Source organism: Bradyrhizobium sp. B124, assembly GCF_038967635.1.
GTDB lineage: Bacteria > Pseudomonadota > Alphaproteobacteria > Rhizobiales > Xanthobacteraceae > Bradyrhizobium.
Genome location: NZ_CP152413.1, coordinates 5,498,952 through 5,555,782 on the forward strand (window position 1 = coordinate 5,498,952; position 56,831 = coordinate 5,555,782).

The 56,831-nt window shown below is 65.1% G+C and carries 50 protein-coding genes and 2 tRNA genes (2 of these 52 cut by a window edge); 23 read left to right on the top strand and 29 right to left on the bottom strand.

The genetic code is table 11. The features are described from left to right. The 7 genes from AAFG13_RS26185 to AAFG13_RS26215 form a co-directional block, all read right to left on the bottom strand. Positions 1-612 carry the 5' portion of an enoyl-CoA hydratase gene (locus tag AAFG13_RS26185; RefSeq protein ID WP_212320147.1) on the bottom strand. 198 nt of this gene lie to the left of the window's left edge, so 612 of the gene's 810 nt are visible here — the first part of the coding sequence; the start codon lies at positions 610-612; its stop codon lies beyond the left edge, outside the window. Positions 613-751: 139 nt separating this feature from the next. Then, positions 752-1,555, bottom strand: coding sequence for a glutamine amidotransferase (locus AAFG13_RS26190; RefSeq protein ID WP_342708655.1), 804 nt, complete (start codon positions 1,553-1,555; stop codon positions 752-754). A 144-nt stretch (positions 1,556-1,699) separates the two neighbouring features. Next, positions 1,700-2,479 carry an SDR family oxidoreductase gene (locus tag AAFG13_RS26195; RefSeq protein WP_342708656.1) on the bottom strand — a complete coding sequence of 260 codons (780 nt, stop codon included), beginning with the start codon at positions 2,477-2,479 and terminating at the stop codon, positions 1,700-1,702. 227 nt (positions 2,480-2,706) lie between these two features. Continuing rightward, positions 2,707-3,210: a TerB family tellurite resistance protein gene (locus tag AAFG13_RS26200; RefSeq protein WP_092121262.1), complete on the bottom strand. Its 504-nt coding sequence runs from the start codon at positions 3,208-3,210 to the stop codon at positions 2,707-2,709. 160 nt (positions 3,211-3,370) lie between these two features. Continuing rightward, positions 3,371-4,780 (bottom strand): adenylate/guanylate cyclase domain-containing protein, encoded by a 1,410-nt coding sequence (locus AAFG13_RS26205; RefSeq protein WP_212320153.1) that lies wholly within the window; start codon positions 4,778-4,780, stop codon positions 3,371-3,373. A gap of 143 nt (positions 4,781-4,923) precedes the next feature. Next, on the bottom strand, positions 4,924-6,309 hold the full coding sequence (locus AAFG13_RS26210) for a cytochrome P450 (RefSeq protein WP_342708657.1): 1,386 nt from the start codon (positions 6,307-6,309) through the stop codon (positions 4,924-4,926). 83 nt (positions 6,310-6,392) lie between these two features. Next, a complete protein-coding gene (locus AAFG13_RS26215; protein WP_342708658.1) occupies positions 6,393-7,784 on the bottom strand; it encodes a hydrolase in 1,392 nt (463 codons plus the stop codon). 151 nt (positions 7,785-7,935) lie between these two features. On the opposite strand from AAFG13_RS26215, the gene AAFG13_RS26220 reads away from it, so the two are divergent. Beyond that, positions 7,936-9,615, top strand: a complete 1,680-nt coding sequence (locus AAFG13_RS26220; RefSeq protein WP_212320158.1) for an MFS transporter — start codon at positions 7,936-7,938, stop codon at positions 9,613-9,615. Positions 9,616-9,710: 95 nt separating this feature from the next. On the opposite strand, the gene AAFG13_RS26225 is transcribed toward AAFG13_RS26220, so the two are convergent. Then, positions 9,711-9,926, bottom strand: coding sequence for a cysteine rich repeat-containing protein (locus tag AAFG13_RS26225; protein WP_092126426.1), 216 nt, complete (start codon positions 9,924-9,926; stop codon positions 9,711-9,713). A gap of 161 nt (positions 9,927-10,087) precedes the next feature. After that, positions 10,088-10,378: a hypothetical protein gene (locus tag AAFG13_RS26230; RefSeq protein WP_249132764.1), complete on the bottom strand. Its 291-nt coding sequence runs from the start codon at positions 10,376-10,378 to the stop codon at positions 10,088-10,090. Positions 10,379-10,596: 218 nt separating this feature from the next. Between AAFG13_RS26230 and AAFG13_RS26235 the strand changes: the two genes are divergently transcribed. Next, positions 10,597-11,652: a polysaccharide deacetylase family protein gene (locus AAFG13_RS26235; protein WP_342708659.1), complete on the top strand. Its 1,056-nt coding sequence runs from the start codon at positions 10,597-10,599 to the stop codon at positions 11,650-11,652. Between the two features lie 235 nt (positions 11,653-11,887). Here the strand turns inward: AAFG13_RS26235 and AAFG13_RS26240 are convergent, their stop codons facing one another. Beyond that, positions 11,888-12,322 (bottom strand): hypothetical protein, encoded by a 435-nt coding sequence (locus tag AAFG13_RS26240; RefSeq protein ID WP_342708660.1) that lies wholly within the window; start codon positions 12,320-12,322, stop codon positions 11,888-11,890. A gap of 290 nt (positions 12,323-12,612) precedes the next feature. On the opposite strand from AAFG13_RS26240, the gene AAFG13_RS26245 reads away from it, so the two are divergent. Both AAFG13_RS26245 and AAFG13_RS26250 read left to right on the top strand, forming a co-directional pair. Continuing rightward, entirely contained in the window at positions 12,613-13,476 is an 864-nt protein-coding gene (locus AAFG13_RS26245) for a carbonic anhydrase (protein WP_212320165.1), read from the top strand. 342 nt (positions 13,477-13,818) lie between these two features. After that, positions 13,819-14,886 carry a hypothetical protein gene (locus tag AAFG13_RS26250; RefSeq protein WP_342708661.1) on the top strand — a complete coding sequence of 356 codons (1,068 nt, stop codon included), beginning with the start codon at positions 13,819-13,821 and terminating at the stop codon, positions 14,884-14,886. A 122-nt stretch (positions 14,887-15,008) separates the two neighbouring features. Here AAFG13_RS26250 and AAFG13_RS26255 read toward each other — a convergent pair whose 3' ends face one another. The 5 genes from AAFG13_RS26255 to AAFG13_RS26275 all read right to left on the bottom strand — a co-directional run bounded on the left by AAFG13_RS26255 (position 15,009) and on the right by AAFG13_RS26275 (position 22,167). Beyond that, positions 15,009-17,636, bottom strand: coding sequence for a glycosyltransferase (locus tag AAFG13_RS26255; protein WP_342708662.1), 2,628 nt, complete (start codon positions 17,634-17,636; stop codon positions 15,009-15,011). A gap of 461 nt (positions 17,637-18,097) precedes the next feature. Then, positions 18,098-18,173, bottom strand: a tRNA-Thr gene (locus AAFG13_RS26260). A gap of 107 nt (positions 18,174-18,280) precedes the next feature. Continuing rightward, positions 18,281-20,038 (bottom strand): heme biosynthesis HemY N-terminal domain-containing protein, encoded by a 1,758-nt coding sequence (locus AAFG13_RS26265; protein ID WP_342708663.1) that lies wholly within the window; start codon positions 20,036-20,038, stop codon positions 18,281-18,283. A 20-nt stretch (positions 20,039-20,058) separates the two neighbouring features. Beyond that, positions 20,059-21,318: a hypothetical protein gene (locus AAFG13_RS26270; protein ID WP_342708664.1), complete on the bottom strand. Its 1,260-nt coding sequence runs from the start codon at positions 21,316-21,318 to the stop codon at positions 20,059-20,061. A gap of 120 nt (positions 21,319-21,438) precedes the next feature. Further along, positions 21,439-22,167, bottom strand: coding sequence for a uroporphyrinogen-III synthase (locus AAFG13_RS26275; RefSeq protein ID WP_342708665.1), 729 nt, complete (start codon positions 22,165-22,167; stop codon positions 21,439-21,441). 173 nt (positions 22,168-22,340) lie between these two features. On the opposite strand from AAFG13_RS26275, the gene tsaD reads away from it, so the two are divergent. Continuing rightward, positions 22,341-23,414: a tRNA (adenosine(37)-N6)-threonylcarbamoyltransferase complex transferase subunit TsaD gene (gene tsaD, locus AAFG13_RS26280; protein ID WP_342708666.1), complete on the top strand. Its 1,074-nt coding sequence runs from the start codon at positions 22,341-22,343 to the stop codon at positions 23,412-23,414. 256 nt (positions 23,415-23,670) lie between these two features. Next, on the top strand, positions 23,671-24,651 hold the full coding sequence (locus AAFG13_RS26285; RefSeq protein ID WP_342708667.1) for an NAD(P)H-dependent glycerol-3-phosphate dehydrogenase: 981 nt from the start codon (positions 23,671-23,673) through the stop codon (positions 24,649-24,651). 65 nt (positions 24,652-24,716) lie between these two features. On the opposite strand, the gene AAFG13_RS26290 is transcribed toward AAFG13_RS26285, so the two are convergent. After that, positions 24,717-25,481: a haloacid dehalogenase type II gene (locus AAFG13_RS26290; RefSeq protein ID WP_342708668.1), complete on the bottom strand. Its 765-nt coding sequence runs from the start codon at positions 25,479-25,481 to the stop codon at positions 24,717-24,719. A gap of 113 nt (positions 25,482-25,594) precedes the next feature. Here AAFG13_RS26290 and AAFG13_RS26295 point away from each other — a divergent pair, with 113 nt between their 5' ends. The 3 genes from AAFG13_RS26295 (at position 25,595) to AAFG13_RS26305 (ending at position 28,243) form a co-directional block, all read left to right on the top strand. Next, positions 25,595-26,500 carry a LysR substrate-binding domain-containing protein gene (locus tag AAFG13_RS26295; protein ID WP_342708669.1) on the top strand — a complete coding sequence of 302 codons (906 nt, stop codon included), beginning with the start codon at positions 25,595-25,597 and terminating at the stop codon, positions 26,498-26,500. Between the two features lie 123 nt (positions 26,501-26,623). Next, entirely contained in the window at positions 26,624-27,736 is a 1,113-nt protein-coding gene (locus AAFG13_RS26300; protein WP_342708670.1) for an alpha/beta hydrolase, read from the top strand. Positions 27,737-27,829: 93 nt separating this feature from the next. Beyond that, complete coding sequence (locus AAFG13_RS26305; RefSeq protein ID WP_342708671.1) at positions 27,830-28,243, top strand: EVE domain-containing protein; 414 nt, start codon at positions 27,830-27,832, stop codon at positions 28,241-28,243. A gap of 159 nt (positions 28,244-28,402) precedes the next feature. Here the strand turns inward: AAFG13_RS26305 and AAFG13_RS26310 are convergent, their stop codons facing one another. Next, positions 28,403-29,581, bottom strand: coding sequence for a DNA topoisomerase IB (locus AAFG13_RS26310; protein ID WP_212320189.1), 1,179 nt, complete (start codon positions 29,579-29,581; stop codon positions 28,403-28,405). 376 nt (positions 29,582-29,957) lie between these two features. Continuing rightward, a complete protein-coding gene (locus AAFG13_RS26315) occupies positions 29,958-30,101 on the bottom strand; it encodes a hypothetical protein (RefSeq protein WP_342708672.1) in 144 nt (47 codons plus the stop codon). Between the two features lie 331 nt (positions 30,102-30,432). Between AAFG13_RS26315 and acs the strand changes: the two genes are divergently transcribed. Beyond that, the gene (gene acs / locus AAFG13_RS26320; protein WP_342708673.1) at positions 30,433-32,373 is read left to right on the top strand and encodes an acetate--CoA ligase; all 1,941 of its coding nucleotides are present in this window, start codon (positions 30,433-30,435) and stop codon (positions 32,371-32,373) included. A gap of 398 nt (positions 32,374-32,771) precedes the next feature. After that, on the top strand, positions 32,772-33,287 hold the full coding sequence (locus AAFG13_RS26325) for a L,D-transpeptidase (protein ID WP_092121208.1): 516 nt from the start codon (positions 32,772-32,774) through the stop codon (positions 33,285-33,287). Positions 33,288-33,378: 91 nt separating this feature from the next. Here the strand turns inward: AAFG13_RS26325 and AAFG13_RS26330 are convergent, their stop codons facing one another. Further along, positions 33,379-33,987, bottom strand: a complete 609-nt coding sequence (locus AAFG13_RS26330; protein WP_342708674.1) for a thermonuclease family protein — start codon at positions 33,985-33,987, stop codon at positions 33,379-33,381. Positions 33,988-34,038: 51 nt separating this feature from the next. After that, a complete protein-coding gene (locus AAFG13_RS26335; RefSeq protein ID WP_342708675.1) occupies positions 34,039-34,278 on the bottom strand; it encodes a DUF1674 domain-containing protein in 240 nt (79 codons plus the stop codon). Between the two features lie 187 nt (positions 34,279-34,465). Between AAFG13_RS26335 and AAFG13_RS26340 the strand changes: the two genes are divergently transcribed. Together AAFG13_RS26340 and AAFG13_RS26345 are read left to right on the top strand one after the other, a co-directional pair. Continuing rightward, on the top strand, positions 34,466-35,812 hold the full coding sequence (locus AAFG13_RS26340) for an RsmB/NOP family class I SAM-dependent RNA methyltransferase (protein WP_212312872.1): 1,347 nt from the start codon (positions 34,466-34,468) through the stop codon (positions 35,810-35,812). Between the two features lie 137 nt (positions 35,813-35,949). Then, complete coding sequence (locus AAFG13_RS26345) at positions 35,950-37,701, top strand: heparinase II/III family protein (protein WP_212312870.1); 1,752 nt, start codon at positions 35,950-35,952, stop codon at positions 37,699-37,701. A 134-nt stretch (positions 37,702-37,835) separates the two neighbouring features. Here the strand turns inward: AAFG13_RS26345 and AAFG13_RS26350 are convergent, their stop codons facing one another. Then, entirely contained in the window at positions 37,836-38,669 is an 834-nt protein-coding gene (locus tag AAFG13_RS26350; RefSeq protein ID WP_342708636.1) for an IS5 family transposase, read from the bottom strand. Positions 38,670-38,888: 219 nt separating this feature from the next. Here AAFG13_RS26350 and purH point away from each other — a divergent pair, with 219 nt between their 5' ends. Further along, positions 38,889-40,481 (top strand): bifunctional phosphoribosylaminoimidazolecarboxamide formyltransferase/IMP cyclohydrolase, encoded by a 1,593-nt coding sequence (purH, locus tag AAFG13_RS26355; RefSeq protein ID WP_342708676.1) that lies wholly within the window; start codon positions 38,889-38,891, stop codon positions 40,479-40,481. 276 nt (positions 40,482-40,757) lie between these two features. Here the strand turns inward: purH and AAFG13_RS26360 are convergent, their stop codons facing one another. Continuing rightward, complete coding sequence (locus AAFG13_RS26360; RefSeq protein WP_342708677.1) at positions 40,758-42,137, bottom strand: MFS transporter; 1,380 nt, start codon at positions 42,135-42,137, stop codon at positions 40,758-40,760. Positions 42,138-42,261: 124 nt separating this feature from the next. Between AAFG13_RS26360 and ggt the strand changes: the two genes are divergently transcribed. The 3 genes from ggt to AAFG13_RS26375 all read left to right on the top strand — a co-directional run bounded on the left by ggt (position 42,262) and on the right by AAFG13_RS26375 (position 46,607). Then, positions 42,262-44,007 (top strand): gamma-glutamyltransferase, encoded by a 1,746-nt coding sequence (gene ggt, locus AAFG13_RS26365; protein ID WP_342708678.1) that lies wholly within the window; start codon positions 42,262-42,264, stop codon positions 44,005-44,007. A 218-nt stretch (positions 44,008-44,225) separates the two neighbouring features. Further along, positions 44,226-45,524, top strand: a complete 1,299-nt coding sequence (locus AAFG13_RS26370) for an MFS transporter (RefSeq protein WP_212312862.1) — start codon at positions 44,226-44,228, stop codon at positions 45,522-45,524. A 186-nt stretch (positions 45,525-45,710) separates the two neighbouring features. Next, positions 45,711-46,607 (top strand): NAD(P)-dependent oxidoreductase, encoded by an 897-nt coding sequence (locus tag AAFG13_RS26375; RefSeq protein ID WP_342708679.1) that lies wholly within the window; start codon positions 45,711-45,713, stop codon positions 46,605-46,607. Between the two features lies 1 nt (position 46,608). Here AAFG13_RS26375 and AAFG13_RS26380 read toward each other — a convergent pair whose 3' ends face one another. Then, entirely contained in the window at positions 46,609-46,944 is a 336-nt protein-coding gene (locus tag AAFG13_RS26380; protein ID WP_342708680.1) for a GIY-YIG nuclease family protein, read from the bottom strand. A gap of 105 nt (positions 46,945-47,049) precedes the next feature. On the opposite strand from AAFG13_RS26380, the gene AAFG13_RS26385 reads away from it, so the two are divergent. Beyond that, positions 47,050-47,475, top strand: a complete 426-nt coding sequence (locus AAFG13_RS26385) for a DUF1330 domain-containing protein (RefSeq protein ID WP_342708681.1) — start codon at positions 47,050-47,052, stop codon at positions 47,473-47,475. Between the two features lie 8 nt (positions 47,476-47,483). Here AAFG13_RS26385 and AAFG13_RS26390 read toward each other — a convergent pair whose 3' ends face one another. Then, on the bottom strand, positions 47,484-48,149 hold the full coding sequence (locus tag AAFG13_RS26390) for a glutathione S-transferase (protein WP_212312854.1): 666 nt from the start codon (positions 48,147-48,149) through the stop codon (positions 47,484-47,486). Positions 48,150-48,280: 131 nt separating this feature from the next. On the opposite strand from AAFG13_RS26390, the gene AAFG13_RS26395 reads away from it, so the two are divergent. The 4 genes from AAFG13_RS26395 to panE all read left to right on the top strand — a co-directional run bounded on the left by AAFG13_RS26395 (position 48,281) and on the right by panE (position 52,097). Then, positions 48,281-48,868, top strand: coding sequence for a DUF2239 family protein (locus AAFG13_RS26395; RefSeq protein ID WP_212312852.1), 588 nt, complete (start codon positions 48,281-48,283; stop codon positions 48,866-48,868). Between the two features lie 107 nt (positions 48,869-48,975). Further along, positions 48,976-50,331 carry an MATE family efflux transporter gene (locus AAFG13_RS26400; RefSeq protein ID WP_212312850.1) on the top strand — a complete coding sequence of 452 codons (1,356 nt, stop codon included), beginning with the start codon at positions 48,976-48,978 and terminating at the stop codon, positions 50,329-50,331. A gap of 77 nt (positions 50,332-50,408) precedes the next feature. Next, entirely contained in the window at positions 50,409-51,059 is a 651-nt protein-coding gene (locus tag AAFG13_RS26405) for a 2-hydroxychromene-2-carboxylate isomerase (protein ID WP_342708682.1), read from the top strand. A 117-nt stretch (positions 51,060-51,176) separates the two neighbouring features. Further along, positions 51,177-52,097, top strand: coding sequence for a 2-dehydropantoate 2-reductase (panE, locus tag AAFG13_RS26410; RefSeq protein ID WP_212312846.1), 921 nt, complete (start codon positions 51,177-51,179; stop codon positions 52,095-52,097). 141 nt (positions 52,098-52,238) lie between these two features. Here the strand turns inward: panE and AAFG13_RS26415 are convergent, their stop codons facing one another. The 5 genes from AAFG13_RS26415 to AAFG13_RS26435 form a co-directional block, all read right to left on the bottom strand. After that, positions 52,239-52,817, bottom strand: coding sequence for a c-type cytochrome (locus tag AAFG13_RS26415; protein ID WP_212312843.1), 579 nt, complete (start codon positions 52,815-52,817; stop codon positions 52,239-52,241). A 186-nt stretch (positions 52,818-53,003) separates the two neighbouring features. Beyond that, the gene (locus AAFG13_RS26420; protein WP_342708683.1) at positions 53,004-54,281 is read right to left on the bottom strand and encodes a PQQ-dependent sugar dehydrogenase; all 1,278 of its coding nucleotides are present in this window, start codon (positions 54,279-54,281) and stop codon (positions 53,004-53,006) included. 380 nt (positions 54,282-54,661) lie between these two features. Beyond that, positions 54,662-54,928 (bottom strand): DUF2865 domain-containing protein, encoded by a 267-nt coding sequence (locus AAFG13_RS26425; protein WP_342713399.1) that lies wholly within the window; start codon positions 54,926-54,928, stop codon positions 54,662-54,664. 128 nt (positions 54,929-55,056) lie between these two features. Then, positions 55,057-55,131: transfer RNA gene (locus AAFG13_RS26430), tRNA-Gly, on the bottom strand. Positions 55,132-55,291: 160 nt separating this feature from the next. After that, positions 55,292-55,747 (bottom strand): SRPBCC family protein, encoded by a 456-nt coding sequence (locus AAFG13_RS26435; protein ID WP_212312839.1) that lies wholly within the window; start codon positions 55,745-55,747, stop codon positions 55,292-55,294. 239 nt (positions 55,748-55,986) lie between these two features. Between AAFG13_RS26435 and trxA the strand changes: the two genes are divergently transcribed. Next, positions 55,987-56,831: the 5' portion of a thioredoxin gene (trxA, locus tag AAFG13_RS26440; protein WP_342708684.1), read on the top strand. The gene runs 76 nt beyond the window's last position; 845 of the gene's 921 nt are visible here — the first part of the coding sequence; its start codon is at positions 55,987-55,989; its stop codon lies beyond the right edge, outside the window.

The following is a 56,831-nucleotide window of genomic DNA, read 5'->3' on the forward strand; positions in this document are numbered from 1 at the left end:
GGCATAGGCATAGGTTTCCTCGCGCAACTTCTCCGGTGCAGAGAGCCGGTTGACGAGGCCGATGCGCAGCGCCTCCGCGGCCGACACGCGCCGCGCCGACATCAACAGATCGAGCGCGTTGGCGTGGCCGACGATGCGCGGCAGCATCCAGCTGATGCCGTGCTCGGCGATCAGGCCGCGCCGCGCGAAGGCGGTGGTGAACACCGCGCTGTCGGCCGCGAAGCGCAGGTCGCAATACAGCGCATGGACCAGGCCGATGCCGGCCGTGGCGCCGTTGAGCATCGCGATCACGGGTTTCTTGATGGCGGGGTAGTAGGCGTAGCGCGTCTGCCAGTCGGCGCGGCGGTTCATGTCGAACGGGATGTTCTCGCCGCGCCGGACCTCGTTGGGGTCGATCCCCTTCAGCGCTTCCATGTCGGCGCCGGCGCAGAAGCCGCGGCCCGCGCCGGTCAGCACGATGACGCGAACATTGTCGTCATTGGCCGCCGCCTCCATCGCGTGGCGCACGTCGCGCTCCATGATCGCGGTCCACGCATTCATGCGGTCGGGGCGGTTCAGCGTGATGGTCGCGATCCTGTCGCTGACCTCATAGAGGATGTGTTCGTAGCTCACGACGATCTCCCTGTGCTGTGTTTGTCTTGTTGTTCTGAGTTCGCGCGACCATGCGGCGCCGCGCGCAGCCGTTGCGAGACTAGCACAGAAGCGAAAATGAAAAGCCGTGTTGTGTGACGCGCGAAATTCCGCGCGGCGGCTATTCCGCAGCCTGCAGCATGACCGGCCGCGGCACGCGCGTGATCCAGCCGTCGATGAAATGCTTCAGCCATGCGCGCTCGGCGGCATCGTGCACGGCGCGCTCGGCGAAGTGCAGATGACCCGGCTGCGCGCCCGGCGAATCCATCCGCGCGCAACCGCGCGTGGTCCAGCGATGCATCATCGCGTAGGTCACGTCGGGATGGAATTGCAGGCCGAAGGCGTTGCCGAGCTGGAACGCCTGCACCGGGAAATCATCGCCCGCTGCGAGCAGGTCCGCACCCGTGGGCAATTGAAAGCCCTCGCCATGCCAGTGATAGACCCGCGCCGGCCAGTCCTGGCACAACGCGCGGCCAGCCTCCGTCGGCCGGACCGGGTAATAACCGACCTCGACGCGGCCTTGCGGATGCGCCGCGACCTTGGCGCCGAGTTGCCGCGCCAGCATCTGCGCACCGAGGCAGATGCCGAGGAACGGGCGCTGCTCGCGCAGCGGCACTGAAATCCAGTCGATCTCGCGTCGCACATAGTCGTCGGGATCGTTGGCGCTCATCGGCCCGCCGAAGATCACCGCGCCGGCATGCGCCTCGAGCGTGTCGGGCAGCGCGTCACCGAAGCGCGGGCGACGGATGTCGAGCGGGTAGCCTAGGGCGCGCAGGGCGTTGCCGATCCGGCCGGGCGTCGATGTCTCCTGATGCAGGACGACCAGCACCGGCCGCAGCGACGCCTGGTCTGCCGGCGTGACCGCGGCCTGCCTTCGGCTCGCGAAGGGCACCACGACACGGCTTTGGTCAGACCGGAACGACATAGCCTCTGCTTAAAGTTTCGGCACGTAAGGCACGATCATAGCTAAGTGGTCGTTAACATCGTGTGAGTTTGCGCACACCCGTGCGAAGCAAATCGCGGGCCAGAAATAAGCTTAACGGCGATGAACGGGCTTTTTCGGGTGAGGCTAGCGCTTGCGCAGCTGAAATCCGCCGACCGCGGTCAGGATGAAGGAGCGCGGAAACAGCCGGAGCAGGAACGGCACCATCTTGATGAAGGCGCCGGGCAGCACGGCGCGCTTGTTGGCCATCAGGCCGCGATAGGCCTGGCGGGCGACCTCCGCCGGCGGGACGTTGAGGATGGCGGAATCGAATCCGGGGGCGAAGCCGGCGCGGTCCTGGAATTCGGACGGCACGGGACCCGGGCAAACCACGGTGACGCGCACGCCCTTCGGCGCCAGCTCACAGCGCAACGCCTCGGAAAACGACAGCACATAGGCCTTGCTGGCGTAGTACACGGCCATGCCGGGGCCCGGCAGGAATCCGGCGATCGAGCCGAGATTGAGGATGCCGCCGCGGTTGCGGATCAGCTGATCGGCAAAGCGCAGCGTCAGGTCGGTCAGCGCGCGGATATTGACGTTGATAATGTCGAGCTGTTCGGCACGGTCGCGCTCCACGGCGAGGCCGAACAGGCCGAAGCCGGCATTATTGACGAGATATTCGACCTCGACGCCGGCCTCGGTCAGGGCCTGCGCGATCCTGTCGCCGGCATCGGTCTGCTGGAGATCGCAGGCAATCACGATCGGCGCCGCGCCGCCCTTGGCCCCGAGCTCGTCGGCAAGCGTCTTCAGGCGATCGGCGCGCCGCGCCACCAGCGCCACGCGGTGACCATTCGATGCAAACACGCGCGCCAGTTCGGTGCCTATGCCCGCCGATGCCCCGGTTATCAGCGTCACACGCTCAGTCACGTTTCAAACTCTTACTGCAAATTCTAGTGAGGTCCCCAACGGGGCGACGAGAGCATAGGGATGCGGTGTGACGCAAGCCGCGTATGGGCTTGTGGATAGCGGCGGGGCCGCTGGTTTCGTGATGAAACGACCGATTTTCAGTCGGATCGCCCACAATCGCGGCGGACATTAAAATTTCGTCATCCGCGACGCCGGCAGGGGGGCGTCCGCCTGCGCAGGCAGCCGTGTCAGATTGCCGCGTCTGCCGTGCCCCAGGGGCCCTTTGGCAGCTCCGCCTGCTTCTCGGCGACCCGGTGCTTGAGATCGATGCGGTCGCGCGAGGAAATGCCGAGCAGATCGGCAGCACGCCAGACCACATTGTCCTCGAACTCGCTGACCTGGCCGTCGGCATAGACGAGCTCCCACATCATCTCGACGATGCGCAGCCGTCCCTCCTCATTCACCGAGCGCATGATCACACTGGTAAAGTGATAGAGATCCACGGCCTCGCCCTCCACGCGCATGGCGGAGGCGATCAACTTGTCGGCGGTGCCGGGATCGAGCTGGAAACGGCTCTCGATCAGGCTGTGCAGCTTGCGCGTTTCGGCCGGCGTCGGCTCACCATCCAGTGAGACGACATGCACCAATAGCGCGGTCGCCGCCAGGCGGTAGTCGCCGTCATCGAAGGCGCGGTCAGCCTGGGCATCGGGGGAGACGATATCGGCAATGAATTGGCGGAGTCCGTCGAGCATCGCTCTCTCTGTGGGATGAAGCTGTCCGGAAAACCGCTACGCACCTTTCCGGATCATGCGCTGTTGAAATCTATATGGCGTGGAAACAGAACCGACGCAATCCGCGCGGGTTCCCGCGGCGGGATTACGTTTCAGCAAGCATTACGTGTCGGCAATGTGACTACGGTATCTCGTACACCACGAGCTTGTCGGCAATGCCGCGCAGCGCCGCTTCCTTCTGGATCGGCTTGATCGCCGCGCGATCGAGGATGCCCGCGACCTCCGCCGCTTCCATCACCGGCTGGGTCAAATGGATTTCCTGCGACGTCGACAGGCTCTGCACCCGTGCGGCGATATTCACGGTCTGCCCGAAATAATCCTGCCGTTCGTTCAGCGTCACGGCGAGGCACGGCCCCTCATGGATGCCGATCTTGACGATCAGATCTTCCTTGCCGCGCTCGGTGTTGAGCTGCTTCATCGCGGCCCGCATGCGCAGGCCCGCCGACAATGCGTGCTCGGGCCGGATGAAGGTCGCCATCACGGCATCGCCGATCGTCTTCACGACTGCGCCGTGTTCGGAGGCGATGATCTCGAGCAGCGCGTGGAAATGCGCGCGCACCAGATCGAATGCGGCGAGATCGCCGACCCGCTCATAGAGCGCGGTCGAACCCTTCAGATCGGTGAACAGGAAGGTCAGCGCGGTGATCTTCAACCGCTGGTCGACGGTGAGGTTGTCGGCCTTGAACACGTCGCGGAAGGTCTGGTTCGACAGCATCCGCTTCGCAGTGAGGATCGGCTTGCGCTTGCCGAGCAATTTGTGCAGCGGATCGCCCGCGATCCAAACCGAAGGCAGCACGCGGACGTCGGCGTGATTCTCCAGCGAGAGCCGCAGTGGCCCCGGCCGCATCGTCGAGGTGCCGGTCGGCGCATGAGACTTGTTGAACGCGATCGAGAATTGCTGGCGCTCGGTGGTCGGCTCGCCCTCGACAGCAAAGAAGTGCGCCGAATGCGTCACCGGCTCGAACACGATGACGAACTGATTGGGCAGATTGAGCGACAGGATCGCCTTTTCGCCGGGCGGCAGCTCGAGCCCCTCCAGCGTCACCTCGTTGATCAGGGTCGACACCGCGCTCTCATCGAACTCGATCCCGGAGCTCCAGAATATCTGCCGGAAATATTCCCAGATCGGCAGCGTGTTGGGCTCGTGCGCGGCGATGTGACGGACCCGTGGGCTGACCGTGAAGGCAACCTCGACCAGCTCGTCGACGGAGGCCTCGTAGCCGGCTGCGCACAGCGCGCAATTGTAGTCGTCATGGCGCAGCGACTTCAGCGTGGTGTGGGCGTCGAGCACGCCGCCACACCCCGGACACAGCACGTTCCAGCTCATGTCGAACAGCCCGAGCCGCGAAGCATGCAGGAAGCCGGAGATCACCTTCTCCTGGTCGAGCCCGGTGCGGCTGGAGAAATCCAGAACGTTGATACGATTGAGCTCGCGGTCATGGCCGTCCGCGATCAGCTGCTGCATGGCATCGACGACGGCCGGATCGGTCGTCTGCCTGAGGACTGCGAAGTGGGCTTGCGTATCGCTCATGGTGAGCCCCTAGAGCACGATCCGGAAAAGTGTGTAGCGGTCTTCCGCAAAGATCATGCTCAAAACAAAGAGATAGAGCGGGATGACGATTCGACGAAGAGTCAACCCGCTGTAGATGAGCATTGGGACACCGCCGCGCAAGGTCAGCGCGGCTTGATCGTGAACACCGGGGAGCGGTTCGGCTGTGTCGTCACCACGCCGATCGGAAGCACCGGCTCCTTGTCCACCAGCGCAACGCGGAACGTGCCGATGATCCGCGCCAGCGCAAGCGTCGCCTCGACCAGCGCGAAATGCGCGCCGATACAGACGCGCGCGCCGACGCCGAACGGCAGATAGGCGAACCGATCGGGCGGCGTCTCCGTCATGAAACGCTGCGGCACGAACGCGTTCGGCTCGCGCCACAGCTTTTCATGCCGGTGCAACAGCCACGGCGCAATCAGGATTACGTCATGCTTCCTGACCGGACGGCCGGCGATCGTATCGGGACCGGCAGCCGCACGCGCGATCAGGAACGCCGGCGGATAAAGCCGCATGGTTTCGTCGATCACCGCGCGGGTGAATTTCAGCCGCTCGATGTCGAGCGCGCCCGACGTCGTCACGCTCCTGACTTCTGCTGCCAATTGTTCCTGGGTATCGGGATCGAGCGCCAGCAGATAGAGCGCCCAGAACAGCGCGGTCGCGGTCGTCTCATGGCCGGCCAGGATCATGGTCGCGACCTGGTCACCGAGCTGGGCATCGGTGAAGGCCTCGCCGGTTTCAGGATCGCGCGCGGCGCCCATCAGGTCGAACAGGTCGCGCCCCGGTGCGTTGTCATCCTTGCCGGCGGCGCGACGCTCGGCCATCAGCTGGCCGACAAACGCGGTCCAGCGCTTGCGGAAACGGGCGCGCCGGAAATCCTGCGGGGTGGGCCAGTTCAAGGGCAGCACCAGGTCGAGCATATGCGGCCGCGCCAGCGTGTCGCCATACTCCATCACGAAGGCGCGCAGCGCGGCGCCGTGGCGATCCATGCCGAACGAGAACATGGTGCGGCCGGCGATCTCCAGCGTCATGCGCTGCATCACCTCGCGCAGATCGACCGGGTCGCCGCTTGCGGCCTTCAGCTTGGCGATGGTCTCGTCGACCGCCGCGATCATGTACGGCACCAGCGTCGTCACCGCGCGCGGCGTGAACGCCGGAGCCAGCGTGCGACGCTGATGCTTCCATGCGCGGCCCTCGGCGATCAGCAGTCCCTCGCCCAGCATCGGACGCAGCACGCGAAGGCCGGCGGGCGTGCGGGTGTAGTTCTCGTAATTGTCGACCAGCACATGGCGGATCGCATCCGGGGTATTGAGGATGAAGCTCGAGTGGTTGAGGAAGCGGCCCTGGACGATGTCGTCCTCATAGGCGCGCTGGCCCCAGGTCTCGATCGGCGAGTTGCGCATCACCCGCATCCGCTGGAACGCACCCATGTCGTCCGGCGCGCGCGGCGGCGCGGGCGGGACCAGGGGACGCCGCGTGACCGTGATGTCGTAGACTTCCGCTATGCTCATGGTCCTCGCTTCCTGCCTCACGCAACGGCCGATCCGGCTATGCGATCCCGGCGCCATGAAGGCGCGCGGACCCTGCACCAGACCTAATAAGTCAGCTCGGCGACTGCAATCCGATTCTCCGACGCCGGCCAGGCCCGCGCCACGATGCGCTCCCCATTGAAGATCGCCGCCACCGGACGGCCGACATCGGCCGCGGCGAGCCGCAACGTCGTCACCGCATCCGTCGGCACGCCGGATTTGACATCGGCCGGTTCCTTGCCATCGAACAGCACGATATCGCGCGGTAGCCCGAAATAGCCGCGCGGCCGTGACATCAGCACGATGGCGCCCGCACCGGCGTCGGCGGGCAGCAGCGGTCGTGCCGCGCGCAGATGCACGATCTCGGACGAGCGCGGAAACGGCGAGCGATAGATATGCGTCGTCACCGCATCAGGCGAGGTCAGCACGAACTCGAGCGGCCAGGATGGATCGACCTGCGCCGGCCCCCAGCGGCCGTCGGCGCCGGTCTGCGAGCTGTGCAGTGGGCCGCCGATGCGCTCGCCGGTCTCCGCCGACACGCGATAGATGTCGACCGTGGCACCCGGCACCGGCCGGTTGGTCGGCACGCCGCCGGGCGTGCCCGTGACGAGGCCGCTCAGCCTCACCGCCGTCTCCGGCACGATCTCGATCCGCGACGGCTCGTGCCCCGCGATGAATTTGTAGATCTCGCGAAAGGCGCGCGGATGATACGCGGTCTCGCGATGATCTACGGCGCCAAGCATCAGATTGGTCGCGCCTTTCAGTGCCGGACCTTCGGCCGTGACGTTGGTCGGCGTGCCCGGCTTGCCGATGAAACGGCCGTCGGCTTGCGCATATTTGTCGAGGCCATCGCTGCGCAAGGTCAGGAATGCGGTGCCGGCAGTCACTTCGCTGTCGCCGTCGTTCAGCCCGCGCAGGAACGGACCGCGCCCGTTGAACTCGTTGCCGAGCCCGTCGTCCGAGGCATACACACCATGATTGGGCGTGCCGCACAGCACCGCGTGGCTGATGTCGCCGCCGCCACCATTCTTGATGGTGTTGCGGATCGCATTGCCGCCGCGCGAATTTCCGACCAGCGCGATGCGTGCCGCGCCGCTCTTCTGCTTCAGCTCCCTGACCGCCTCGGCGAGCTCGCGGCGCTGGTCCTCGGTCGAGGAGCGGCCCGCCTGCTCGATCTTGTCGTCGGTGCGCGCCAAGGGATCGGTGAAGTTGATCGCGGCCATGCGCTCGCGCGGCACGCCGTTGGATTCCATCCGCCAGAGCGTCGTCAACCAGAGCGCGGCGTGATCGCCATTGCCATGCACGAACAGGATCGGCGGGATGTCACCGGCGGGCGCCGGCTGCGCCAGGGCCGACTGAACCAAGGCCGCCTGCGCCAGGCCCGGGACGGCAAGACGGCCGGCCAACAGGGACAGCGCGCCGGCCCCTTGCAAAATTGTTCGCCGCGACAGCGCCATCGGTCCCCTTCCTCAGGTCTTTCAGTGCTTTAGCTGTGTCCTACAGCCCGTAAGGATACCGTAAACGCTGGACAGGACACGCGTTTCGCGGGCATCAGTTGATGCAGCCGGAATCATTCAACAAGCCATAGCAGGCCAACCGGAACCGGATATGACCGCACCGCCTGATCGACCCGACAGTATCACCGCGCCGTTGCGGCACTCAATCTTCAGGCGAATCTGGCTTGCCAGCCTGCTCTCCAATCTCGGCATCCTGATCCAGGGCGTCGGCGCCGCCTGGGCGATGACCCAGATGACCGCGGAGGCCGACAAGGTCGCGCTGGTGCAGACCGCGCTGATGCTGCCGGTGATGCTGATCGCGATGCCGGCCGGCGCCATCGCCGACATGCATGACCGCCGCATCGTCGCACTGGTGTCGCTGGCGATCGCGCTCTCCGGCGCCACCACGCTGACGGTGCTGGCCTGGTTCAACCTGGTGACGCCGAACATCCTGCTCGCGCTGTGCTTCGTCGTCGGCAGCGGCATGGCGCTGTTCGGCCCGGCCTGGCAATCCTCGGTCAGCGAGCAGGTGCCGTCGGAGACGCTGCCCGCCGCGGTCGCGCTGAACGGCATCAGCTACAACATCGCGCGCAGCTTCGGCCCGGCGATCGGCGGCATCGTGGTCGCCTCCGCAGGCGCCGTGGCGGCATTCGCCGCCAACGCCGTGCTGTATCTGCCGCTGCTCGCCGTGCTGTTCCTGTGGAATCGCGTCAGCGAGCCGTCGCGGCTGCCGCGCGAGCGACTGAACCGCGCCATCGTCTCCGGCGTGCGCTACATCACCAATTCGCCGTCGATCAGGATCGTGCTGACCCGCACCATGGTGACCGGCATCATCGGCGGATCGGTCTCGGCGCTGATGCCACTGGTGGCGCGCGACCTGCTGCATGGCGGCGCGCAGACCTACGGAATCATGCTCGGCGCCTTCGGCATGGGCGCGGTGATCGGCGCGCTCAACATCAGCGAGATCCGCAGCCGGCTCAGCGGCGAAGCCGCGATCCGCGTCTGTGCATTGACGATGGGCGCGGCGATCGCCGCGGTTGCCGTGAGCAGGCAGCCGGTGATCACCGCCGCCGCGCTGGTGGTTGCCGGCGCGGTGTGGATGCTTGCGATCGCGCTGTTCAATATCGGCGTGCAGCTGTCGGCGCCGCGCTGGGTCGCAGGGCGTTCGCTTGCGGCCTTCCAGGCCTCGATCGCCGGCGGCATCGCAATCGGAAGCTGGTGCTGGGGCCGCATCACGGACCTCGGGGGCGTCGAGATGGCGCTGTTGATCTCCGCCGGGCTGATGCTGCTGTCGCCGGTGCTCGGCTTCTGGCTCAGGATGCCGCCGATCGGCGCGCGCAACGAGGACGCGACCGATATGCTGGCCGATCCCGAGGTGCGGCTGCAACTGACCGGGCGCAGCGGCCCGCTGGTGGTCGAGATCGAATACCGGGTGGCGCAGGACAATGCCCGCGCCTTCCACAATGTGATGCAGGACGTGCAGCTCAGCCGCCAGCGCAACGGCGCCTATGGCTGGTCGATCGCGCGCGACATCGCCGATCCCGAATTGTGGACCGAGCGCTATCATTGCCCGACCTGGCTCGATTTCCTGCGCCAGCGCAACCGCGCCACCCAGATCGAGCGCGAGCTGCATCAGAAGGCGGCCGACTTCCACATCGGCGCCGATCCAATCCGCGTGCGCCGGATGCTGGAGCGTCCATTCGGCTCGGTGCGCTGGAAGGACGAGACCCCGGACCGCGCCGCCAAGGAAGTGATCCCGGTGGTCGCGACCGCGGCGGGCAGCAGCACGTAGCGTTGATGCTGTCGTTCCGGGATGCGCGGGGCGCAGACCCGGAACCTCGAGATTCCGGGTTCGCTTCGCGCCCCGGAATGACGATGGCTAAAAACTCACTGCCCGTTGTCGATGAGCGTCTGCTGGCAGGCCTTGCTGAGGCGGCTGCGATGCTCCTTCAGGCAGGCCAGCACGACCTGATCGCCCTCGCTGAGATGGGCGCGGCAGAACCGCGAGGCGTCGCGCGAGCAGGCATCACGCCCCTGCTGCTGTGCCGAGGCGGCCGACGTCAACAGAACCAGTGGAACGACGGCGAACAGAAATCGGGTCATCTTCAAAGCCTCTAAGGAATGCAACGCCGGTTCTATAGCGTTTCAGGGCCGCGAAGAAGCTTGAAACCGGGGGCGAAACGGCAGGTTCCGCCCCGGGATGACTATCCGGAGCGGCCTGCGTCTCGTCGCCGCTGGTTTGCCCCATCAGATGCCGCGCAAAATCACTCCGCGGCGGCCCTGCGCTGGGCGGCGAGATCGCGATCCAGCACCACGCGGCAGCCGCTGCTCAGCTGGGAGCGATTCTTGACCATGCAGGCAGTGATCCTGGGGATGTTCGGGATCTCCGCGCTGCACAGCCGGAACGCATCGCCCGAACACATCTGCTGCGCCTCGGCGCTGAACGCAAAGCTCGCGGTCGACGACAGCACGGACACGGCGGCCGCAAGAGCCAGCGCGACACCGGCGCTGCGAGCGGCACGTTCCAGAACCCGGCTCTTCAAGATGGTGGTCATGATCGGCTCCCATCAGCACCGCAAATGGCGGGGCCCGTTGTTTGATGGGTCCGATCCTGCACGGCAGCGAGCTGACCGACTGTGACGGTCATCACGCAAGCGTAAGCCGCACTTTTTCTTGTCCTTCCGGCGCCCTGTTGGGATCGCGTTAAGACCTTGTTGGCATTAATCGGTCGTTACGGGTGTGGCGTATCCTTGAGTTCCGAGAGAGTGTAGCGATGCGTAGTGCGTTGGGCCTGATGCTGGCCAGTGTTGTAGCGGCGATCGTGATCGCCGGCGTGTGGTTCTGGACCTCCTCGCCGCGTGCCGACGCGGCTCCTCCGCAGACAACTGCCGCAGCCAAGGCCGAGCCGCTTCCTGCGGCGGCGGCAAAGCAGGCTGCCAGGGACGATGTCGAGACGACCGCCGCGCTGTCGAAGCGCGCCGATGCCACCCAGGCGGCGGCCCCGGCCGCAGCCCCCGCCCCGGCGCCAGCCCCGGTTGCCGCCGCACCCAGATGCGCCAATCCCGATGCGCTCGGCATCAGCCGGACCGTCGTGGTCGACACCACTGGCGGCCCGGGTTTCGGCTTCCTGCAGTACAAGCAATATGACTTCCTGACCGACAAGGAGGTCGTGCTGACCTTCGACGACGGTCCGTGGCCGACCACGCCCGCCGTGCTCAAGGCGCTGGCGGACGAGTGCACCAAGGCGGTGTTCTTCCCGATCGGCCTGCACACCACCTATCACCCGGACATCCTCCGCCAGGTCGCCGCCGCCGGCCACACCATCGGCGCCCACACCTGGTCGCATGCGCATCTGGCGAGCAAGAAGCTCACCGAGCAGCAGGCCAAGGACGAGATCGAGAAGGGTTTTAGCGCGGTGAAGCTGGCGCTGGGTGCGAACCCCGCCCCGTTCTTCCGCTTCCCCGCACTGGCGCACACCCCAGCGACAACAGCCTATCTCGGCACCCGCAACATCGCGATGTTCTCGGTCGACGTCGACTCCAACGACTTCAAGTCCAAGAGCTCGGACGAGGTCATCAACAACGTGATGACCAAGCTCGACAAGGAGCACAAGGGCATCATCCTGATGCATGACTTGCAGAAGCACACCGCGCAGGCGCTGCCGACGCTGCTGCGCAAACTGAAGGCAGGCGGCTACAAGGTGGTCTGGATGAAGGCCAAGACCCAGATCGAGACGCTGCCCGAATACGACGCGATGATGGCGAAGACCGAGAAGCCGATCGCAACCGGCCGGCCGATCGGCAACGTCGTGCAGACGGTCGCCGACTAGCACAGCCCACGCATTGAATTCGCCAAACGCAAAGCGCCCCTGGATCCGATCCGGGGGCGCTTTCGCTTTCTGATCGCAGCCACCTTCTGCTGGTCCGACACGGCCAAACGACCTTGAAGGCCTATGCGCCTTCGAGAGTGGCGCCATCGCGCCCGGTAGCTGCGGCTCCGACCAAAATATCGAAAACAACCCCATGCAAAGTAGCTGGCGGGTGCCGGCGCTCGGCAAGGCGTGGCTACCAGTAAATCCCGTGGCGATGCAGCTCGCCGATGATGCGGCCCTCGGTCCAGCGCCGGGCGTGGCGGCGATGGCTCGACCTGTACCAAGTCGTCCGCTGCTCCGGCGCCGGCCTTGCGTCCGGTGCCGCTGACGGCTGGACATTCGCTTGCTGCTGTACGGGCGTCTGCTGCACGGACGGCTGGGCTTGCGGCTGCGGAGCGGGAGCCGCAACCGGCGCTGCCCGCTCGACATATTTTGGCGCTTCCGGCGGCATTGGCGGCGGCGCGACGGCGGGCGCCGCCGGCGCATCGGCAACCTTGTCCGCCGTATTGACCGAATTCGACGCGGCGGCCGGTAGCGAGCCTGCCCCGCCCAACGACAGGCTTCGTTCGCCGGCCTGCGCGGAAGCGGAAGCCAAAACCACCGCCGTGATCAGGATGAGTTTGCGCATTGTTGTTCTCCCGTTGGTGGCGGGAGACTAGCCACGTCGTCCGAGCCACTATGTGAGCCGCTTCACGCAGCCGTCGCGTGCCGCATTCATCTCCCTGTGATCGTCAGCCCCAACAACGCTGACACCTCGGCGGCGTCCTGGAGAGGGTCATCTCCGCCATCCCCGCCTTGCAGCAGCCTTGATCTGGATCAACGGCGGCTTTCCATTGGGTCGTTCAATGGGATTGCAGGTTCGGTTCGTTGTGCACGTCGCATTTGCTTGCCTGAATATCCCAGCGCAGCGCGGCTTCTATGAAGACCTTCGATATCACGTATCGCTATAGCAGCGACGATGTCTCGATCAGGCCAACCCCGCCGGACAGTCATACGGCTTTGCTGCGTCTGGAGCAGGGCAACAAGAGCTTCGCCACGCTCCTTGACTGCGACGAGGGGGCGAGCGTGGTACAGCAGATCATCCCGGTCGATCTGCGTGACCTGGGCCTGCCGGCCGACAGCGCCGTACCGAAGCAAAGACCGTTCGCCGCAGTGCTCGGCTGCTCCGACGCCCGCGTGCCAGTTGAACTCATTTTCAATGAAGGGCCCAATGATCTCTTCGTGGTCCGCGTCGCGGGCAACGGGCTCGGAATAGAGGTGCTTGGAAGCCTCAAATACGCCGTCGAGAACCTTGGCGGGAGCCTCAAGCTCATCGTCGTGCTCGGCCACAGCGGATGCGGCGCGCTCACGACAGCCGTCGATGTATTCCTGAATCCGCGTGAATACTTGCCGCTCGCGACCAAGCGTTCGCTCCGCAGCATTCTCGACGGTGCGCTGGTCGTGGTGCAGACTTCCGAGAGAAAGCTGGTCGCCGCGTTCGGGCCAGCGGTGGTACGCGAGCCCGGATATCGAAAAGCCTTGATCGAGACATCGATTGCCACCAACGCCGCGCTGGCGGCTTACTCAATACAAGAAGAATTGAGGAGCAACGACTACACCGGGATCGAAGCGGTTTACGGCGTCTATCTTCTGGAGAGCCGCGCGATATGGGCTCCCCGTTCCAGTGATGCCGATGGGATTGGGCTGGCGGCGGCACCTCGAGACCTTGCAGCGTTTGTGGAACTCGGCAACGCCATCGTGCGCTCGCGGCGTATTGAATCGCTTGTGAACGCGAAAGATTGATCGGAGCCGTCTCCCCTTCCCTATCCGAACGGAGACCATGCCCTTGCCGGGAGACCAGCCGCGTCGGGCCCAGGATCCCGTGAGCTGCATCACGCCAGGAGAATGGTAGCTGCCAACAGGCTGGCATGGTTCAGCCGGATTGTTGAAACTTGGTCCTATCGGTCGGCTCGCATCCGCGTACGGTTGTGCACCTTGAGACATGGTCTCGGCGCAACGTCGTTTGCCTGCGCACGCCAGCGCCCACAGCACTGACTTGTGTGCCGCCCCTCAGGTGGAGAGCCGGGAATAGATTCGTCGGTTTGGGTTTCTCCTTCGCACGACGCCCGAACTCTGGAGAACTCAGTGAGTGCATTTGAACAAGGTCGCGTACGGTCCGGCGACGGCGGCTTGGCGAATGCGGCCGCCGAAAAGCTCCGTTCGATGATCCCGGTCGCCGGCGCGATCGCCTATCCGTTCCTGCTCGATGGATTTCATCTCGCGGTCTCTCCTGCGAGCGGCCAGCCCTCGCCTGGCCGGATGGTTCTGGCGGCGCTGCTTCTGCTGGCCGCGACGGCCGCGCCCTTGCTGGGTCTGGCCTGCGCCTATTGGCTGACCAAGCCAGCGCCTTCGTCGTTCGAGCTGCGCGCCCGGCGGCTCGCCTATCTCAGCATCGGTGCGCCGCCGCTGTTCGTGCTGACCGGCGTCGGTCTTGGATTGCTGCACATCCATGTCAGCGACGAGCTCGTCTGGGTCGCGGGTTGGCTCGCCACGTGTCTCTATGTGCTGCTCGGCGGCGAGCAAGAGCGGCCGGCAACATCGGCCGCGGCTCCTCCGTCCATTGCCGGATGGCGTGTCACGCATGGCATCGCCGCGGCGGTCATCCTTCTCTATGTCGCGTTTCACTTCACCAATCATCTGCTCGGCCTGCTCGGACCCGAGGTTCATGCCGCCGTGATGAAGCTCGGCCGCACGGTCTATCGATCGTCCGTGGTCGAGCCGGTGCTTGTCGCTTTGATGCTGTTCCAGGTCGCGGTCGGAGTGCGGCTCGCCTGGCGCTGGAGTTCACGGCCGGCGGACGGATTCCGCGTGTTTCAGATCGGCTCCGGCGTCTACCTCGCGGCGTTCATCGTCACCCATCTGAATTCCGCGTTCGTCTCGGCGCGAGCCGTGCACCACATCGACACCAATTGGGACTGGGCGTCGGGCGCACCGACCGGCCTGATCCCCGACGCCTGGAGCATCCGCCTGGTGCCGCACTACGCCCTCGGCGTCTTCTTCGTCCTCGCGCATCTCGCTTCAGGATTGCGCGGCGTCCTGATCGCGCACGGCATGGCGACGGCGGTCGCCAACCGGATCTGGGCAACCGGGCTCGCAGCCGGCGCGCTGATCGCAATTGCGATCATGAGCGGACTGTGTGGCGCGCGGATCTAGAGCGTTTTGGAGCGAGGCCTGTCCCGCACTTGATGCGGGATGGACACCGGTTCGCGTGAAGAAAACGCGTCAAAGCAAGAATCTAGAGCTTCGGTTCTGATTCAATCAGAACCGAAAATGCTCTAGGCGGCGCAAATCGTTCGATAAGCGGCCAGTTGGAGCGCGACGACGCGCTGCGCGGAATGACACTTCTCAAACCACAGACGCGCGGCATCGCCGCGGCCATTGCCGTCCAGCGGATCAGCAAGAACCTCGAGAATCCGGGCCGCGCACGACTCGACGCTGTCGGCGACCAGGCAGGGCGGCGCCGCTCCAAAGAACTCCGCTGATTGGGTTTCATCAAGGTTGGTTATAACGCGGCGTCCGAGCGCCATTGCCTCAAAGGTAACGCCGCCGATCGCTGGTATCCTGAACTGATCGACGACGACGTCGCTCGCGCAGTACCGCTGTCGAAGCTCCGCCTTGTTCAACGACGGTATCCACGAAACTATGTCTTCAATTCGAAGTTCCTGAATGAGTTCCTTGCTTCGGTAAACGTCAACACCCCACTCGACCAGGATGATGCGAAAATCGCGATCCGCTTGCGCAACCTGCGCTGCCGCCCTCAAGAACAGATCATTGCCCTTCTGCATCGAAACAGGTGCAGCGTGCCAATGATGGCGTGTCGGGCTAAAGAATGTGGTGACCTTGGGGTCCCGCTTCGGAATCTTGAGGCCTGCTCGAAAGCTTGAAATCTTTTCATCGTCGAAGGCATGCGGAAGATAAACGGTCCGCTCTCTCTTCAACTTCAGCCGTGCCACAGACGGCAGCACGTCCGAGTTGGTCACGAAGGAGAAAGCCGCATTCTTGTACGACGCCGAACAAAGAATGCCATTATAGGTTTTCTCAAAAGGCATTTCGCGCAACGTGCCATGCTCGTAACATGTGTAATTCTTGAGTCCGTTGATGAACGGAATGAACCCGTCGATCGAATAGCCCTGAATGATGTCATAGTGCTCCAATACGTCAGCGAATTCATTGGCAATGCTGGATGCGAAGGCTTCGACCAAGACCAGGGCTTCTGCCGGATAATCCGTGAACTGTCGCAGCAGGTCACCAAGACGTGCCGCACGTTGCGAAGCGTTTCGATCCTCGCCCTTGCCGTACTTTTCGAAGTAGCGAAACTCCGGGCGGTCGACGATGTCCGGTTGGGTCACCACGGCAATGCCTGACGAACCGACGTCAGCGGCCGCGCCGTTGCTTGCGGCCGGCGTCACGATGTCAAGATTTGGGATCGTCAAGACATCGCTTTCGCTTGCAACCGGCCTCGCGGCGTCAGGATCCGGTATCGTGAAGGCATCAGCAGGAAACTCGAAACCATAACGCGGCAGGCCGCGGCTGCGTCTCTGACTTCGCCAGATTGCGACCGCGAAACTTGGCCTGGCGACAGCGCCGGTTTCCGCCTCACGCCGCAAATGAGCAAATACATATTTCGTCAGCAGGGAGCGATAGATCGATGTAAGGCGGCTAGGTCCTTGGGGATTTGGTGACCGCGGATCGCGAGACGTCCCATCTTCATTGCTTTCGCCTGCAGCCGGCGTCGCGGTGTCAGGATTCGGGGTCGTGAAGGCATCGGCAGGAAACTCGAAGCCAAAGCGCGGCAGGCCGCGGCTGCGTCTCTGGTTTCGCCAGATTGCGACCGCCAAGCTCGACCCGTCGACAACGCCGGTTTCCGCCTCACGCCGCAAATGAGCAAATACGTACTTCGTTAGCAGGGAACGATAGATTGATACGAGGCGGCTTGGTCCTTTGGGACTTGATGACCGCGAGCCGCGGAACGTCCGATATTGATTGCCTTCGCTTGCAGCCGGCGGCGCGGTGTCAGGATTCGGCATCGTGAAGACATCAGCGGAAAACTCGAAGCCAAAACGCGGCAAGCCGCGGCTGTGTCTCTGGCTTCGCCAGATTGCGACCGCCAGACTCGCCCCGGCGACAACGCCGGTTTCCGCCTCACGCCGCAGATGAACAAAGACGTACTTCGCCAGTAAGGAACGATAGGTTGAGACGAGGCGGCCTGGTCCTTCGGGATTTGGATATTCGTTGGCGAGAGATCGGCTTTGCCCAGGCCGCGGATCTGGCGAGGCCAACTTTGATGAGGCCGACGAAATCGGGGAGTGTGCAGACTCAGGCCCTATGGTCGCCCCTGGCAGGACGATGGTCGGTTGATCGGGCGGCTGCGGGATTGCCTTGCTTGACTGGAAGTCCTGAAACTCACGCGCAATTGAAATTGTGTCTGCCAGATGCTCCGGCATCGGTGGACGGACCCGGCTCTCTGCGGCAGCGATGCCATCAAGCATCTCCCAATACCTTGCCTGCAGCAGCGTCCAGAAAAATGCTGCGGCTTCGCCGTCACCGGCGTTCTTCGCACGAAGGTACGAGAGGCAATCGAGAACGGGACCTTGCGCAAACCAATCCGGTCGTCGCCAACCGCCCAACTCGGTGGCCCACCAATCCGGGAACATGTTGTCGACGTTGCCATCGAAGCTTGCGGCCTCCCATTCCGGGCAACCCATGACGTGATAATAGTTATAGCAAATGACATCCGCTTCGATTCCAAAGCGCCGCTGAATCAAAGCATTGTTGTAGGCGTTGTTCGCGATATTGCCGATATGCAGGACGCGCAGCGGGCGATTGTGGGCGCGTTGGAACTCCCTCAGGAAGGCAAGCTGTAGTTGAAATTCGCTATCACGATCCTTCTGCACCAACGTCATTCCCCAGCAATCGTAGTTCAGGTATTAGGCTTCCGCGCGAGAACGCACAATCTACGAACACCGATTCCGCAGCGCTTATTCTGCTCCATGTCGCGTCTCATCTCACCAATCATTTAGTCGGCTTGCGCATTTGGTGCGGTTGGCGTTGCGCTGGAGTTCGCGACCGGAGGATGTGTTCCGCGTGTTGCAGATCGGCTCGGGCGTTTATCTCGCCAGGTTCACGTCACCCATCTGAATACCGCGTTCGTCTCGGCGCGGGCCACGCATTCGGCGTTTTCTTCGTGTTTTCGCATCTCGCGCCGGGGTTGTGCCATGTCCTGACGCACCGCGGGGCCGCCACGGTCGCCAACCGGGCAGCCGGCGGACCGGTCGCGATTGCGATCATATGCAGATTGTGCCGTGCGAGAATCCAGGCGAGTAAATCTCGCCTGCGCATCGAGACGGGGGATGTTCCTGAGGAGTGGTGCCGCAAGAGGGACTCGAACCCCCGACCCCGTCATTACGAATGACGTGCTCTACCAACTGAGCTATTGCGGCGAACCGTTCGGCAACGGCCTGACAGCGCGCCACCTGATATCGGGCATGACCCCGATTGGCAAGGAAAACGCGGCTATTGGACCACACACCGGCTATCTAACCGCGAATTAGCTTCCCAAACGTGACAGAAATCCGCGCCAACCGCCGATCTGGGCCTTGGCCGGGCCGATTTGTTCCGCAAATTCGTCCACGGCGCCGTCCTCGTCGACCCCGGGGTCGTCGGGGGCCCGGACGATGGGGATTACGGCCGGAATGGGCGCGGGCGCCGCCTTCGGCAGGTCGGTCCGGGAACGGAACAGCGGGGCGGGGGCCGGGGGAGCCGATTCGGCGGCCGGCGGCGGCTCCGGCTCCGGCTCCGGGGCGGGCGGATCGGCCTGAATTGGGGCCGGGTCGGCCTCGATCGCCGCCGGCACCGGGGCGTTGTCCTGCACAGGCGGCGTGGCCGGTTCGAGTGGCTTGGCCTCGACCGGCTCAACCGGCTTCGGCGGGGGCAGCTCGCTGGCGACTTCCTTTGGCGGCTCGACCCGGCGCGGCGCCAACATCGCCTCCTCGAACGGCGAGGGCTCGATCGCATTGCCCTTGTCGGACGGCAGCGCCGCCACCGGCGTCTGCCACTGGAAGGCATCGAGACGACCGGTAACCGGCGACACCGGACGCCAGCGGTCGGAGACATAGCCGTCCGCGGTCCACACCGGATCATGCAGCGCGCGCACCGCACGCAAGGTCCAGGCTCGCGCGCGGCCGCCGTCGCCATGTTCGGTGCGCTCGAGCTCCGCCATCAGCAGCGCGACCCGCTGCGTCGGCGCCGCCGTGAACGGCTCCAGCGCCGCACGCGCCTTGGCGAATTCGGTCGCATCGATCGCGGCGCGCGCGATTGCCAGCGCGCCTTCGATATGCCCCGGCGTTTTCGCCGCCAGCGTCTCGACGCGCACCAGGCGCTGGCGCGCGGCATCACCGAGCCGCACATGCGAATAGGCGTCGGCGAGATCGGGATGCGGCTGTGCCAGCCACGCGGTCTCGACGATACGCATCGCGCGGCGCACCTGATGCGCCTCGCTCTCGAATTTGGCGGCAAGCACCGCGGCCGGGATCAGCGTCGGCGCCAGCTTGAGCGCCTCCATCGCGCTCGCGCGCGACAAATCGCGATCGACGGTCTCGAACTCGAGCGCACGCGCCGCGAGCAGCACGCCGCGTTGCCGCCGATAGGTCGCCTTGTCGATCAACCCGGCGGCCTGGTTGTTGTCGATGATCGACAGCGCGCCGGCCCAATCGCCCTTGGCGCAGCAGAAGCCGAGCACCGCATGCGAGGCCCAAGACGAGGACGGCGACATTTTCAGCGCTTCCTCGGCAATCATCACGGCCGCAACCGGATCGTCGGCGCGCTGCGCCTCGATGAACAGGCCGCGCAGGCCGAGCAGCCGCGTGTCCGCGCGCTCGGCCATGGCGCGGAAGGCGCGCTGCGCGCCGTCGCGATCGCCGTCGAGCTGCGCCGATTGCGCGTGCAGCAACAGCGCCAGCGGATCGCCTCCGGCGTGGCGCCGTGCCACTTCGGCATGCGCGCGCGCCGCCGACGAATCGCCATGCCCGATCGCGAGCAGGCCTTGCGTGACGGCGTGACGGCCGCGCGCGTGGCGCCGCTCGCGCCTGCCGCGGCGGACATGGCCCGGGATCTTCCACAGCCCGCGCAGGATCACGCCGGCGACCATCGCGACGACGATGACGAGGCCGAGCAGATACATCGGCTGCTTGGACGTGAAGCGCAACCCGCCCCAGTTCAGCACGAGATCGCCGGGCTGATCGGCCAACCAGGCCGCACCCGCTGCAGCGAGCGCGATCAGCAGCAGGAACAGAATGATCCGGATCATCGAGAACCTATTGCAAGGATTTACTGGTTGACCGTGGCGAGCGCCGCCATGGCGTTGTCGGCAAATTTCCGCGACGCGTCGAGCGCGGCGCGGCGCGCGTCCACCTTGGCGAGCCAGGCTTGCGCCGCGGTGCGATCGGCCGGCGGCAACGACTTCAATTCGCGCTCGGTCAATGCGAGATCATTATGCACGGCGGCCGATGTCACGCGCGCGACGATGCTGCCGCGGTCGGTCCCGGTGCCGTCGGTCCGCTCGATCTGGATCAGGGTGGAGGCGCCGGCCTTCAAACGATCGACCAGCCCGGCGCTGGCTGCCGCAGCGTCCGGCGGCGGCGGCGCGAGTTGCGGCACGATCTCGATCAGATCGCGGCACAGCTTGTTCGGACTAGGCACGCCTGACGCGGCGAAGACGTCAAGCGGCTTCAGCACGTCAGGATTGTCGGAGATTGATTTCGCGGCCTCGAGCGCCGAGGCATAGGGATCGCCGTGACGAACCGCGACGTCGAGCAGCGATGCCGCGACCACGCGGCGCAGCGGCACGTCGTCCGCCTTCGCCTCGGCCTTGGTGTCGGCGATCTTGCTATCCTGCTTGGCGATCGCGGCACCCTGCGCCTTCACCGCGCCCTCGACCTTGTCGATGCGTGCCGTGATGCCGGAGATGTCGGGCGCAGCCGCGCCATCGCGCGGCGCGGCCTTCACCTCATTGACCGCCGCCGCAAGCTTGTCGGATTGCGCGCGCGTTGCGGCGAGCTCGGTGCGCAACGCGGCGATCGATTTGTCGAGCGCCTCCAGCCGCGCGGTTGCCGCGGGATCGGCGGCCGTAGCGACCGGCCTGCCGGCTTTCGATTCAAGCGCGGTCAGGCGCGTGCCGAGTTCGTCGACCGTTGCGGCACTGGGCTGCGGCGTCGACGCCGGCGGCACCGCCGGCCAGCCGAGCAACCAGCCGACCCCGATCACCAGCGCTGCCGCGACCGCGCCCGATACCGGCGCCACCACCCAGGGTGACACCGGCCGCGACGGCTCGGCCACGGACGCCGCGGCGGCGGGCTCGGCCTGCGGCTCGGCGTGGGGAGCAGGATCGGGATGAGGCTCCGCCTCAGGCGCAGCCGCCTCCGCTGCCTTGTCGGTATCCTTGTCAGTATCCTTGGCGCCTTCCTCGCCTCCCTCGGCCGTTGGCGGCTCGCTGGAGATCTCGGTCGCCTGAAGATCGATGGTCGGCGGCGCGCGCTTGGGCCGGGAATCCGGCGAAGGTCCTGGGTCGTCGGGCCTATCTTCAGCCATCGCGAGGGTCCTCAAAACTACTGGCCGCACATTGTAGCAGAATCGGCCGACGTTCTTAGAGCACGATCCTAAAAACGGAGCATTGCCTAACATCATGGTCAGACGAAAGAATTATTCCGCTCACGGCCGCAGGGTGCGCACCAGCGCCTCCAGCAGGGCGTTTTCGTCCGGGCGCGCCGCCACCACCACCTTGGTCGCGCCGGCGTCATGGAGCACCGCGGCGACCGCAGCCGAGATGCAGCATTGCGGCAGTGCGAGCGCCGAAATCTCGATTCCGTCGGCCCGTATGGTGTCCAGGAACGCCTGCGCGCTGCGGCGGGAATAGTGCAGCACCGCGGTGATCCGGCTGGCCAGGAAGGCGTCACTGACCTCCGTCGGGAAGCCGGCCACCGACGCCATCCGGTAGGTGGTGTGGGTGACGACCGTCAGGCCGGTTTCGCTGAGTTCGCCCGCCAGATTGCGCGACAGGTCGGCGCCGGCGAGATAGAGCAGCGTGGCTGAAGCCGCCAGTTCGCCGGCCTTGACCCGCGCGAGCACGAGATCGCGCAAGCTCACCGCATCGCCCTTGGCCACCATCACCTTGTCGAAGCCCGCGGCGCGCGCGGCGTCGGCGGTGTGTGCGCCCACCGCGAACAGCGGCAGCCGCAACAGCCGGCTGCCGGCGAGATCAATCGCGCGCGGGGCGTTGGCGCTGGTCAGGATGACCGCGTCATAATCCGCATCATCGTCATTGAACGGTAACGGCTCGAAGCGCAGCACCGGTGCCGCGAGGGCCTCAAAGCCGCGTTGGCGCAGCGTCGCCACCGTCGCGTCATTGTCCGGATGCGGTCGTGTGACAAGGATGGTCACGGATCAGGTCTCCCGCCCTGCGAATTGGACCTTGCCGACCGATTGCACTTCAAGACCTCGCAATGCTACCCCGGAGGGGACAATTTGATGAACATGATCTTGCCGGAAACCGGTTCCGGCCTGTCCGGATCATGCTGGTAGCACAAGGGCCGAAATTGGGACACGAACCACCGATGCTGGTGCTGGGGATCGAGACCACCTGCGATGAAACCGCAGCCGCCGTGGTCGAGCGCCAGGCTGACGGGCAGGCAAGGATCCTCTCCAACGTCGTGCGCTCGCAGATCGACGAGCACGCCCGCTTCGGCGGCGTGGTGCCGGAGATCGCGGCGCGCGCCCATGTCGACCTGCTCGACGGTATCGTCGCCTCCGCCATGAAGGAGGCCGGTGTCGGCTACGGACAATTGTCGGCGGTCGCCGCAGCCGCCGGCCCCGGCCTGATCGGCGGGGTGATCGTCGGTCTCACCACCGCGAAGGCAATCGCGATGGTGCACGACACGCCGCTGATCGCGGTGAACCATCTCGAGGCGCACGCGCTGACGCCGCGGCTGACCTGCGCGCTTGCGTTTCCCTATTGCCTGTTCCTGGCCTCGGGCGGCCACACCCAGATCGTCGCCGTGGTCGGCGTCGGCGAATATGTGCGGCTCGGCACCACCGTCGACGACGCGATGGGCGAGGCGTTCGACAAGGTGGCGAAGATGCTGTCGCTGCCCTATCCCGGCGGGCCGCAAGTCGAGCGCGCGGCGGCCGGCGGCGACCCGACGCGGTTTGCGTTTCCGCGCCCGATGCTCGGCCGTCCCGATGCGAATTTCTCGCTGTCGGGATTGAAGACGGCGGTGCGCAACGAAGCTAGCCGGCTGGAGCCATTGGAGCCGCAGGACATCAGCGACCTCTGCGCAAGCTTCCAGGCCGCGGTGCTGGAATCGACCGCGGATCGGCTGACCGTCGGCTTGAGGTTGTTCCAGGAGCGGTTCGGCACGCCGCGCGCGCTGGTCGCGGCCGGCGGCGTTGCCGCCAACCATGCCATTCGCAGCGCGCTACAGGATGTCGCGGCGAAAGCGCAGACCACGCTGATCATCCCGCCGCCGGCGCTCTGCACCGACAATGGCGCAATGATCGCCTGGGCCGGTGCCGAGCGAATGGCGCTCGGCCTCACCGACACGATGGAAGCGCCGCCGCGGGCACGCTGGCTGCTCGACGCCAACGCCAAGGCGCCGGCCGGCTACGCCAACAGCCGCGCCGGATATTGAGACATGTTTGACGGAGTTCGCCGCAGACACCACTTCACCTCGCCCCGCCTGCGGGGAGAGGCACAGGCCGCCTTCGGCGGCCGTCTTGAAGAACGCCGAAACGAAGTTTCGGCTGTGTCGCATGTAGCGCAGCGAAATGCGATCCGGGTGAGGGGGTACAGGTTCCAACGCTCGGCGCACTCGCGGATAGAGCCCCTCACCCCAACCCTCTCCCCGCAAGAGCGGGGCGAGGGAGCACACCTGAGCTAGGGATCCGATGCCCGCGCATATGTCAGTCAGCGTGATCGGTGCCGGCGCCTGGGGCACCGCATTGGCCGAGGTCGCGGCACGCGCCGGACGCAAGGTGACGCTGTATGCGCGCAATGCCGAGCATGCCGCGCAGATCCAGGCGACGCGGGTCAATCCGCGGCTGGCTGGCGTCCAGCTTCATCCCGACATCGCGGTGACATCGGATATCGCCGCTGCCGCGCGCGCGGACATCATTCTCGCGGTCACTCCGGCACAGCATCTGCGCGCCGCGGTCAGTCATCTCGCGCCGCATCTTGCGCCCGATACACCTGTCATCGCCTGCGCGAAGGGCATCGAGCACGGCACGCACAAGTTCATGACCGAGGTGATTGCGGAAGCAGCACCGCGCGCGGTGCCCGCGATCCTGTCGGGACCGAGCTTTGCCGACGACGTCGCGCGCGGATTGCCGACGGCCGTAACGTTGGCCACCAGGGACGAGGCGCTGGCACGCGCGCTCGTGCAGGCGCTCGGCTCGGCAACCTTCCGGCCCTATCACACGTCAGACGTGCGCGGCGTCGAGATCGGCGGCGCGGCCAAGAACGTGCTGGCGATCGCCGCCGGCATCGTCGTTGGCAGGAATCTCGGTGCTTCCGCGCTCGCCGCGCTGACCACGCGCGGCTTCAGCGAGCTCGCGCGATTGGGTCGCGCTTGCGGGGCACGCACCGAAACACTCTCCGGCCTGTCTGGATTGGGCGATCTCCTGCTCAGCTGCTCGACCGCGCAATCGCGCAATTTCGCGCTCGGCCTCGCGCTCGGTCGCGGTGAAGCGGCGCCGGTCGGCAAGCTCGCCGAAGGCGCATTCACCGCGCCGGTGCTGTGCGAGCTCGCCGCTGCGCAGAAGGTCGATATGCCGGTGTCAAACGCGGTCGCCGCGATCCTGAGCGACCGGCTGACGATCGATGACGCGATCGAAGGCCTGCTGACGCGGCCATTCAAGGCGGAAGGTTAGCGCTTGTCGCGGTGACGCGTTTTCTTCACGCCAACCGGTCTCCGCTTGGTTCGAAGACGCCCCGATCACCGCGCCGTCGCGAAGGCGACGAGGTCGTGCAGTCCGGGCCCCGCTCCGTCGGGTGTCACGCCGAGTTCCTCGGCTGACGCGTTGGTGCGGTTGACCCAAAAGGTCGGATAACCGAACCATTTTGCACCGGCCACGTCCCACCCGGCGAATGCCGCAAAGACGATCTCCTCCTTCTTCAGTCCGAACGCGTCGACACCCATTTGATAGGCGCGTGCATCCGGCTTGAAGGCTGCGACCTTGTCGGTGCTGAGGTGATCCTCGAACAGACCCTCGAGCCCGGAATTCTTGATCGCCGCGTCCAGCATCGGTGCGGTGAAGTTGGAGAGAAACGCCATGCGCAGGCCGGCGGCGCGAAGCTGCACGAGCGCCGGCACGACGTCCGGCCACGCCCTCAGTTCCAGGTAGCACTGCATCAGGCGGTCGCGCTGCTCGGGCGAGAGCGAGATCTTCATCGCCTTTGCCGCGAACACCAGCGCGTCCTCGGTGACCCGCCAGAAGTCGGCATATTGCCCGCCGAGTGTCCTGAGCCAGCCGTATTCGAATTGCCGGGTTCGCCACATAGCGCCCAGCTCCGCGCCCATGCCGGGGAACATCTCTTCCAGCCGGGCGGATACCGGACGGGGATCGATGACGGGGAAGCCGTCGAAGGCGACCGCCCGGAACGGCGGGCGGCCTGCCGCGCGCGACCGATCGGGCAACACCGTCGCGGCGGTGACGGAAGCCGCGGCCAGGGTCGTAAACGTCCGGCGATCCAGAAGCATGTCGTTTCCCCGCATTGTGTGCCGCCAGCGTTCACACAATTGCGTGTTGGCACAATCGCCCGATTTCAGCAGAGATCATTCCGTGTTTCAGAACAATCGGGGAGAGGATGACGATGGACCGGCTCGAGGAGCTCCGCCTGTTTCTCGCGATCGTCGACAGCGGAAAGTTTGCGGCCGCCGGCCGCAAATTCGCACGTTCACCCTCCTCGACGACGCGGATCGTCGCCGAGCTTGAGCGGCGTCTCGGCACCCGGCTGCTGCAGCGGACCACGCGAAAGCTGTCGCTGACCGACTCCGGGGCGCGGCTTGCGGCGCAGGCGCGCCGCCTGCTCGCCGATTATGACGACGCGATCGACGGCGCGATCGGCGAGGCCGCAAGCCTGCGCGGCAACATCAAGCTGTCAGCGCCGACGCTGTTCGGCAGCCGTCACATCGCACCGCTGGTGCGCGCATTCCTTGAACGTCATCCTGACATCACGCTGCAACTGGCGCTCGAGGATCGTCTCGTCGATCTGATCGACGAGCGGATCGACATCGCGCTGCGGATCGGCCATCTGACGGACTCCTCGCTGAGGGCCCGGCGCGTCGGGGAAGTCCGACGCATTGTCGTCGCCAGCCCCGATTATTTGAAGCGGCACGGTCGGCCGCGCAGACCCGACGATCTTGCGCAGCATCACGCCGTGACCTTCGTCAATCAGGCGAGCCCCGCGGCCTGGTCGTTCCAGCACAAACAAGGGGGTCCGCAGAAGGTCAAGGTGTCGAGCCGCATGGAGGTCAATCGCGCCGAGACGGCAATCGGACTGACGCGTGACGGCATGGGCTTGACGCGGGTGCTGTCGTACCAGGTTGCGGGTGAACTCGCGGCGGGGTCCCTCGTCCGTGTGCTGAGGGATTATGAAGTCGCGCCGATACCGGTCCAGCTGGTCTATCCCAGCGCACGGCTGATGGCGCCGCGCATTCGGAGCTTCCTGGACTTCGCCGCCGGCGAGATTCCCCAGATCGGGTTGAACCACCTATAGCGGGTTGCAGCTGTCGCGCTTGACGGCGCTGACTTCCGCGCAGAGATCATGCGCACTGTGATAGCGTGGCGGCGACCGTCGGATCCCGTTCCAACAACAAGAAACCGAACTTGGGGAAAGTACATGCGTCAACCGCGTCACGTTATCGTTTCGATCAGCATTCTGTTTGCCATCGCCACCTCCTGCGCCACCACGCGCGCGCAAACGGCCGTACCGTACGACGAACTCGCCAAGCGCGAGGCTGCGGCGAACGCCGAGGACGGCAAGCGGGTCGCCCCGCTCAAATCGATCGGCAATCCCTCAAGTGACGTCTCCCCGGAGATGCAGGCGATGATCGGCGAGCCCTACCCGCCGCATTTCAACGCCGACCCGAAGACCCCTGCGGAGTGGAAGGAGCTGATCGACCGCCGCGCCAAGCTCCTGATCGCGGGTATTCCGGCCATGAAGGCGAAGCTCGGCGTCAAGGTCGAGGAAACCAGGATTGCCGGCGTGCATTGCTACATCGTGACGCCGAACAAGATCGCGCTCGAGAACCGGCGGCGCCTGCTGATCCACGTGCATGGTGGCGGCTACGTGTTCGGCCCCGGCGAAGCCGCGTTGCCGGAAGCCATCATGATGGCCGCCTTTGGCGGCTACAAGGTGATCTCGGTCGATTACCGGATGCCGCCGGACTTCCCCTATCCGGCCGCAATGGACGACGCGATGGCGGTCTGGAAGGAAGTCCTGAAATCGCACGAGCGCCACCGGCTGGCGATCTTCGGCACCTCGACCGGCGGCGCTATGACGCTTGCGATGGTGTTGCGGGCGAGGGACGAGAAACTGCCGCTGCCCGCCGCCATCGCGCCGGGCACGCCGTGGTCCGACATCGACAAGATCGGCGACAGCTACGCGAGCAATGAGTGGGTCGATAATGTGCTGGTGACCTGGGACGGATGGCTCGGCCGCGCGGCCAAGCTCTATGCCAGCGGGACCAGCCTGAAGAATCCCTACATTTCGCCGATCTACGGCGACTTCAAGGGTTTTCCGCCGACCATCCTGACATCGGGCACGCGCGACCTGTTCCTCAGCAACACGGTTCGCACGCATCGCAAATTGCGGCGCGCCGGCGTGATCGCCGATCTCAATGTCTATGAGGGGCAATCCCACGCGCAGTACCAGATGAATATCGATGCGCCCGAGACCAAAGAAGCCTTCACCGACATCGCCAAATTCTTCGATCGATACCTGAAGCAGTGAGCGCTGTCGTCAAGATAGATGCCCGCGCTTGTCGCGGGCATCCGGCTGCCTGTAGATTGCCGCGCAATGGACACTCGAACGGGGTGAGTTGCGATGAATTACTGGCTGGTGAAATCCGAACCGTCGACCTGGTCGTGGGACCAGCAGGTCGCCAAGGGCGCGAAGGGCGAAGCCTGGACCGGCGTGCGCAACTTCACGGCGCGGCAGAACCTCGTCAATATGAAGAAGGGCGACAAGGCATTCTTCTATCATTCCAACGAGGGCAAGGAGATCGTCGGCATCGCCGAGATCGTCAAGGAGGCCTATCCCGATCCGACCGACAAGACCGGCAAGTTCGTCTGCGTCGACATCAAGGCCGACAAGCCGCTGAAGACCCCGGTGACGATGGCCGCGATCAAGGCCGACAAGAAGCTCGTCGACATGGCGCTGGTGAAATATTCACGGCTCTCGGTGCAGCCGGTCACCGCGGAGGAATGGAAATACGTCTGCAAGATGGGCGGGCTGTAGCGTTCCACAAACTCAGTCGTCGTCCCTACGAAAGCAGGGACCCATAACCACAGGCGAGCAGTGTTGAGCGCGCTGTGGCTCCAGCTCGTTTCCGCAATCAACATTTGGGGTAATGGGTCCCGGCCTTCGCCGGGACGACGGCGGAGTTTGCGGCGGCGCTTACGCCCCCGCCGCCATCACCACTTGCGCCAGCAACTGCTCGCGCTTGGACTGGGTGCGGTAACCGCCCATCGTCGCGGCGAAGCGTTCGAGGATGCCGTCCTCGAAGGCGGTGACGATGGTGTCGTGGACGTAGCTCTTGCGGCAGATCGCCGGCGTGTTGGAAAGCTGGTCGGCGGCGGCGCGGATCGCGTCCAGCACCTGGCGCTTGCGGCCGCGCTGGCTGGCGGCCGGCGTGATCCGTGACAGCGATTCCACGACGACGGCCGAAGCCATCAGCGTACGGAAATCCTTCAGCGAGATCTTGATGCCGGCGAGCTCGCGCAGGAACGCATTCACCGCCGTGGTCGATGCAGCGCGGACGACGCCGGAGCGGTCGTGGTACTGGAACATGCGCTTGCCCGGGACGCCGCGCAGAATGCCGATCGCACGCACCAGCTTGGCCGCATCGCATTCCTTGCGTACGGCCTTACCGCCCTTGGCCTTGAAGGTCAGCACCAGGGAATCGTCTTCCAGCGTGACGTTCGACTTCAGAAGCGTGGTGGCACCGCGGGTGCCGTTGAGGCGGGCATAGGATTCGTTGCCGGGTCGGATCGCGGTGCGCGCGATCAGCTCGATCACCGCCGACAGCGCGAACTCGCGCGTCGGCTCGTCGCCGGACAGGAACGCCGAGACCTTGCGCCGGATCTTCGGCAGCGCGGCGACGAGCTTGGCCAGGCGATGCGCCTTGCGCTGCTCGCGGACCTTCTCCCAGTCGGCGTGATAACGGTACTGCAATCGGCCCGCGGCATCGCGGCCGACCGCCTGCAGATGTGAGCTCGGATCGCTGGAATAGCGCACCTGCCGATAGGCCGGCGGAACCGCCATCGCGTGCAGCCGGCGGATCGTCCGCGCATCGCGGACGTGCGAGCCGTTGGCGCGCACGAACGAATAATTCTTGCCGCGCTTGATGCGGCGGATGGTCAGCTCGTTCTGGTCGCCGAGCCGGAGGCCCAGATCGCGCGCGAGATCCTCGACGGAGGTCTTGATGGCGGCGGGCGCGTCGAGCTTGAGCTTTGCCCGGGGCGACTGCAACTTCGCCTGCGGCTGCTTGGGCCATTGGCCCAGCGCCTTCGCCAAGGCGACAGCGGGATCGGCGGACATGGGCCGCACAGCCGCGATGTTCTGCTGATCCATCATACTTCCAAGACGCCTTGTTCCGCTGTTCTCCCGGTAATGCCGTTGCTTCGGGCTTCGTTCCGGTTGGCCATCCGGCCTCGGTTTCGCGATTTAGGGCGTCGGGGCCGATATTGCGAGTCGCGAATCGGTTATCGACGGTTTCTAAATACCTTTCATGGGTGCCATTCGCCTGCTAACCTTGATTTTGAGCCCTCCGGGATCGGTCAAAATGGCGCGAGCCCGGCTTGGGAGCCGGGTTTTTGGGCACGACCAAGACGACAGGGCTGCAGCAGACAGGTCAGGGATCGTGCCGTTTCGTGCCAAGTCCCCGGACGGCGCCGCCGCGCCTCACGATCCATCCGGCTCGTCTGGAAGGTGATCAAACCGCACGGGCGGTTCAGGCGAACTTGTCGGCGCAGATCATCACGGCGGCCCTGCGGGTATTCATCGAAGCACGCTGGAGGTGGTCCAGCAGAATTGGCGCCGTGCCCTCGTCGGCGTCGGTCCCTGAATGTTGATTGAGGCTCTCCAATATCGGCATCAGCAGATCGCGGTCGGCAATTCCTTCGCGACATCCAGCCTCTGCGGTGACGGCGTGAAACGCCGGCGAGCGGACCAGAGAACGATACCACTACGACCAAGAGACCAGTGACCTGAAGCAGACGATGGAGCATAGGTTTCGCTCGTCAACCAGGCGCGGTAAACCGCCCAATCAGATGAGGAAGCCGGCGGGATATCCGGCGGCTTCGGCGCGACGAAAGTGACAGCCCTTTTTCCTTGCCGGGCCGGAATGCGGCAACGCATAATCGCGGCAATGATCAAGACGGCTTGCCGTCGCGTCGTTTGCGATCGGCAATGAGTGGAGGAAAGCGATGTCCGAGAAGATCTATGACGTGTCGGCCGACTGGGCCAAGCGCGCCTATATCGATGACGCCAAATATCGCGAGATGTACGCGCGCTCGGTCAAGGACCCCAACGGCTTCTGGGGCGAGCACGGCAAGCGGATCGACTGGATCAAGCCCTTCACCAAGGTCGAGAACGTCTCCTTTGCGCCCGGCAACATCTCGATCAAATGGTTCGAGGATGGCGTGCTGAACGTCGCCTGGAATTGCATCGACCGCCATCTCGAGAAGCGCGGCGACCAGACCGCGATCATCTGGGAGGGCGACAACCCTTCCGAATCCAAGCACATCACCTATCGCCAGCTGCACGACGAAGTCTGCAAGATGGCCAACATCCTGCGCACGCGGAACGTCAAGAAGGGTGACCGCGTCACGATCTATCTGCCGATGATTCCGGAAGCGGCCTACGCCATGCTGGCCTGCGCGCGGATCGGCGCGATCCACTCGGTGGTGTTCGGCGGCTTCTCGCCGGACAGCCTCGCCCAGCGCATCAAGGACTGCGACTCCAAGGTGGTCATCACCGCCGACGAAGGCCTGCGCGGCGGCAAGAAGGTGCCGCTGAAGGCCAATGTCGATGCCGCGATCGCCAAAACCGGCGGCGTCGATTGGGTCGTGGTGGTGAAGCGTACCGGTGGTGCGATCGACATGAACCCGACGCGCGACCTCTGGTATCACGAGGCGGCCGAGATGGTGACGACGGAATGCCCGGCCGAGCACATGCATGCTGAGGACCCGCTGTTCATCCTCTACACCTCGGGTTCGACCGGCACGCCGAAGGGTGTGCTGCACACCTCGGGCGGCTATCTCGTGTTCGCGTCGATGACGCATCAATACGTCTTCGACTATCACGACGGCGACATCTACTGGTGCACCGCCGACGTCGGCTGGGTCACCGGCCACAGCTACATCCTCTACGGACCGCTCGCCAACGGCGCGACCACGCTGATGTTCGAGGGCGTGCCGAACTACCCGGACAATTCGCGTTTCTGGAACGTGGTCGACAAGCACAAGGTCAACATCTTCTACACCGCGCCGACCGCGATCCGCGCGCTGATGCAGGGCGGCGACGAGCCGGTGAAGAAGACCTCGCGCAAATCGCTGCGCCTGCTCGGCTCGGTCGGCGAGCCGATCAATCCCGAAGCCTGGGAGTGGTACTACCGCGTGGTCGGCGACGATCGCTGCCCGATCGTCGACACCTGGTGGCAGACCGAGACCGGCGGCATCCTGATCACGCCGCTGCCCGGCGCGACCAAGCTGAAGCCGGGATCGGCGACGCGGCCGTTCTTCGGCGTGGTACCGGAGATCGTCGACGCCGACGGCAAGACGCTGGACGGCGAGACCTCGGGCAATCTCTGCCTGGCCAAATCATGGCCGGGCCAGATGCGCACGGTCTATGGCGACCATGCGCGGTTCGAGCAGACCTATTTCTCGACCTACAAGAACAAGTACTTCACCGGCGACGGCTGCCGGCGCGATGCCGACGGCTATTACTGGATCACCGGCCGCGTCGACGACGTCATCAACGTCTCCGGCCACCGCATGGGCACCGCCGAAGTCGAGAGCTCGCTGGTCGCGCATGAGGCGGTGTCGGAAGCCGCCGTGGTCGGCTACCCGCACGACATCAAGGGCCAGGGCATCTACGCCTATGTCACGCTGATGAAGGGCACCGAGCCGACCGAGGCCCTGCGCAAGGAGCTCGTCGCCTGGGTCCGCAAGGACATCGGCCCGATCGCGTCGCCGGACCTCATCCAATTCGCGCCCGGCCTGCCGAAGACGCGCTCCGGCAAGATCATGCGCCGCATCCTGCGCAAGATCGCCGAGGACGAACCGTCGAGCCTCGGCGACACTTCGACCTTGGCCGATCCGGCCGTCGTCGACGACCTCGTGCAGAACCGGCAGAACAAGAAGTAATCCGGCAACGGCAATATCGGGACATTGAAGAAGGGCCGCGCGCGATCTCCGCCGCGGCCTTTCGCTTTTTCGTCACGCGAACCGGCGTCCATCCCGCATCACGGGCGGGACAGGCTTCGCTCAAAAAACGCTCGGTGCGGCCATTTCACGGGATTGTCAGAGGCGCGGCGCGATTGCGGCGCGTTTGTGGCCAAGTGTTGTTTTCAGGTCATTTACTTTAATCCGAACTTTTCCTTTTCTGCCGGCCATCAGGACGTGTCTCGCGGCCGGTGTGAAACCACCCGGTTAAGACACGCGGTTAATATTGCGTGCGCGAGACCGGCGGGCCCGGTTTTTTCAGGGCTCTGCACCTTCGTTTTTGGCTCCCTCGCGGGAGCTGTTGGGAAGTGGAGAGGTTGATGTCGATGAAGTTTGCGGTGGCGCTGGCTGCCACCCTTGGTGCTGTTGTTGTGATGTCGCAGACGGCCGAAGCGCGGCCGGAAATGGTCGGAATACACGCCGACAATTATGAGCCGGGCACCATCGTGGTGAAGACCAACGAACGGCGGCTCTACCTCATTCTCGATTCCGGCCACGCGATGCGTTACCCGGTCGGCGTCGGCAAGTCCGGCAAGCAGTGGGCCGGCACCACCCGGATCGACGGCAAGTATCGCAACCCGGCCTGGTCGCCACCCGCCGAGGTCAAGCGCGACAAGCCGAGCATCCCGAACGTGATCGCCGGCGGTTCGCCGGCGAATCCGATGGGCGTCGCCGCGATGACGCTGGCCGGCGGCGAATACGCGATCCACGGCACCAACGTGCCCGGCTCGGTCGGCGGCTTCGTCTCCTACGGCTGCATCCGCATGCTGAACACCGACATCACCGATCTTTACTCGCGCGTCGAGATCGGCACGACGGTCGTCGTCACCCGCTGATCGCGCAGGGCGCTTCGTCGAAAGAAAAGCCGCGCAAATGCGCGGCTTTTTATTTGGCCGTTCAGCATGGCCGCGGCCGCGACGCTGTTACTCAGCGCGCAAAATTTCCGCACCAGCCAAAGCGATGGCCACCATTGTAGGCGCGCGCATGGCCGGCCGCGAGCAGCGCCGCCGAGACGTTGTCGGTCTTCCTGGTCGCGACATCGGCGACGACGCGGCCCTGATATTTGTCGGGACCGATATTGTAGATCGCGACATCGCCCTGGCCGAGCAGATCGCGCAGCGCCACCGTGGCTGCCTGCGCCATCTGCAGTTCGCGCGCGCAGGACGCCTTCAGCTCCGGCGCATCGATGCCGCGCAGCCGCACCCGCGTGTAGAGATCGGGCCCCGGCGCGAGATGCACCCTTGCCTCGAACGTGTCACCATCGATCGTCCTGATCACGTCGACAGCATGGCGCGCGTCAGGCGCGCCGCCGCGCTGCCAGATCATTTCGGCATCGCGCGACCGGCTCAACGACCAGTGCGATGGCGAGGGCACCCATTCAGGCACCCATCGGCGGATCGGCAACGTGCTGCCGACGGCAATGCCGAGAACGAACACCCATGGCAGCGCCGCCGAGACGCGGCGGCCCCAGGGCGAGCGGCGAAAGGGCGGACGTCCCGTCCCACGATAAGGATTTATTCTCTCGTATGGGGACATATTCCCAGACTGACCTGAGTCGAACGGTCAGGCAAGACACTCCAAAACCTCTCAGAAGTCCGAGGCGATGCCCTTGGTCTCCCAATCGCCGTAACGCGTCGGTTCCGGTCCCTTCGGGCCCTGGAATTCCTTCGGCCGCGCGGCCGCATCCTTCGCGGCGGCCTCCTCGGCAGCCTTGCGCCGCGCCGCGGCCTCGGCGAGCGCGCGCTGCGCCGCCGGCGTCAGCGGCTTGCGCGGCGCGGGTTCCGGCGGAGATGGCGATGGCGATGGCGATGGCGATTTCTCAGACATGACGGGCCTTTTTGACAAAACTTTCTGCCTGCGAATTTCGTATCTTGGTGTTGGCTCCGTGACGGCATCACGATCAAGAAATCCCGCAAGATGATTCTTACATTTGGCATATTCGCATGCCAGAGGTGTTTTCGAGTTGATGGCATGAGCCGAACGTAACTCAGCACCTTCGAGATATCTCCGCTCCATGCCTCCTTCAAGATTTGCAGTCCCTGCCGAAGTCCCCGGTCTCGCGGCGCGCCGCATCGCGGCCGACATCCTCGATGGCGTGCTGCACAAGCACCGCACGCTCGACGATCAGCTCGACGGCGCCGGCGCGCATCCCGGCCTGAAGTCGCTGGCCGATCGCGACCGCGCGCTGATGCGCCGGCTGGTGTCGACCATCCTGCGCAAGCTCGGCACGCTCGGCCATTTGCTGTCGCGTCTGCTCGACCGCGGCGTCCCGACCGATGCACCGCGCGCGCAGAGCGCGCTCCTGATCGGCGCCGCGCAGATCCTCTGGATGGACGTGCCTGACCATGCCGCGGTCGATCTGTCGGTGCGGCTGGTGCAGTCCGACCGGCGCGCGGCGAAATATGCCGGGCTCGTCAACGCCGTGCTGCGCCGCTGCGCGCGCGAGGGCCAGGGCCTGATCGACGAGATCAGCCCGCAGACGCTGGATCTGCCGCAATGGATGCTGGCGCGCTGGAATGCGCATTACGGTGAAGCCACCGCGCGCGACATGGCGCTGGCGCTCGGCCACGAGCCGTCGCTCGATCTCACGGTGAAGTCGGACGCGCCGCAATGGGCGAGCCGCCTGCATGGCGAGATCCTGCCGACGGGAACCGTGCGCACGCTGCTGCAGGGTTCCGTCACGATGCTGCCGGGCTTTGCCGAAGGCCAATGGTGGGTGCAGGACGCTGCCGCAGCACTTCCGGTGCGCCTGTTCGGCGACATCAAGGACAAGCGGATCGCGGACCTCTGCGCGGCGCCGGGCGGCAAGACCGCCCAGCTCGCGTTGGCCGGCGCACAGGTCACCGCGGTCGACCGCTCGCCGGCGCGGGTCGCGCGGCTGCGCGACAACCTCACGCGGCTGGAGTTGCAGGCAGAGACTGTCGTCGCCGACGCGGCCGAATGGCCGGCGGAGGCCGCGAGCTTCGACGGTATCCTGGTCGATGCACCCTGCACCTCGACGGGAACCATCCGCCGCCATCCCGACGTCGCCTGGCTGCGGCAGGAGAGCGACATCGCCGCACTGACGGCGCTGCAGAAGCGGCTGCTGCATAAGGCCGCCAATCTGCTAAAGCCCGGGGGCACCCTGGTCTACTGCACGTGCTCGCTGGAGCCGGAGGAAGGCGAGCACGCGATTGCGGCGCTGCTGGCGAGCGAATCAGGCCTGCGCCGAGCGCCGGTCGAGACAAGCGAAGTCGCCGGCCTCGACGACATCATCACCGCAGACGGCGATTTGCGCACCCTGCCCAGCCATTTGCCCAACGCCGACCCGCGGTTGGGCGGGCTGGACGGCTTTTACGCCGCCCGGCTGGTCAAATCCTGATTTTAAACTTCAGTCCTCTAAGCTCGAAGTGATTCGCGCGGTATCAAGAGGGTGTCTTGGATATCAAGAGGGTGTCTTGGCCGCGTTTCCGGATTAAATAAGGATTCGTTGAAAATTCCCTCCCCGCAAGGTTAGGCGTGTCGGTCGCTCAAAGCAGACGCATCTCGACGCTGATTGCTGGCCGGTTTGCCCGCAGCATGCTCGCACGCGCCAGCGGGAGCACGGTGGCGCTGTCGCGGCTCTGGCCCGGCCGCACCGACCGGCTGATCATCGCGCCGCATGATCTCAGGACCGCCGACGCCACCCGCGCGGCCGAGATCTATGCCGGGCGATTCGTTTTCGCCGGCAAGATCGTGACCTGCCACGGCCGCTCGATCTTCGATCTCGAACCGCCGTCGGAAGATTGGGAAGCCGCCCTGCTCGGCTTCGGCTGGCTACGCCACCTGCGCGCCGCCGACACCGCGCTGACCCGCGCCAATGCCCGCTCGCTGGTCGACGACTGGATCTCCAACCAGGCCCGCAAGCGGCCGCTGGAGCGGCGCGCCGATGTGCGCGCGCGGCGGGTGATCTCGCTGCTGTCGCAGGCGCCATTGGTGCTCGGCGACACCGACGGAAAATTCTACCGCAAATATCTGCGCGGGCTGGCGCGCGAGATCCGCTATCTGCGCCACGCGACGCTCGACAATGACGGCGTGCCGCGCCTGCAAGTTCTGATCGCGCTGTGCTATGCCTCGCTCTGCCTCGCCAACCAGGCGCGCAACATCAAATCCGCGACGCGCAGGCTGTCCGACGAATTGCAGCGCCAGATCCTGCCTGATGGCGGCCATATCTCGCGCAATCCCGGCGCGCTGGTCGAGCTGCTCAGCGATCTCTTGCCGCTGCGCCAGACCTTCGCTGCACGGAATATCGCGCCGCCCCCGGCGCTGCTCAACGCGATCGACCGCATGATGCCGATGCTGCGCTTCTTCCGGCACGGCGACGGCAGCTTCGCGCTGTTCAACGGCATGAGCACTGCGCCCTCCGACCTCGTCGCGACGCTGCTCGCCTATGACGACACCCGCGGCGTGCCGATGTCGAGCATGCCGCATAGCGGCTTCCAGCGGCTCGATGCCGGCAACACCACCTTGATCATCGATACCGGTCCGCCGCCGCCGGCCAGCGTCAGCCAGGATGCGCATGCCGGCTGCCTGTCGTTCGAGCTGTCCTCCGGGGTGAGCCGTATCGTGGTCAATTGCGGCATGCCGAACACCGGGCGCGACAATTGGCGGCCGTTCGCGCGTTCCACCGCGGCGCATTCGACGCTGACCTATCGCGACACCTCGTCGTGCCAGTTCGTCGAGCTGTCGGCGATGAAGCGGCTGTTGCGCGGCGCGCCGGTTACCAGCGGGCCGAGCAACGTCGAGAGCTACCGCGAAGCCATCCCCGACGGCGACGTGCTGACCGCCTCGCATGACGGCTATCTCTCGCGCTTCGGCGTGATCCACCGCCGCGTGCTGATGATTGCCCAGGACGGCACCCGGATGGAGGGCGAGGACTCGCTGTCGCCGGCACCCGGCGGCCGCATCAAGGGCAGCGAGGCCGATTTCGCGCTGCGCTTCCATCTGCACCCGTCGGTGAAGGCGAGCCGGCTGTCGGACGCCCGCGGCGTGATGCTGGTGCTGCCCAATCGCGACGTCTGGACCTTCGAGGCGATGGACGACAAGGTCGACCTCGAGGACAGCGTGTTCCTGGCCGGCAATGACGGTCCGCGCCGCACCTCCCAGATCGTGATCCGGCAGGACGCACGGCAGGCCGCCACCATCCGCTGGAGCTTCGTGCGCTCCTCGACCTCAGTCACCGCCACCAACGCCCGCCGCAACGCCCGCCGCGAGCCGGAACTGCCGCTGTAGGGCAATCTCCGCTATTTGAACCGTCATCCGGAGGAGCCGCGAAGCGGGTCTCGAAGGATGCACGGCCCCGCCGGTGGCCGTCGACCCTTCGAGGCTCGCTCCGCTCGCACCTCAGAGTCTGACTCATAATGCCGTCAATCGCTATGAGCGGCGGCAAGTCTGCGGGTCAGGAGCCTGATGTGGGCGAGGAGTAACCATGCGACTTCGGTGGCTGTGGCGGCCTCGAAGTCCTTGGCGAGACGTCGACATCTGCCGAACCAAGCGAATGTCCGTTCAACAACCCATCGTCGCGGCAGCAGCTGGAAGCCTTTGACGCCTTGAGGCCGCTCGACGATCTCGATGGTCCATGGACCGCAGTCCGAGAGGGCGTCGAGAAGCTGCTTCCCACGATAGATCCGATCGGCAAAAACGTGTCCCAGCCGAGGGAATTGCGTCCGTACCATCTTCAGCAACGGTACCGCACCATGGCAGTCCTGGACGTTGGCCGGATGCACATGAACTCCGAGGAGCAGGCCATTGGTGTCGGTCACAATGTGCCGCTTGCGGCCGTAGATGCGCTTCCCCGCGTCGTAGCCACGAGGCCCGCCGGCCTGCGTGGTCGGCGCACTTTGGCTGTCGATCACGGCAGCTGTCGGCTTTGAAGCACGTCCCAGCTTTTTTCGCGCCCGCTGAACAAGAACGCTGGCGATCTTCTGCCATCGACCCGTATCTCGCCACGCGTAAAAATAACCCTGCACCGTCGAATAGGGTGGGAACTCCTGCGGCAGTGCCCGCCACTGGCATCCTGTCGATAGAATGTAGAGAACCGCCTCCACAACACTACGAAGATCGGTTCGGCGCGGTCGGCCACGCCGGTGTGCTCGCGGCAGAAGGCGCCTGATCAGCCTCCATTCCGCATCTGTCATATCGCTTGCATAACGCAGGTCGTCCCGCCGATATTGCTTTCGAGTGATTTCAGTCCAGGGCATCGTGATCTCCTTCGAATCTTTGCAAATCCGATGGAATCACACCTCGCTGGGATCACTCACCCCCATTTATCAGTCAGGCTCTCAGGGTGACGGGTAGGCAGGGCCGGGCTATTTCGACCCAGTCATTCGCAATTTCCCGGGATATCGACCTTCCGCACTGGTTTCATAGCGCACAAAACCATGCTACCCGGCTGCCTTAACAGCCAAGGATTTTCCGATATGACCGAACAGCTTCGCCGCGTGACCCGCGCTCTGTTGTCCGTTTCCGACAAGACCGGACTGATCGATTTCGCCAAGGCGCTTTCCGACCATGGCGTCGAGCTGGTCTCGACCGGCGGCACCGCCAAGGCGATCGCGGCGGCCGGGCTCAAGGTCAAGGACGTCTCCGAGCTCACCGGTTTCCCGGAAATGATGGACGGCCGGGTCAAGACGCTGCATCCGAAGGTCCATGGCGGCCTGCTCGCGATCCGCGACAACAAGGAACATGCGGCGGCGATGGCCTCGCACGGCATCGCGCCGATCGACCTTCTGGTCGTCAACCTCTATCCGTTCGAGGCCACCGTCGACAAAGGGGCCGGCTTCGAGGAGTGCATCGAGAATATCGACATCGGCGGCCCCGCGATGATCCGCGCCGCGGCCAAGAACCATGACGACGTCGCCGTGGTGGTCGAGGCGAACGACTATTCTGCTGTGCTCGACGAGCTCGCCGCGCACAAGGGCGCGACCTCGCTTGGCCTGCGCCGGCGGCTCGCCGCCAAGGCCTATGCGCGCACCGCGGCCTATGACGCCGCGATCTCGAACTGGTTCGCCGTGCAGCTCGACACCAAGGCGCCGGACTTCCGCGCCTTCGGCGGCAGACTGATCCAGTCGCTCCGCTATGGCGAGAACCCGCACCAGACCGCAGCATTCTATGCCACGCCGGAGAAGCGGCCGGGCGTTGCCACCGCACGCCAGCTGCAGGGCAAGGAACTGTCCTACAACAACATCAACGACACCGATGCGGCCTATGAGTGCGTCGGCGAGTTCGATCCGCAGCACACCGCGGCCTGCGTGATCGTCAAGCACGCCAACCCCTGCGGCGTCGCCGAGGGTCCGGATCTTGCGACCGCCTATGCCCGCGCGCTCGCCTGCGACTCCACCTCGGCCTATGGCGGCATTATCGCGGTCAACCGCACGCTCGATGCAGATGCCGCGCGCGCCATCATCGGCATCTTCACCGAGGTGATCATCGCACCCGACGCGACCGAGGAGGCGATCTCGATCATCGCCGGCCGGCGCAACCTGCGCCTGCTGCTTGCGGGCGGCCTGCCGAACGCGCGCGCGCTCGGGCTCACCGCGAAGACGGTCGCCGGCGGCCTCTTGGTGCAGAGCCGCGACAACGCGGTCGTCGAGGACATGAACCTGAAGGTCGCGACCAAGCGCCCGCCGACCGACGCCGAGCTGCGCGATCTCAAATTCGCCTTCCGCGTCGCCAAGCACGTCAAGTCGAACACCATCATCTACGCCAAGGATCTCGCCACCGTCGGCATCGGCGCCGGCCAGATGAGCCGCGTGGACTCGGCGCGCATCGCCGCCCGCAAGGCGCTGGATGCGGCAGCCGAGCTGAAGCTTGCCGAGCCCCTGACCAAGGGTTCGGTGGTCGCCTCCGACGCGTTCTTCCCGTTCGCCGACGGCATGCTCGCCTGCATCGAGGCCGGCGCGACCGCGGTGATCCAGCCGGGCGGCTCGATGCGCGACGACGAGGTGATCAAGGCCGCCGACGAGCACGGCATCGCCATGGTGTTCACCGGCGTGCGGCATTTTAGGCATTGACTGCGACCGTAGCCCGGATGGAGCGACGCGAAATCCGGGACGGTTTCTCCGCGGACCAAAGACCCCGGATTACGCTTCGCTCCATCCGGGCTACGGGGCTGTCGTCCCTGCGAAAGCAGGGACCCATAACCACAGGCGTCAGTTGTCGGAAAAAGCTCGGGCTCCAGTGCCGCGCAACACGAGCTGCGGTGGTTATGCGTCCCGGCTCGCGCGGAGCCTGTCATCTGGCGGCGCTTAGCGCCGACCCGTTGGCTTGGCCGGGACGACGGCGGTGGTTTACTCGCGCACCTTCGCCAGCAGCACCAGCCCCACCACGAAGAACCCCACCAGCACCGCCATGCCGTATTTCTGGCTCGCGGTCGCGGCCGTGATCGCGCCGATCAGCAGCGGGCCGATGAACGACGTCACCTTGCCCGTGAGCGCGAACAAGCCAAAATACTGCGCGATGCGATCCTTCGGCGCGAGGCGGATCAAAAGCGAGCGCGAGGCTGCCTGCAGCGGCGCGCCGGTGGCGCCGATCAGGCAGCCCAGCACGATATAGGCGCGCTCGGCGGCGCCCGCGAACAACGGACCGCCAGGCACCGGCGGCGCGACCGGAATGAACAGGATGGAATCCTTGTTCACGGTGAGGATCACGACGATCGCAAACAACAGGATCACGAGGCTGCCGGTGATCACGCGCTTCGGTCCGAACGCATCGTCGAGCTTGCCGCCGAGCCAGCCGCCGAACGTCCCGGCCACCGCCAAAATGATTCCGAAGGTGCCGATCCGGATCGTGTCCCAGCCGAACGTGCCGGCGGCATAAATGCCGCCGAACGCGAACAGCGACACCAGCCCGTCGGTGTAGATCATGTTCGCCAGCAGAAACCACGCCAGCGATTTCTGCTTCCGCAGGCTGGCCAATGATCCCCTGAGCTCGCGCAGGCCCTCGCCGAGCGCCTGGCGCATCGGACGCTTCGCCGGATAGTCCGGCGTGAACAGGAACATCGGCGTCACGAAGATGATGAACCACAGCCCGGTCAGCGGCCCGGTGATGCGGTCGCCTTCATGCATGACGGGATCGAGGCCGAACAGCGGCGTGAAGCCGAACAGCGTGCGGCCGGTCTCGGCATTGGCGGCGAGAAAGCCGAGCACCAGCACGAGGCTGAGGATGCCGCCGACATAGCCGGTGGCCCAGCCGGTGCCGGAGAGCCGCCCGATCCGGTCCGGAGGCACCAAGGTCGGCATCATCGCATTGTTGAACACGGTCGCGAACTCGACGCCGACGCTGGCGATCGCATAGGCCAGCAGCAGTGCTGGGATGATGTCGGGATTGCCGGGCTTGCCGATCCACATCGCGCTCGAGCCGATCACCAGCAGCGCGCCGAAAACAGCAATCCACGGCTTGCGCCGGCCGCTGGCATCGGCGATCGCACCCAGCACCGGCGACAGCAGCGCGATCGCAAGTCCCGCAGCTGCGGTGGCAAAGCCCCACAGCGCCTGCCCGCTTGCGGCATCGGGCGCGACGAAGCTCGCGAAATAGGGCGCGAACACGAAGGTCGTGATCAGTGTGAAATAGGGCTGCGCGGCCCAGTCGAAAAAGATCCAGCTGACGACGGCAGCGCGGCCAGGATAGATCTTGGTGTAGGCCTGCGCATGTTCAGTGCTCGTCTGCATTGTTGCCGTCATCGCGAAGATATTCCCCAACTCGAACCACAGGCAGGCTTTTGCCGCTTCAATCCGTTCCCATATAGCATGGGCCGGTTTGCTGATACGGCGATGAACAGGGCAGGACATTTCGATGGCGCTGACAGCAACGATGTCGCGACGGCTGTTTACCGCTCTCCTGGCGATCGGCATCGCGACACCCGCCCTCGGCCAGGTGCAGCGGCGCGCTTACGAGCCCTCAGCCACCAATACGATTCAAAGCATTCGCGCCGAAAACGGCATGGTGGTGGCGCAGGAGAAGCTGGCCGCGCGGGTCGGCACCGACATCCTCCAGCAAGGCGGCAACGCCGTCGACGCCGCGGTCGCCACCGGCTTTGCGATGGCGGTGACCTATCCGCGCGCCGGCAATATCGGCGGCGGCGGGTTCATGGTCATCCATCTCGCCGGCCGCAACGAAGATGTCGCAATCGATTATCGCGAAACCGCGCCGCAGGCCGCGACGCGCGACATGTTCCTGAATGCCGACGGCAAGCCGGACCCGGACAAGTCGCGCAACTCCGCGCTCGCGATCGGCGTGCCCGGCACGGTCGCGGGCCTCGCGCTGGCGCTGGAGAAATACGGCTCCGGCAAGTTCACGCTGGCGCAAATCATCAAGCCCGCGATCGATCTCGCCAGCGACGGCTTCATCGTCACCGACGATACGTCGGACACGCTGTCGGACATGTACCGCCGCATGTCGCGCTGGCCGAACTCGGCCAAGACGTTCTCGCATGCCGACGGCACGCCGCTGCATGAGGGCGACCGCCTGATCCAGGGCGATCTCGCTGGCGTATTGACGGCGATCGCCGAGCAGGGACCGCGCGGCTTCTACGAAGGTGCGGTCGCCGAGAAGCTTGTCAGCGGGATCAAGAATGCCGGCGGCATCTTCACGCTCGAGGATCTGAAAGCCTACCAGCCGGTGATCCGTACCCCGATCCGCGGCACCTATCGCGGCTACGACATCGTCTCGATGCCGCAGCCTTCCTCCGGCGGTGTCGTGCTGCTGGAGATCCTCAACATCCTCGAGGGCTTTCCGATGTCGGATATGAAGCAGGGCTCGGCCGCCTCGCTGCATGTCATGATCGAGGCGATGAAGCGGGCCTATGCCGATCGCGCCCGCTATCTCGGCGACCCTGCCTTCGTCGACGCGCCGACGCAGCTGCTGATCGACAAGGATTATGCCGCCAGGCAGCGTGCCACCATCGACCTTGCGCGCGCTACGCCCTGGACCGACGTGCGCAACGCCAAGCAGCCGCATGAGGGCGACAACACCACGCATTATTCGGTCGTCGATGCCAACGGCAACGCCGTCAGCAACACCTACACACTGAACTTCCCCTACGGCGTCGGCCTGGTCGCCGACGGCACCGGCGTGCTGCTCAACAATGAGCTCGACGATTTCACCGCGGCGCCCGGTGCCTCCAATGCGTTCGGCCTGGTCGGCTTCGAGGCCAATCTGCCCGGACCCGGCAAGCGCCCGCTGTCGTCGATGGCGCCGACCATCGTGCTCAAGGACGGCAAGCCGGTGCTGGTGACGGGATCGCCGGGCGGCAGCCGCATCATCTCCGCGGTGACGCAGATCATCGTCAACGTCATCGATTACAAGATGGACATCGCGGCTGCGGTCGCCGCGCCCCGCATGCATCATCAATGGCTGCCCGACGAGGTCCGGATCGAGCGCGGCTTTCCCGACGAGGTGCTCGCCGAGTTGCGCGCCAAGGGGCACAAACCGGTCGAGCCGCTCGGCTACTCCTCCGCGAACTCGATCGTCGTTACGACCAGTGGTCTGCTCGGCGCGCCCGACCCGCGCACGCGCGGCTCCGCGGCTGCGGGATACTAGAGCTTGATCCGGACCGGTACGGCCGCGCTAGCGCAAAGTGCGAAGCGGTTTTCCCACGACAAACGCGAAGCCTTTGCGCCGAGATCATGCTCAAACTAAAGACCTAGATGGGCAAACGCGGCTTTGCCCGACCTGCGACATCGCGATAGATTGGCGGTCCGCGCAACTCCGGCCGCGGATCGCAAACAGCCGGTGAATGATTTCTCCGGGGAACGCGCATGAGCACGGCCGAATCCAAATCAATCGAAGTCGCAGAGATCGAGGACACCAGTCTCCTCGCCTTCTATCGCGACATGAACCTGCCGGAGCGGCGCACGTTCTGGGCCTGCGCCTCGGGCTGGACGCTCGACGGCATGGACTTCATGATCTATCCGCTGGTGATCGGCACCATCATCACGCTGTGGAAGGTCGATGCCGGCACCGCCGGGCTGGCCGGCACCGTGACGCTGCTGGCCTCCGCTGTCGGCGGCTGGCTCGGCGGCTATCTGTCCGACCGTATCGGGCGGGTCAAGACGCTGCAGCTCACCATCATCTGGTTCTCGTTCTTCTCGCTGGTCTGCGCCGTGGTGCAGAATTTCGACCAGCTCCTGATCGCCCGCGCGCTGCTCGGCTTAGGCTTCGGCGGCGAATGGGCGGCCGGCGCGGTGCTGATCGGCGAAGCGATCCGGCCGCAATATCGCGGACGCGCGGTCGGCTCGGTGCAGTCGGGCTGGGCGATCGGCTGGGGCCTTGCGGTGCTGGCGCAGGCGATCCTGTTCTCGATCCTGCCGCCCGAGAACGCCTGGCGCTGGATGTTCGTGATCGGCGCGCTGCCCGCGCTGCTGGTGTTCTATCTGCGCCGCTATGTCACCGAGCCGGAGATCTCCGCCGCGACGATGGCGCAGCAGCAGGCATCCGGCAGCGGGCCCGCCGCATTGTGGGAGATTTTCCAGGGACCGATCCTGAAGACCACGCTGCTGGCCTCGCTGGTCGGCACCGGCATGCAGGGCGGCTATTACGCCATCACCTTCTGGGTGCCGCGCTTCCTTACCACCGAGCGCAAGCTCTCGGTGGTCGGCTCGACCGGCTATCTCGCGACGCTGATCATCGGCTCCTTCATCGGCTATCTGGTCGGCGCCTGGCTTGCCGACCGGATCGGCCGGCGCAATCTGTTCCTGATCTTCTCGCTCGGCGCCATCGCGATCGTGCTGCTCTATACCCAATTGCCGCTCTCCAACGAGGTGCTGTGGGTGCTGGGCTTCCCGCTCGGCTTCTTTGCCTCAGGCTATTTCTCTGGCATGGGCGCATTCCTGACCGAGCTCTATCCGACCCGGCTGCGCGGCTCCGGACAGGGCTTCTGCTACAATTTCGGCCGCGGCGTCGGCGCCTTGTTTCCGTTCCTGGTCGGCGCGCTCTCGACCACGACGACGCTCGCCAACGCGATCGCGATCTTCGCGGTGGCGGCCTATGCCGTGTTCTTCATCGCCGCCTACGCGCTGCCGGAAACGCGCGGGCGCGTGCTGCATGCGGGCGGGTAGCGCCGTAACAGGTGCGCGATGGCCGCGACGCTTGCTCCGTCGTTCCCTCCCCCCTTGCGGGGGAGGGCTAGGGAGAGGGGTGGCCGCGAAGACGGTGCTTGTGGCTTACCCCTCTCCCCAACCCTCCCCCGCAAGGGGGGAGGGAGCCCTAATAGTGTGCGTCCCTAACTAAGGAGGAGCCAACAGATGACATCGCTCAAAGGCAAGACGCTGTTCATCTCGGGTGCGAGCCGCGGCATCGGGCTTGCGATTGCGCTGCGCGCCGCGCGTGACGGCGCCAACGTCGCGATCGCGGCGAAGACCGCCGAGCCGCATCCAAAGCTGAAGGGCACGATCTACACCGCCGCCGACGAGGTCCGCGCCGCCGGCGGCAAGGCGCTGCCGGTGCTCTGCGACATCAGGGACGAGGCGCAGGTGATGGCGGCGATTGAAGCCACCGTCGCCGAATTCGGCGGCATCGACGTCTGCGTCAACAATGCCAGCGCGATCAGCCTGACCCCGTCGCAGGCGACCGACATGAAGCGCTACGACCTGATGATGGGAATCAACACCCGCGGCACCTTCATGGTGTCGAAATACTGCATTCCGCATCTGAAGAAAGCGGAGAATCCGCACATCCTGATGCTGTCGCCGCCGCTCGACATGAAGACGAAGTGGTTCGAGCATTCGACCGCCTACACGATGGCGAAGTTCGGCATGAGCATGTGCGTGCTCGGGCTGGCCGGCGAGCAAAAAGCCGCCGGCATTGCCGTCAACGCATTGTGGCCGCGCACCACGATCGCAACCGCCGCGGTCGGCAATCTGCTCGGCGGCGACGCCATGATGCGCGCCAGCCGCACGCCCGAGATCATGGGCGATGCGGCCTACGCGATCGTCACGCGGCCATCGCGCGAGTTCACCGGCAATTTCTGCATCGACGACAAGGTGCTCTATGCCAACGGCGTGCGTGACTTCGAGCGCTATCGCGTCGATCCCTCGGTGCCGTTGATGTCGGATTTCTTTGTGCCCGACGACGATGTGCCGCCGCCCGGCGTCACCGTGCAGCCGTTGCCGTCGGCGGGCGGCGCGCAGACGGCGCGCTAAGCTAGACGGCGGACGCGCTGAGCTGCGCGCGCCAGTGCTGCACGCGCTCCTTGAGCAGCGTATCGCGGACATAGGCAAGCTCCTCGTCCTCGATACGCTCCAGCGTTTCGAGCGAGAGATTGTCTGCGCCATGCGCCGACCAGGCGCACTGCAGCTCGGCATTGCGATGGCTGCCCATCCCCAGCGTAAACCAGATGCGGTTCTGGATTTTCTCCAGATCGAGCGCCTGCCCGACCCAGACCTCCCCGGTCGCGCGGCAGCGGATCGCGAACACGCCGGCGACAGCAGCGCGCTTCTTGTAGTCGGCAATGGCCAACTTGCGGTCTTCGGTCTTCATGGCGGCTCCTGTCGTATCGGCACGCTATTTATATCCGGGTATTATTGACAAAGCAATTACACCCGGATAAAACATCGCCATCGAAAGCGAATGGGACGAGCTGACATGGACACCACCTGCCATCTGGAGCCGACGTGGAACGCCGGGCGCGAGTTCGCCCAGCGCGCGATCACCGGCGAGCTGGTGATGCTCAACCTGCTGCGCTTCCGCGACATCGCCGACTATTCGAAAAACCCGGAGCTGGCGCCGCCGCGGCCGGTCACGGGTGCGGAAGCCTACGACCGCTATGTCGCGCACACGCTGCCGCATCTGCGGAAGAGCGGCGGCGACATCCTGTTCATGGGTGAAGGCGGCTCGTTCCTGATCGGTCCCGAGGGCGAGCGCTGGGATCGCGCGATGCTGATCCGGCAGAAGAGCCGTGGCGCGTTCCTCGCCTTCGCGGTGGCGGAGGCCTACCTCGCCGGCATCGGCCACCGCACCGCGGCGCTGGCCGATTCGCGGCTGCTGCCGCTGGTCGGGCTGCCGCGATGAGCGATCAGTTAGCGGCCAACCTCGTACGGCCCGCCCTTCTCCAAGGCCCGCGCATAGGCCGGGCGCGCGTGGATGCGCTCGAGGAAGGCAACACATTTCGGGTGGCCATCCGCGAGCCCGCCGCGCGCGGCGGCAGCCTCCAGCGGAAAGCTCATCTGGATGTCGGCGCCGGAGAATTCGTTGCCGGCGAACCACTCGCTCTTGCCGAGCTCGCCTTCCCAATAGGCCATGTGCTGCTTGAGCTGCGGATTGACCAGCGTGGACAGCGCCTGGTTCGAGACCTTGCGCACCAGCGGCCGCAGCAGCGCCGGCGCGCGCTTCGGCATCAGCGTGAACAGCAGCTTCAACAGCAGCGGCGTCATCGCCGAGCCTTCGGCATAGTGCAGCCAATAGGTGTAGCGCAGCCGCTCCGGCGTATCGGCTTGCGGGATCAGGCGGCCATTGCCGTAAATCGCGATGATGTATTCGAGGATCGCGCCGGATTCCGCGATCGTGTTGCCGTTGTCGGTGACAACAGGCGACTTGCCGAGCGGATGGATCGCGCGCAGCTCCTTCGGCGCCCGCATGTCGGGCTGCCGCTGGTAGCGCACGATCTCGTAGGGCACGCCCAATTCCTCGAGCAGCCACAGCACGCGCTGCGAGCGGGAATTGTTGAGATGATGAACCGTCAGCATGGGCGTCCTCTGAAATATCGGCGCAATCGGGCGGCGTTTGGTGCCGGCCGGGAACAGGAAAGTCGAGATCCACGCGCCGTGCTTGCTGGAAATGACCCGGGCAATACGTCGCGCAATCGGAGAGGTCTACCATGAATCCTGCCTATGTCGCCTTCGAAGGCGAGCATCGCATCGGGGCCGGGGACCTCAAGGAGGTTGCACGCGCCGCCAAGCAGCTGCTCGACCGGCGCAAGGATGCCGCGATCCTGGTGTTCAACGGCCGCACCTCGGCGCTGGTCGATATCGATTTCCGTGGCTCGGTCGAAGACGTGCTGGCGCGGCTGCCGAAGCTCGCGCCTCCGCTCGACGAAGAGCCGGCAACGCCGGCCGGGCCGCGCGGTCCGGGACGGCCGAAGCTTGGCGTCGTCGCGCGCGAGATCACGCTGTTGCCGCGCCATTGGGACTGGCTCGCGCAGCAGAAGGGCGGCGCATCGGTTGTGATCCGCAAATTGATCGACGAGGCACGGCGCGCGAGCGGCGACAAGGACCGCACGCGCATCGCCCAGGATGCCGCCTACCGCTTCATGACAACGATGGCCGGCAACCGGCCAAACTACGAGGATGCGATCCGCGCGCTGTTCGCGCACGACCGGCGGCGCTTTGCGACGCTGATCGCGGACTGGCCCGCCGATATCCGCGATCACACGATCGGGCTCGCCTATAGCGATCAAGCGGACTGAGACGCTTTCGCGCGAAATAGGTGGCGGCGGCGGGCGGGTGGTTCAGCGTTCAGAGCAGAACCGAAGACCCGCCCCGCCGCCGTCCTGACGGTCTCGATTTTTGGAAGTTGAACGTGTCCAAGCCTCCCTCCTTACGCAAAGCCTTCCTGTCGTTCTTGGCGCCGATGCTGCTGAGCAATGTGCTGCAGTCGCTGTTCGGCACCATCAACGGCATCTATCTCGGCCAGATGATCGGCGTCGACGCGCTCGCCGCTGCGTCGGTGTTCTTTCCGGTGATGTTCTTCTTCATCTCCTTCGTGATCGGCCTGAGCGCCGGCGCCTCGGTCATGATCGGCCAGGCCTGGGGCGCCGGCGAGCCGGATCGCGTCAAGGCGGTCGCCGGCACGACCATGACCGTGACGCTGCTGCTGGCGCTTGCGATCGCGATATCAGGCGGCCTGTTCGCCCGCCCGCTGTTGATCGCGCTCGCCACGCCACCAGACGTCCTCGACGCCGCGGTGTCCTATGCGCGGATCATGATGATCACGATGCCGGTGACCTTCGCATTCCTGCTGCTCGCGGCGATGATGCGCGGCGTCGGCGACACCGTGACGCCGCTGGTGGCGCTGACGGTCTCGACCGTCGTCGGCCTTGTGGTGACGCCCGCATTGATCCGCGGCTGGCTCGGCCTGCCGATGCTGGGCGTCGCCAGTGCTGCCGTTGCTTCCGCGATCTCGGGCGTCGTCACGCTGCTGTGGCTGCATATCCACATGCTGCGGCACAAGCATCCGCTCGCCTTCGATGCCGCGTTCCTGCGCGCGATGCGGCCGAACGGCGCCCTGCTGCGCATCGTGCTGCGGCTCGGCATTCCGACCGCCATCGGCATGGTGGTGGTCTCGCTCGCCGAGCTGGTGCTGCTCGGCCTCGTCAACGGCTTCGGCTCGGACGCCACCGCCGCCTATGGCGCGGTCAACCAGGTGATCGGCTATGTGCAGTTTCCGGCGATCTCGATCGCAATATCCGTGTCGATCTTCGGCGCGCAGGCGATCGGCCGCGGCGACTCGCGCCAGGTCGGCGCCATCGTCCGCACCGGGGTCGAGATGAATCTGGCGCTGACCGGCGGACTTGTCGTGCTCGGCTATCTCTTTGCGCGGCCGCTGATGGGCTTCTTCATCGTCGATGGCGCGGTGCTCGCGCTCGCCGAGCAGCTTCTCTACATCGTGCTGTGGAGCATGGTGCTGTTCGGCATGGCGACGGTGTTCTCGGGAGCGATGCGTGCCGGCGGCACGGTGTGGATGCCGCTGTTCATCTCGATCCTGGCCATGGCGCTGGTCGAGGTGCCGGTCGCGATCCTGCTCAGCCGCGCCATCGGCATCAGCGGCATCTGGATCGCCTATCCCGCCACCTTCGCAACCATGTTCGTGCTGCAGATGGCCTATTACGCCCTGGTATGGCGCAAGCAGACCATCAAGCGGCTGATTTGACATCGCGCGCTGCGGCTCACATGATGAGTATCATATTCTCCTGATGGCGCCTGCGGCAGTTGGCCCATGCTGGAGAAATGCCAAACAAGCCCAAACGAGATAAGTCGAGGGGAGAGACCGCCGTGAGCCAGAATCCGCAATTCCTGTTCGATTTCGGCAGCCCCAATGCCTTCCTCAGCCACGAGGCGATCCCGGCCATCGAGAAACGCACCGGCGTCAAGTTCGAATACGTCCCGATCCTGCTCGGCGGCATCTTCAAGGCCACCAACAACAAGTCGCCGGCCGAGACGCTGGCGGGCGTCAAGAACAAGCCCGAGTTCATGAAGATCGAGACCGAGCGCTTCCTCAAGCGCTTTGGCGTCAAGCCCTACACCTGGAACCCGTTCTTCCCGGTCAATACGCTGAACCTGATGCGCGCGGCGGTCGCCGCCCAGCTCGAAGGCGTGTTCGAGAGATACATCGAGGCGGCTTTCCACCACATGTGGGTCGAGCCGAAGAAGATGGACGATCCGGAAGTGGCCGGCAAAGCCATCGCCGCCTCCGGCCTCGACGCCGCCAAACTGTTCGCCCGCGCGCAGGATGCCGACGTGAAGGCCAGGCTGATCGCGAACACCCAGGCCGCCGTGGAGCGCGGCGCATTCGGCTCGCCGACCTTCTTCGTCGGCAACGAGATCTTCTTCGGCAAGGAGCAGCTGCGCGAAGTCGAGGAACTGGTGTCGGGAAAGTGAGATGAGCGAATGGCCAATAGCGGGTAGCGAATAGTCGACCAGAATCCCTATCTATTCGCCATTCCCGATTCGCTCTTCGCTCGCTTCCCGGGCAACAACAAAGAAGGACAAATTCCCATGCGCGTTCTCGTGGTCGGCGCCGGTGCGATCGGCGGATATTTCGGCGGCCGGATGCTTCAGGCCGGCCGCGACGTTACTTTTCTCGTCCGGCCCCGCCGCGCCTCCGAGCTCGCCTCCGCCGGGCTCGTGATCAAGAGCCCGAACGGCGACGTCACGCTGAACAACCCGCCGACCGTGCAGGCCGACAAACTCTCGGACAAGTTCGACGTCGTGCTGTTGAGCTGCAAGGCGTTCGATCTCGAGGACGCGATCAAGTCCTTTGCGCCTGCGGTCGGCGACAAGACCGCGATCATCCCGCTGCTCAACGGCATGCTGCATCTCGATGCGCTCGACAAGAAGTTCGGCGCTCAGCACGTGCTCGGCGGCCTCTGCGCGATCGCGGCGACGTTGAACGAGAAGCGCGAAGTGGTGCAGCTGCAGCCGATGCAGTCGCTCGGCTTCGGCGAACGCGCCGGCGGCCTGTCGGACCGGGTGCGCGCGATCGCCGAGACCTTCTCCGCGATCAACGGTGCGGCTGCCAGCGACCACGTGATGCAGGACATGTGGGAGAAGTGGGTGTTCCTGGCATCGCTCGCCGCTTCCACCAGCCTGATGCGGACCTCGGTCGGCAACATCCTGGCAGCGCCCGGCGGACAGGATTTCCTGCTCGGCATCCTCGACGAATGCAGCGCGATTGCCGCCGATGCCGGCCACGCACCGGGCGGTCCGTTCTTCCAGCGCACCCGCGGGCTCCTGACCACCGAAGGCTCGCCGATGACCGCATCGATGTTCCGCGACATCAAGGCGGGGCTGCCGGTCGAGGCCGACCACGTGATCGGCGACCTGATCGTGCGCGCCGATGCCGCCAAGATCCCGGTGCCGAAGCTGCGCACGGCCTACACCCATCTCAAGGCGTATGAAAAGCAGCGGGTTGGTTAAACCTGTAGCCCGGATGCAGCGGAGCGAAATCCGAGACTCTCGCGTGATGGTTCGAGCGGCCCCGGATTGCGCTTCGCTGCATCCGGGCTATGCACTATCTCCGTCGTCCCTGCGAAAGCAGGGACGACACCGTTGTTGCGGCTACAGATGCGCCAGATAGTGCGCGAGCGCGGTGATCTCTTCGTCGCTCAAGGGATAGGCTACGTCGGCCATCGCCGCCTGCGCCCCGCCGGAGCGTACCCCGGACTTGTAGTCGTGCAGCGCCTTGACGAGGTATTCCTCGCGCTGGCCGGCGATGCGGGCCACCGCCTTGGTGCCGACATATGTATCGGTATGGCATGAGGCGCAGCGGCGGCCAGCCGCGGCCTGCTTGCCCTTCTCGGACAATTCCGGATTGTCGTCCTTGCCGCCCTTGAACGGCGTCAGCGAGGCGAAATAGGCGCCGAGATTGCGGATGTCGTCATTGGTGAGCTGCTCGACGATCGGCTGCATCTGCTCGTTCTTGCGCGCACCGGCACGGAAGAACACCAGCTGCCATTGAATGAACTGGTCGAGCTGGCCGGCCAGCGAGGGAATGTTCTCGGTCTGCGAGATGCCGTTGTCGCCATGACAACCGGCGCAGATTTCGGCCTTCGCCTTGCCGGCGGCAACGTCGGCTGCGTGGGCCGACGACGCCAGCAGCAGGGCCGCTGACAGAATTCCAAACGACGCATGACGCATTTGTCAGTTTCTCCGGCTGTCATTGCCGGGCTCGACCCGGCAATCCATCGCGCTTGCTGAAGGGTTTTTGTTGGGATGGGTGCCCGGATCAAGTCCGGGCATGACGAGTCTGTTCCGCAGCTTGGCACCAAGCGAACGGGCTGCAGCCGCCTCATCGGCCACCGCAGCCCCGCATGGGTTCAACCGTTACTTCTTGCTGTAGCTGATGCGATAGATCGCACCGGCCCAGTCGTCGGCGACGAGGATGGAGCCATCCTTGTCGAGCAGGATGTCGGCGGGACGACCGAGATAGCCCTGGTCACCCTCGATCCAGCCGGAAGCGAAGATTTCCTGCTTGGCATTCTTGCCGTCGGGGCTCGCGGTGATCTTCACGATGCGCCCGCCCTGGTACTTGTGCCGGTTCCAGGAGCCGTGCTCGGCGATCAGGATGCTGTTCTTGTACTCGGCCGGGAATTGGCTGCCGGTATAGAACTTCATGCCGAGCGGAGCCACGTGCGCACCCAGATTGTACACCGGCGGGGTGAACTCCGAGCACTTGTGACCCATCGCGAACTTGGTGTCCGGCAAATTGCCCTGGTGGCAATAGGGATAGCCGAAATGCTCGCCGATCTTCGAGATCATGTTGAGCTTGTCGCTCGGCAGATCGTCGCTGATCCAGTCGCGCGCGTTTTCGGTGAACCAGTACTTGCCGGTGCGCGGGTCGACGTCGCCGCCGACCGAGTTGCGCACGCCGAGCGCCCAGACCTCCGCGTTGCCGGTCTTGGGATCGACGCGGCGGATCTGCGACACCGAGGTCGGCGGGATGCCGATGTTGAAGGGAGGTCCGAACGGAATGTAGAACCAGCCATCCTTGTCGACGGCGATGTATTTCCAGCCATGCGCCGCATACGACGGCATGTCGTCATACACCACCTTGCCGCTGCCGAGATTGTCGAGATTGGCTTCGGCATTGTCGTACTTGATCAGCTTGTCGACCGCGATGACATAGAGCGCGCCGTCGCGGAACGTGAGGCCGGTCGGCATGTTGAGGCCCTTCAGGATGGTCTTGACCTCTTTCTTGCCGTTGTTGTCCTTGATCGCATAGACGTTGCCGAGGCCGAACGAGCCGACGAACAGCGTGCCCTTGTCGCCCCAGGCCATCTGCCGCGCCGCGAGCACGTTCGAGGCATAGACCTCGATCTTGAAGCCCGGCGGCAGCTTGATCTTCTTCATCATGGTGGCGAGTTCGGCGTCGGATGCGCCGGTCGGCGGACCGGACGGCGGGGCAAGGCCCTTCTGCGCTTCGGTCTCGTCGCCGAGGAACCAGTCATCCGGCGGATGGGTCCAGAATTCCTTGGTGCCGGATTCGTACTTCTTCAGCGCCCGGTTCTTGTCGGTCTGTTGCTGCGCATTGGCGAAGGTTGTCCCCGCCAGCAGCGCAATCGCCGCGAACGCAAGTATGGATCGATTGAAAGCCGATTTCATCGCGTCACTCCCCTACGCAAGCCGTTGCAGCTTGCCTGTTATTGATTTTGAACGCCCTGAGAGATGATGGTGGCGGTCTGTGAGGTAGGTCAGACGGCAAAATGGTAGCACATCCATCGACGCTGAAAAGCGCATGCTCGGGTGTGCGCTGCGTCAAAACAAGTTGAGACGAAATTTGAGACGAAATTTTCCTGCGCTGACTGCCTGATAACAAGGCATTCTGCACCGCAGCGTGATATTCGAACGAAGCTAACGCTCGCGATCGCGTCTATCGCGACGAGAGGCGCGAAAGGCCGAGCGCCTGCGCCTTGGCTTTCGACAGCGGCCTGAACAACACGCTGCGTTTCTGCCCGCCGAAGATCGCCGCGATCCTGAAGCCGTCATCGGCGGCGATGATGTCGCCGGTCCCGAAGCGTCATGTCGTCCTCGATCGCAATCGGCGACAGTCCGGTGGACGCGCGGGTGCTGCACGCGCAGTGCGGCACGATCTCGCGCTGGAATCGGAATGCATCTGTGAGCGCCTTGTAGCTCTCGCCCGCTTCGGTTGTGGCGCTGTCGATGTCCGAGCCGGAATACAGCTTCACCGCGGCGGCGGGACAGACCGCCTCGCAGGTCCTGACATCCGCCGCCGCACTCGCGCGCGGCAGCGGGAAGAAGCGGCCATCGCGGGCCGCGGCATCTTGACCGCGAAATCACGGCACTGCCCAAAAGCAAAAAAAGCCCGCACCAATGGGCGGGCCTTCATCAGACTGTCAGCTCGGTCAGCGAGATATTTTGGAGCGGGCGAAGGGGCTCGAACCCTCGACCCCGACCTTGGCAAGGTCGTGCTCTACCACTGAGCTACACCCGCATCCGAAATGGCGGCGATCGCTCGCCGGCAACGGCAGACCTATGCCAAATGCTGTCTGTGAATGCAACACAAGAGCGCGGTCCGAACCTCACGAAATCGCACGGTTTCCTTAAAAATTGACCCCGAATCGGCCGAAACCGGTCATCGCGACGATTTCTTTTTATGTTTTGGCCGGAACCAGCCTCAGGGCCATCTCATCCCGGAGCGATTCGAGCCAGGTCTCGAACCAGCCGGTCAGCGTCTGCGCCAGTTCGACGCGGCGGTCCGCGTCGCAATCGAACACCGCCCACCATTCGATAAAGGCCCGGTCGCCGTCGACCACCGGGGTCACCCGCAGGGTCGCGCTGAAATCCGTCATCGGCAGGGTCGGCGGACCGGCAAATTCGTAGGTCTGGAAGCGCTCGACGTCGGACTGTGCGAGCAGCCGCTGCCGGATCCGCCGCTCCCGGTACAGGACGTTGCGCACGGCGCCGACGGTGTCGCCGGACTTGCCGTCCTCGATCTCGCTGGTGCCCGCGCCGTGGACCCAGACCGGGTAATTGTTGAAATCGCGGATGATTTTCCAGACCTCGCCGGCCGGCTGCTCGAACACGGTGCTGTAATAGGCCTTTGCCATGGGCGATCCCCTGTTGCCATGAAGGAGCGCCATCGTCAGCCGTTCCGGACCTCAAACCCACCCGATCTCCGATGGAACAGGCCGGGCGGCGAGCGATTGAATTTTGCCGGCCGACCGCCATCTACGGAGCATGTTCCGGGATCATGCTCTAGGCTGACAGAACGGCTGAACACGCCGTCCGGAGCGTGCTAGAACGCCCCCGTATTTTTCCGACCTCAGAAGACCAAGGCGAGGACAACGTGACGATAATGGAGCAGGGCGGCCCCACGCCCGAGGCAGCGCCCGATCTGATCAAGGAGACGACGACCCAGACCTTCGTCAAGGACGTCATCGAGGAATCGCGCCGCCAGCCGGTCATGATCGACTTCTGGGCGCCGTGGTGCGGTCCGTGCCGCCAGCTCACCCCGCTGCTGGAAAAGGCGGTTCGCAACGCCAAGGGCCGGGTCAAGCTGGTCAAGATGAACATCGACGAGCATCCGCAGATTCCCGGCCAGATGGGCATCCAGTCGATCCCGGCCGTGATCGCCTTCGTCAACGGCCAGCCCGCCGATGGCTTCATGGGCGCGGTGCCGGAGAGCCAGATCAACGCCTTCATCGAGAAGATCACCAAGGGCGTGCCCGCCGCCGGCGAGCCCAATCTTGCGGAGATCCTGGCCGAGGCCGACGCCGTGCTGGCCGAGGGCGATGTCGAGGGTGCGGCGCAGATCTATGCCGAGGTACTGGCGCACGACGCCACCAACATCGCGGCGCTGGCCGGCCTCGCCAAGTGCTACGTCACGTCGGGTGCGGTCGAGCAGGCCAAGCAGACGCTTGCGATGGTGCCGGAATCCAAGCGCAATGACGCCGCGGTGAAGGCGGTGCAGGCGGCGATCGATCTTGCCGAACAGGCGCAGTCGGTTGGCCCGATCGCCGAGCTGGAACAGAAAGTCGCCGCAAACCCGCTCGATCATCAGGCCCGCTTCGATCTCGCGACCGCGCTCAATGCCATGAACAAGCGCACGGAAGCGACCGAGCAGCTGCTCGCGATCGTCAAGCGTGACCGCAAATGGAACGACGACGGCGCGCGCAAGCAGCTGGTGCAGTT

Coding starts and splice junctions, on each gene's coding strand:
- AAFG13_RS26190 (WP_342708655.1), bottom strand. CDS start 1,555: ATGTCGTTCCGGTCTGACCAAAGCCGTGTCGTGGTGCCCTTCGCGAGC.
- AAFG13_RS26200 (WP_092121262.1), bottom strand. CDS start 3,210: ATGCTCGACGGACTCCGCCAATTCATTGCCGATATCGTCTCCCCCGAT.
- AAFG13_RS26205 (WP_212320153.1), bottom strand. CDS start 4,780: ATGAGCGATACGCAAGCCCACTTCGCAGTCCTCAGGCAGACGACCGAT.
- AAFG13_RS26210 (WP_342708657.1), bottom strand. CDS start 6,309: ATGAGCATAGCGGAAGTCTACGACATCACGGTCACGCGGCGTCCCCTG.
- AAFG13_RS26215 (WP_342708658.1), bottom strand. CDS start 7,784: ATGGCGCTGTCGCGGCGAACAATTTTGCAAGGGGCCGGCGCGCTGTCC.
- AAFG13_RS26220 (WP_212320158.1), top strand. CDS start 7,936: ATGACCGCACCGCCTGATCGACCCGACAGTATCACCGCGCCGTTGCGG.
- AAFG13_RS26225 (WP_092126426.1), bottom strand. CDS start 9,926: ATGACCCGATTTCTGTTCGCCGTCGTTCCACTGGTTCTGTTGACGTCG.
- AAFG13_RS26230 (WP_249132764.1), bottom strand. CDS start 10,378: ATGACCACCATCTTGAAGAGCCGGGTTCTGGAACGTGCCGCTCGCAGC.
- AAFG13_RS26235 (WP_342708659.1), top strand. CDS start 10,597: ATGCGTAGTGCGTTGGGCCTGATGCTGGCCAGTGTTGTAGCGGCGATC.
- AAFG13_RS26240 (WP_342708660.1), bottom strand. CDS start 12,322: ATGCGCAAACTCATCCTGATCACGGCGGTGGTTTTGGCTTCCGCTTCC.
- AAFG13_RS26245 (WP_212320165.1), top strand. CDS start 12,613: ATGAAGACCTTCGATATCACGTATCGCTATAGCAGCGACGATGTCTCG.
- AAFG13_RS26255 (WP_342708662.1), bottom strand. CDS start 17,636: ATGACGTTGGTGCAGAAGGATCGTGATAGCGAATTTCAACTACAGCTT.
- AAFG13_RS26265 (WP_342708663.1), bottom strand. CDS start 20,038: ATGATCCGGATCATTCTGTTCCTGCTGCTGATCGCGCTCGCTGCAGCG.
- AAFG13_RS26270 (WP_342708664.1), bottom strand. CDS start 21,318: ATGGCTGAAGATAGGCCCGACGACCCAGGACCTTCGCCGGATTCCCGG.
- tsaD (WP_342708666.1), top strand. CDS start 22,341: ATGCTGGTGCTGGGGATCGAGACCACCTGCGATGAAACCGCAGCCGCC.
- AAFG13_RS26285 (WP_342708667.1), top strand. CDS start 23,671: ATGCCCGCGCATATGTCAGTCAGCGTGATCGGTGCCGGCGCCTGGGGC.
- AAFG13_RS26290 (WP_342708668.1), bottom strand. CDS start 25,481: ATGCTTCTGGATCGCCGGACGTTTACGACCCTGGCCGCGGCTTCCGTC.
- AAFG13_RS26295 (WP_342708669.1), top strand. CDS start 25,595: ATGGACCGGCTCGAGGAGCTCCGCCTGTTTCTCGCGATCGTCGACAGC.
- AAFG13_RS26300 (WP_342708670.1), top strand. CDS start 26,624: ATGCGTCAACCGCGTCACGTTATCGTTTCGATCAGCATTCTGTTTGCC.
- AAFG13_RS26305 (WP_342708671.1), top strand. CDS start 27,830: ATGAATTACTGGCTGGTGAAATCCGAACCGTCGACCTGGTCGTGGGAC.
- AAFG13_RS26310 (WP_212320189.1), bottom strand. CDS start 29,581: ATGATGGATCAGCAGAACATCGCGGCTGTGCGGCCCATGTCCGCCGAT.
- AAFG13_RS26315 (WP_342708672.1), bottom strand. CDS start 30,101: ATGCCGATATTGGAGAGCCTCAATCAACATTCAGGGACCGACGCCGAC.
- acs (WP_342708673.1), top strand. CDS start 30,433: ATGTCCGAGAAGATCTATGACGTGTCGGCCGACTGGGCCAAGCGCGCC.
- AAFG13_RS26325 (WP_092121208.1), top strand. CDS start 32,772: ATGTCGATGAAGTTTGCGGTGGCGCTGGCTGCCACCCTTGGTGCTGTT.
- AAFG13_RS26330 (WP_342708674.1), bottom strand. CDS start 33,987: ATGTCCCCATACGAGAGAATAAATCCTTATCGTGGGACGGGACGTCCG.
- AAFG13_RS26335 (WP_342708675.1), bottom strand. CDS start 34,278: ATGTCTGAGAAATCGCCATCGCCATCGCCATCGCCATCTCCGCCGGAA.
- AAFG13_RS26340 (WP_212312872.1), top strand. CDS start 34,466: ATGCCTCCTTCAAGATTTGCAGTCCCTGCCGAAGTCCCCGGTCTCGCG.
- AAFG13_RS26350 (WP_342708636.1), bottom strand. CDS start 38,669: ATGCCCTGGACTGAAATCACTCGAAAGCAATATCGGCGGGACGACCTG.
- purH (WP_342708676.1), top strand. CDS start 38,889: ATGACCGAACAGCTTCGCCGCGTGACCCGCGCTCTGTTGTCCGTTTCC.
- AAFG13_RS26360 (WP_342708677.1), bottom strand. CDS start 42,137: ATGCAGACGAGCACTGAACATGCGCAGGCCTACACCAAGATCTATCCT.
- ggt (WP_342708678.1), top strand. CDS start 42,262: ATGGCGCTGACAGCAACGATGTCGCGACGGCTGTTTACCGCTCTCCTG.
- AAFG13_RS26370 (WP_212312862.1), top strand. CDS start 44,226: ATGAGCACGGCCGAATCCAAATCAATCGAAGTCGCAGAGATCGAGGAC.
- AAFG13_RS26375 (WP_342708679.1), top strand. CDS start 45,711: ATGACATCGCTCAAAGGCAAGACGCTGTTCATCTCGGGTGCGAGCCGC.
- AAFG13_RS26380 (WP_342708680.1), bottom strand. CDS start 46,944: ATGAAGACCGAAGACCGCAAGTTGGCCATTGCCGACTACAAGAAGCGC.
- AAFG13_RS26385 (WP_342708681.1), top strand. CDS start 47,050: ATGGACACCACCTGCCATCTGGAGCCGACGTGGAACGCCGGGCGCGAG.
- AAFG13_RS26390 (WP_212312854.1), bottom strand. CDS start 48,149: ATGCTGACGGTTCATCATCTCAACAATTCCCGCTCGCAGCGCGTGCTG.
- AAFG13_RS26395 (WP_212312852.1), top strand. CDS start 48,281: ATGAATCCTGCCTATGTCGCCTTCGAAGGCGAGCATCGCATCGGGGCC.
- AAFG13_RS26405 (WP_342708682.1), top strand. CDS start 50,409: ATGCCAAACAAGCCCAAACGAGATAAGTCGAGGGGAGAGACCGCCGTG.
- panE (WP_212312846.1), top strand. CDS start 51,177: ATGCGCGTTCTCGTGGTCGGCGCCGGTGCGATCGGCGGATATTTCGGC.
- AAFG13_RS26415 (WP_212312843.1), bottom strand. CDS start 52,817: ATGCGTCATGCGTCGTTTGGAATTCTGTCAGCGGCCCTGCTGCTGGCG.
- AAFG13_RS26420 (WP_342708683.1), bottom strand. CDS start 54,281: ATGAAATCGGCTTTCAATCGATCCATACTTGCGTTCGCGGCGATTGCG.
- AAFG13_RS26435 (WP_212312839.1), bottom strand. CDS start 55,747: ATGGCAAAGGCCTATTACAGCACCGTGTTCGAGCAGCCGGCCGGCGAG.